The organism is Streptomyces sp. NPDC048270 (assembly GCF_040652335.1).
Taxonomy (GTDB): Bacteria; Actinomycetota; Actinomycetes; order Streptomycetales; family Streptomycetaceae; genus Streptomyces.
On record NZ_JBEZLV010000027.1, the window covers coordinates 1 to 57416 of the forward strand.

Sequence of the window (57416 nt, forward strand, 5' to 3'; positions counted from 1 at the left end):
GGAGCCCGCCGCTCCCGCTCCGCGGGCCCGCCGCCGTGCCACCCGCGCCGTGACCGCCCCCGCCGCCGAGGCCGCGCAGGTCGTGGAGGCCCCGGTCGCCGAGGCTCCGGCCGCCCCGGCCGTGGCCGCCGAGGAGGAGCCCGCCGCTCCCGCTCCGCGGGCCCGCCGCCGTGCCACCCGCGCCGTCGCCGCCCCGGCCGCTCCGGCCGAGGCGCCCGTCGCCGAGGAGGAGCCCGCCGCGGAGGAGGCCCCCAAGGCCGCCGCCCGCGCCGTGACCGTCGCCGACGCCGTGGACTCCCCGAAGCGCGGCGGCCGCCGCCGCGCCACCCGGTCCGCCGCCCCGGCCGCCGCCGCGCCGCAGCCCGCCGCCGAGCCCGAGGCGCCCGCCGCCCCGGCCCGCGCCCGCCGCGCCGCGCGTCCCGCCGTCGCCGTGTTCCAGGCCCCGGTGTTCGCCGAGCCGATGTTCCAGACCCCCGAGACCGCCGCCATGGCCGCCGCGGCCGCTGCCGCCGCCGTCCAGGCCGAGGAAGCGGAGGAGGAGGACGAGCTCGAGGTCGAGGCCGAGGTCGTGGAGACCCCCGCCCCGCAGCCGGCCGGCCGCCGCCGTCGCCGTGGCCGCGGCGCCGCCGAGAGCGGGCCGGTCTCCCTTCCCGAGGTGCTCGCCGAGGAGGAGCCGGAGGCCGAGGCCGCCGAGCTCGATGAGGCCGCGACGTCCGAAGAGGGCGCCGAGTTCGACGAGGGTGACGAGTCGGGCGAGCGCCCGTCCCGCCGCCGCCGTCGGGGTGGCCGCCGTCGCCGCCGCGGCGAGGCCGCCGAGCTCGACGAGGCCGCCGAGGAGGAGACCGAGGCCCCGGCCGCCGAGCAGGAGTCCGACGAGGACGAGAGCGAAGAGGACGAGGGCGAGGAGGCCGAGGCGCTGGGTTCCAGCTCCAGCCGCCGTCGCCGTCGCCGCCGCCGCCGCAGCGGGGAGCCCGCCGACGCCCATGCCGAGTCCGCCGCGGGCGAGGAGGACGGCGTACGCACCGTCGTCAAGGTCCGCGAGCCGCGTCCGGCCCGCGAGCGCGGCGAGTCCACCTCCTCCGACGAGGTCCAGTCCATCAAGGGCTCGACCCGCCTGGAGGCGAAGAAGCAGCGCCGCCGCGAGGGCCGCGAGCAGGGCCGCCGCCGCGTCCCGATCATCACCGAGGCCGAGTTCCTGGCCCGCCGCGAGGCCGTCGAGCGCGTGATGGTCGTCCGCCAGAACGGCGACCGCACGCAGATCGGCGTCCTCGAGGACAACGTGCTCGTCGAGCACTACGTCAACAAGGAAGAGGCCACCTCCTACGTCGGCAACGTCTACCTGGGCAAGGTCCAGAACGTGCTGCCGTCCATGGAGGCCGCCTTCATCGACATCGGCAAGGGCCGCAACGCCGTCCTGTACGCCGGCGAGGTCAACTTCGAGGCGCTCGGCATGGCCAACGGGCCGCGCCGCATCGAGTCCGCCCTCAAGTCCGGCCAGTCGGTCCTGGTGCAGGTCACCAAGGACCCGATCGGCCACAAGGGCGCCCGCCTGACCAGCCAGGTCTCGCTGCCCGGCCGCTACCTGGTCTACGTGCCCGAGGGCTCGATGACCGGCATCAGCCGCAAGCTGCCCGACACCGAGCGCGCGCGCCTCAAGACCATCCTCAAGAAGATCGTCCCCGAGGACGCGGGCGTCATCGTGCGCACCGCCGCCGAGGGCGCGAGCGAGGACGAGCTGCGCCGCGACGTCGAGCGCCTGCAGGCCCAGTGGGAGGACATCCAGAAGAAGTCGAAGCAGATCTCGACCTCTTCGCCGAGCCTCCTGTACGGCGAGCCGGACATGACCGTCCGCGTCGTGCGCGACATCTTCAACGAGGACTTCTCGAAGGTCATCGTCAGCGGTGACGGGGCCTGGGAGACCATCCACGGCTACGTGAACCACGTCGCCCCGGACCTGGCCGACCGGCTGTCCCGCTGGACCTCCGAGGTCGACGTCTTCGCGACGTACCGGATCGACGAGCAGCTCGCCAAGGCGCTCGACCGCAAGGTGTGGCTGCCCTCGGGCGGCTCGCTTGTGATCGACAAGACCGAGGCGATGATCGTCATCGACGTCAACACCGGCAAGTTCACCGGTCAGGGCGGCAACCTCGAGGAGACCGTCACCAGGAACAACCTGGAGGCGGCCGAGGAGATCGTGCGCCAGCTGCGGCTGCGCGACCTGGGCGGCATCGTCGTCATCGACTTCATCGACATGGTCCTGGAGTCCAACCGCGACCTGGTCCTGCGGCGCATGCTGGAGTGCCTGGGCCGCGACCGCACCAAGCACCAGGTGGCCGAGGTCACCTCGCTGGGCCTGGTCCAGATGACCCGCAAGCGGGTGGGCCAGGGTCTGCTGGAGTCCTTCTCCGAGACCTGCGTCCACTGCAACGGCCGCGGCGTCATCGTGCACATGGAGACGCCGACCGCGATCGGCGGCGGCAACGGCAAGCGCTCGAAGCGGCGCGGCGGCAAGGCCGAGTTCGACCAGCACGACCACGAGGTCGAGACGGTCGACGCGGAGTTCGAGACCGTCGAGGAACTGGCCGCCGAGGTCGCGGCGCCGCGTGCGCTGCCCGAGCCGGAGTTCGTCGCGGACGAGGAGCTGTACAGCAGCCCGGCCGAGGCGGAGGCCGCCGCGGGTCTGAGCGGCCGCCGCAACCGCCGCCGCGCCACCCGCAAGGCGACCGCCCCGGCGGGTGCCCCGCGCGGTGCGGCCGCCCAGGCTCCCGCCGCCCCGGCCCCGGAGCCCGTCGTCGAGGCCGAGCCGGTCACCGAGCCGGCCGACACCGTCCTGGAGCCGGCCGCCGAGGTCGTCACCGAGGCCGTGGAGGCCGCGGAGACGGTCCAGGCCGCCCCCGTCGAGGAGGCCGCTCCCAAGGGCCGTACCCGTCGCCGGGCGACCCGCAAGGCCACCGCCCCGGCGGGTGCCCCGGCCCCCGCGGCCGAGGCGGCCCCGGAGCCGGTCGTCGTGGCGGAGCCCGAGCCGGTCGTGGAGCCCGAGCCCGAGCCGGTCGCCGTCGCGGCCGAGCCCGAGCCCGAGGCCGTCGCCGAGGCCCCCGAGGCCGCGCCGGCCCGTCCGCGCCGCCGTGCCACCCGCAAGGCCACCGCACCGGCCGGTTCCCCGGCGGGCGCGGCGGAGGCCGCCGTGGTGGTCGTCGAGGCCCCGGTGACCGAGGTCGCGGCTCCTGCCGAGGAGGCCCCCGCCGAGGAGGCCGCTCCCGCCAAGAAGGCCGCCCGCAAGGCTCCGGCCAAGAAGGCGACCGCGGCGAAGAAGGCCACCACCGCCAAGAAGGCGACGGCGGCAAAGAAGACCGTGGCCAAGAAGGCGGCCACGACCAAGAAGACCGCGACGAAGCGGGCGACGAAGAAGACCGCGGCGGCCGAGCAGCAGACGCTGCCCTCCGTCTCGGCTCCGGCCGAAGCCTGATCCGTCCGTGACCGTGGGCCCCGCCGCGAGGCGGGGCCCACGGCCGTGCGGGACCCGGTTTGACCCCCTGGAACCGGCCCCGTAACCTAGACCGTCGGCGTGTCCTGTACGAATCCGTACGGCGTACGCCGCGCTCCTGAGCACCTTCCTCCCGGTCCGTACGCGCAAGCGTCGTGCGGGAGAGGCCGCTCGTCCATTCCGGATCAGTGCGGGCCCCGGCCCGACTGAGCGGCTGGCTTCAGGAGCATCCGCCCCGAGTGAGAGAGAGATCCGCGTGTACGCCATCGTGCGCAGCGGTGGTCGCCAGCACAAGGTTGCTGTCGGCGACATCGTTGAGGTTGACAAGATTTCCACTGCCAAGGTTGGCGACACGGTCGAGCTCTCGACCCTGCTCGTCGTCGACGGCGAAGCCGTGACCAGCGACCCGTGGGTCCTGGCCGGCATCAAGGTCACGGCCGAGATTGTGGATCACCACAAGGGCGCCAAGATCGACATCCTGCGGTACAAGAACAAGACCGGCTACCGCCGTCGCCAGGGTCACCGCCAGCAGTACACGGCGATCAAGGTCACCGGTATCCCCGCGGCTGCGAAGTAAGAGGGACTGAGACATGGCACACAAGAAGGGCGCATCGTCCACTCGGAACGGGCGCGACTCCAATGCCCAGCGGCTCGGCGTGAAGCGCTTCGGCGGTCAGGTCGTCTCCGCTGGTGAGATCCTCGTCCGCCAGCGCGGCACCCACTTCCACCCGGGCGCGGGCGTCGGCCGTGGCGGCGACGACACGCTGTTCGCGCTGCAGGCCGGTGCCGTGCAGTTCGGCACGCACCGTGGCCGCAAGGTCGTCAACATCGTTCCGGCCGCCTGATCCAGCTTCTGCTGATCGAGCGTTCGTAACTTCCCGAGGGCGGATCTCAGCTCTTCCCGGCGCAAGCCGGGAAGAGAGGTCCGCCCTCGGCGCGTTGTCACATAGACACGTTTAATGGGCAGCAAGGCCTGCCCGGGACATTCCCGTATGTATCTGGAGGAACACCCATGACCACCTTCGTGGACCGCGTCGAGCTGCACGTCGCCGCGGGTAACGGGGGCCACGGCTGCGCCTCCGTTCACCGGGAGAAGTTCAAGCCGCTCGGCGGCCCCGACGGCGGCAACGGCGGCCGTGGCGGAGATGTGATCCTGGTCGTCGAGCAGGCGGTCACCACCCTGCTGGACTACCACCACAGCCCCCACCGCAAGGCCACCAACGGCAAGCCCGGCGAGGGCGGCAACCGCTCCGGCAAGGACGGCCAGGACCTGGTCCTGCCCGTGCCGGACGGCACGGTCGTCCTCGACAAGGAGGGCAACGTCCTCGCCGACCTCGTCGGCCAGGGCACCACCTACGTAGCCGCCGAGGGCGGCCGCGGCGGCCTCGGCAACGCCGCGCTCTCCTCCGCCCGCCGCAAGGCGCCCGGCTTCGCGCTCCTCGGCGTCCCCGGCACCACCGGCGACATCGTCCTGGAGCTGAAGACCGTCGCCGACGTGGCGCTGGTCGGCTTCCCGAGCGCCGGCAAGTCCTCGCTGATCTCGGTGCTCTCCTCGGCCAAGCCGAAGATCGCGGACTACCCCTTCACCACCCTGGTCCCGAACCTGGGCGTCGTCACCGCCGGCTCGACCGTCTACACGATCGCCGACGTCCCCGGCCTGATCCCCGGCGCCAGCCAGGGCCGCGGCCTGGGCCTGGAGTTCCTGCGGCACGTCGAGCGCTGCTCGGTGCTCGTGCACGTCCTGGACACCGCCACCCTGGAGTCCGACCGCGACCCGATCGCCGACCTCGACGTCATCGAGGAGGAGCTCCGGCTCTACGGCGGGGGGCTCGAGAAGCGCCCGCGCCTCGTCGTCCTGAACAAGGTCGACATCCCGGACGGCCAGGAGCTCGCCGACATGGTCCGCCCGGACCTGGAGGCGCGCGGCTACAAGGTCTTCGAGGTGTCCGCGGTCGCCCGTACGGGTCTGAAGGAGCTCTCCTTCTTCCTCGCCGAGGTCATCGCCAAGGCCCGTGCCCGCAAGCCGAAGCAGGAGGCGACCCGCATCGTCATCCGCCCGAAGGCCGTGGACGACGCCGGCTTCACCGTCACCTACGACGAGGTCGAGGACGTCTACAACGTGCGCGGCGAGAAGCCGGAGCGCTGGGTGCGCCAGACCGACTTCAACAACGACGAGGCCGTGGGCTACCTCGCCGACCGCCTCAACCGCCTGGGCGTCGAGGAGGCCCTGAAGAAGGCCGGCGCCCGCGCCGGCGACGGCGTGGCCATCGGCTCCGACGAGAACGCGGTCGTCTTCGACTGGGAGCCGACCATGATGGCCGGCGCCGAGATGCTGGGCCGCCGCGGCGAGGACCACCGTCTGGAGGCTCCGCGCCCGGCCACCACGCGCCGCAAGGAGAAGGAAGCCAAGCGCGGGGACTCGGCGCAGCAGGAGTACGACGAGTTCCGGCCGTTCTAGTCCCCTTTCCCCAGGGGCCACCCGGCGGCTTTGAAGGCGTCTTTACGCCGGTCGCCTAGGATCCACCAGGTGAACAGCACCAACCTCCCCACCGTTTCCGTCGTGGTGATCGCGTACAACGACGCCGGGCTCGTGGGCGAGGCCGTCTCCTCGGCCCTCGCCCAGGGTCCGGTGGTCGCCGAGGTCATCGCGGTGAACGACGCGTCGTCCGACGGCACCGCGCGGGTGCTGGACGAACTGGCCGCCGCTCACCCCCGTCTGAAGGTCGTACACCGTACGGAGAACAGCGGGGGCTGCGGCACCCCGCGCAACGACGGGATCGCCGCCGCGACCTCCCCGTACGTCCTGTTCCTCGACAGCGACGACGTCCTGCCGGCGGGCGCGGCCGAGGCGCTGGTGCGCGCCGCCGTGCGGCACCGCGCCCCGGTCACCGTCGGCGCCGCCGTACGGCGCGAGCTGCCGCTGCACCACGACGTCCCGTGGATGCCGGGCCTCTACACCCCCGGCGACGTCATCGAACGGCCCGCCGACCGCCCGGAGCTGGTCCGCGACACCCTGTGCGTCAACAAGCTGTACGAGCGCGCCTTCCTGGAGGAGCACGGACTGCGCTTCCCCGACGGCCGGTTCGTCTACGAGGACTTCGTCTTCACCTCCCGGGTGCTGGCCGCGGCCCCGCGCATCGCCGTCATCGGCGACCTCGTCTACGTGTGGCACGTGCGCCGCGCCGCCGCCCAGGTGTCGATCTCCCTGGACCGGGGGGACGTCTCCAACTGGCGCTCCCGCATCGAGGCCCACCGCACGGCCTCCCGCACCCTCGCGGCGGCCTCGCCCGCGCTGGGCGCCGCCTGCCAGGTGAAGTTCCTCGAGTACGACCTGCGCATGTACCTGCGCGAGCTGGGCCGGGACCCCGAATACCAGGCCGCCTGGTGGACCCTGACCCGGGAGTACCTCGACACCTTCGCCGCAGCCGACTTCGAGGCCGCCGCGCCCCATGCCCGCTGGATCGTCCGGGTGCTGCGCGCCACGGCGAGCCCGCCGTCCGACGTCGAGCGGCTCACGCGGCTGGCCGCCGAGCCGCCGCGCCTGCTGCCCCCGTACGCGGCCGCCGCCGACGGGACCCCGGTGTGGAGCGAGGAGCTCCCGGTCGAGCTGGAGGGCCTGGCCGGGCTGCCGACGGACCGGCTGCCCGTCACGGTCGACGCCGAGCCGGCCGGCCGCGGGGCCGTCCGGATCCGCCTGCACGACCTGTACGGCCGCCTCGCCGAGGCCGGTCCGCGCACCGTGCAGCTGCGGTTCCTGCCCCGCGCGGGCGGCGAGCCGGTCCTCGCCCAGCCCGTGGAGCTGCGCCCCGACCCGCAGGGCGGCTGGGTCGCCCTGCTGCCGTTCCGCCTCGCCGACGTGGCCGCGACGGGCCGCCGCCAGGGGCTGCGCCGGATGCAGGCGTGGAACGTGGGGGTGGGCGTGCAGTGCGCCGACGGCACCTCGGTGTTCACCTCCTTGCGCCCCCGGGGCCGGCTGCTGCGCCGCCGGGCCCTGCCCAGCAGCCGGTACGGTGTGCTGCTGGCGCAGCCCTACCGCACGGGGGCCGGCGCGCTCGCGCTGCGCCTCGCGCCCGGCGCCGAGGGCGCGCTGTACCTCGTACGCAACCGCCTCCACCGGGCCCGGGCAGGCCACGGGGCGGGCTGAAGACCGACCGCCCGCCTCACGGCGGGCGCTGCACACCGAGCTCTTCCCACCGAACTCGGACAGGACCAGGGAGATACACATGACGTTTCTGATCACCGGTGGCGCCGGATACATCGGCGCGCACGTCGTGCGGGCGATGCTGCTCGCCGGGGAGAAGGTGGTCGTCCTCGACGACCTCTCCACGGGCAACGAGAACCGTGTCCCGGAGGGCGTACCGCTGGTGGTCGGCTCGGTCCTGGACCGGCTGATCCTCGACGAGACCATCGCCGAGCACAAGATCACCGGCGTGGTGCACCTCGCGGGCAAGAAGCAGGTCGGCGAGTCCGTCGAGAAGCCGCTGTACTACTACCACGAGAACGTGCAGGGCCTGACCGTCCTGCTCCAGGCCGTGGCGGCCGCGGGCATCCGCAACGTGCTGTTCTCCTCCTCCGCCTCCGTGTACGGCATGCCCGACGTGGACCTGGTCACCGAGGACACCCCGTGCGCGCCGCTGAGCCCGTACGGCGAGACCAAGCTGGCCGGCGAGTGGCTGATCCGCGCCGCGGGCAAGGCGCACGGCATCTCCACGGCCTGCCTGCGCTACTTCAACGTGGCGGGCGCGGCCACCCCCGAGCTCGCCGACACCGGCGTGTTCAACCTGGTCCCGATGGTCTTCGAGCGGTTCGACGCGGGCCAGGGCGCCAAGATCTTCGGCGACGACTACCCGACCCCGGACGGCACCTGCATCCGCGACTACATCCACGTCGAGGACCTGGCCGAGGCGCACGTGGCGGCGGCCCGCAAGCTCGCCGAGTGGGCGGCGGCCGGGGACTACAAGGACCTCACCGTCAACATCGGCCGCGGGGAGGGCGTCTCCGTGGCCGAGATGGTCCAGCTGCTGAACGAGAACACCGGGCACGACCACGCCCCGGTGATCAGCCCGCGCCGTCCCGGCGACCCGGCGAAGGTCGTGGCCTCGGCCGACAAGATCACCGGTGAGCTGGGCTGGAAGGCCCGGCACGACGTCCGCGAGATGGTCATCTCGGCCTGGGCGGGCTGGGAGGCCAACAAGGCCGCCCGCTCGGACGCCCACAAGGACGTCCACCAGGCCTGATGCCACCGGCCGCAGAGGAAACCGCCCGCCCCGGACGCATCCGGGGCGGGCGGTTTCGGGTCGGGCCCGGCTGTGGCGCTCAGCGCTCCAGGAACGAGAACAGGGCTTCCCACCGGTCGGTGATCTCGGCGCTGGAGTAGCGCTGCACCGACCGGAAGGCGGTGTCGCCGAGCCGGTCGCGCAGCTCGCGGTCCGACATCAGCGCGTTGAGGTGCCCGGCCAGCTCCATCGTGTTGCCCAGCCGGGCCAGCAGCCCGTCCTCGCCGTGCGTGACGATCTCCCGCACGCCCGGCGCGCAGTCGAAGGCGGCCACCGGCACCCCGGCCGCCATCGCCTCCAGCAGGGTGATGGGGAACCCCTCGGCCCGGGAGGCCTGGGCGAAGACCGACGCGCCGCGCAGCGCGCCCAGCACATCGTCCGTACTGCCCATCCACTCCACCGAGTCGTCCAGCCCCAGCGCGGTGCAGTGGGCCCGCAGGGCCGCCTCCTCCAGGCCCGCCCCGTAGATCCGCAGGACCCAGTCGGGGTGGTGCGGGACGGCGTCGGCCCACGCGTCCAGCAGCAGGTCCACGCCCTTCTCGAAGGCGAGGCGGCCGACGCTGGCGACGACGTTCGCGGTGCGCGGGGCGGGGGACCGCGGCATGAAGGGCAGCGGGTTCGGCATGCTGCCGACGTTCTCCATGCCCGACCGGATCCACAGGTCCGCGTCCTCGGCGGTCAGCACGAGCAGCCGGTCGACCTCGGGGTAGTGGCGGCGGACCCGCTCACCGCGGGTGGACTTCTGGCTGGCCTCGAAGGACTCGTGGCTCATGCCGACGACGCTGAGCCCCTTGGTGTCGGCGAGCGCCACCCACTCCATCGCCCAGACCTGGGTGACGATCACCACGCCGCCGGGGCGGGCGGCGCGGAAGAGCTCGCTCAGCGTCTCCGCCTTGGCCCGCATCCGCGCCCGCCGGGCGGCCTGGCGGCGCCGCTCGGGCGCGTTCAGCCGGCCCCTGATCCCGTGCAGCCGGCGTGCCGCCGGCGGGTGGGCGTCGTACAGGGTGGTCATCTCGTACGGGAGGTCCTCGGGCAGCTTCTGCCGGATCTCCTCGGCGACCGGGGCGATGCCGACGATGTGGACCTTGTGCCCGCGCTCGGTGAACAGCCGGGCCATCTGGTGGGACCAGGTGGTCACACCGCCGAGCTCGTCGACGTTGTTGGAGACGAGGAAGATGTCACGGCCCGGGGTGGCGGTCTGCTGGCTCACTTGCCGCTCCTGGTGAAGAACTTCTCGACGATCTGGCGGGCCGCGTCCCCGCGGTCGTACTCGCCGAACTCGGTGAGGAAGCGCTGCCGGGCCTCCGCGTACTTGGCGTCCGCCTCCTCGAAGGCGGAGAGCGCCTGCAGCAGTTCGTCCGCCGTCGCCACCACCGGGCCCGGGGCCTTCTCCTTCAGGTCGAAGTACGTGCCGCGGATGTCGCCCGCGTACTTCTCGTAGTCGTACGCGAAGAACAGCATCGGCCGGTCCAGGACCGCGTAGTCGAACATCACGGACGAGTAGTCGGTGATCAGTCCGTCGGCGAGGGCCAGCAGCGGGGTGATGTCGTGGTGCCGCGACACGTCGATCACCCGGCCCGCGACCGACGGGGGCAGCGAGACGCTGTTGAGGTAGTGGGTGCGCACCAGCAGCGTGAAGCGGTCGCCGAGCCGGTCGGCGAACTCCTCCACGTCGAAGGGGAAGGCGAAGCCCTCCACCGCGCCGTCCGCGCCCGCCCGGAAGGTCGGCGCGTACAGCAGCACCTTCTTGTCGGGGTCGATGCCGAGCTCGGCGGCCAGCGGGCCGCGGACCCGCTCACCGCTGTCCGCCTCGCCGCGGTGCGCCTCGACGAGGGCGTCGTTGCGCGGGTAGCCCGTGCGCAGCAGCACCTCGTCGCGCAGCCTGAAGGCCTTGGCGAGGGTGCGGGTGTCGTGCTCGGAGCGGATCAGGAAGTGGTCGAAGCGGTCGACGGCCGCCTGGAACCGGGCCTGGCCCGCGCGGCCCTGCGCCTTGGTGCGGGGCTCGTGGAAGCCCATCCGCTTGAGCGCGGAGCCGTGCCAGGTCTGGATGTACGTGGTGCCGGGCCGCTTGGCGAGGGCCAGCGGGAAGCCCTGGTTGTCGACCCAGAACTCGGCCTGGGCCAGCGCCCGCAGGTAGGGCCAGCTCCAGCGGCGCACCAGGGTGGCCTCCTTGGGGAAGCCGGTGGGGCGGGCGCCCGCGTAGGACCAGATCGCCTCGAACGGGGCTCCCTGGCGCACCAGTTCCTCGTAGATCGCCTTGGGGCTGTCGCTGTACTGCTTGCCCATGTGGCTCTCGAAGACGACCGTGCCCTTCTTGACCGGCAGCTTCGAGAAGACCTCGTGGTAGACCTTCACCTTCTGCTCGCCGGACCCCATGCTCCGGCGCACCCGCAGGGCCTTGCGCAGGCCCCGCTTGACCACGTTCGCCGCCCTGCCCTGTATGGCGTTGTTGATCAGGCTCTGGGTGCGGACCGCGGCGGCGCTCTCGGCGGCCAGGACGTAGGAGAGGTTGCCCTTCTTGGTGACCTCCGGAGCGAAGCGGTCGGAGACCAGCCGGGTCAGCCGCGGCCGCACGCGCAGGCGGGCCGCCGAATCCAGGTCGACGCCGCCGACCGAGACACGGGTGGTGATCTTGTCGCTCCCGGCGGTCAGCTTCAGCCGGACGTCCCAGACCGCGTCGATGATCCCGAGCGGGCGGACGGTGCTGCCGATGTCGGCCGTGCCGGTCCACTCGATCGTGTCACCGGCGTGCCGGACGGTTGCCACCGGGAAGCTGAAAGAACGCACGCCGATCTGCCGGCGGGCGCGGAACTCGAGCGAGGCCTTCAGCTCCGCGTCGGCCGGGATCCGGCCGAGCGGGTTCACGACGGCGCCGGAGAGCGTGACGCTGCCGCGGCCGTCGTCCTCGTAGGAGGTGAGACGGTTCCCCAGCGTGAGGGAGGGGAGCGGGGTGGTGTGGAAGCCCTGCTCGGTGACGTCCAGTATCCGCCGGGCCTCCGCGTCGTCGAGGTGCTCGCCGCACCAGTAGACGCGCCCGTCCCGCTCGGCGAGCGGGGAGGAGAGCCGGCCCTTGTTGGTCATGGCGTCGGCGGCCGGGATCAGGTTGTCCCAGTCCTCCTTGCCCAGCAGGTAGGCGCAGATGGCCTGGAGGTAGGTGACGTTCTCGTACGCGGCCGGGTCGATCCCGGCGAGGTAGCCGTTGGCGAGCCGGGCGAACTCCTGGCGGTACGCGTCGCCCAGCAGGGGCAGGTCGCGCAGGTGCAGGACCAGGTCGTGCTTGAGGAACTTGGCGTCCTTCGCGGACTTGATGTCCGTGTGGCCCTTGGCCGCCAGCAGCTCGTCGACGCGCCGGTGGATCTCCATCCGGTGGACGAAGTTCGCGATCTCGTGGCGCCGGTTGCTGATCGACTTGGCCGCGGCCTTCTCGACCACGTTCCAGAAGTAGACCCGGTTCGGGATCAGCGTGATGCGGCGGGCGGCGACGTACGCCTGGGCGGAGAACAGCAGGTCCTCGTAGTGGATCCCGACCGGGAACTCCAGGCCCTGCTCCAGCAGGAACGCGCGCCGGTAGCACTTGTTCGTGGAGAGCGTGTCGTAGACCAGCAGGTCGGGGAACTCGGTGATCGACTCCAGCGTGCGGGTGCGGGAGTAGATCCACGGGTACCACTCGGTGGTCTTCTCCCACCGGTTGTCCAGGTGCACCCGGACGCACATGCCCGAGACCAGGTCGGAGCCGGTGCGCTCGGCGGCGTCCAGCATGTTCCGGCAGGCGTTGCGCTCGAGGACGTCGTCGCTGTCCAGGAACATGACGTACGTGCCGGTGGCCTGCTGGATGCCGTGGTTGCGGGGCGCGCCGCAGCCGCCGCTGTTCTCCGGCAGCCGGAAGGCGCGCACTCTCCCCGGATGCGCGGATTCCAGTTCCTGGGCGACCGCGTACGACCGGTCCTTGCTGCAGTCGTCGACGATCACGACCTCGACCCCGTGCAGGGTCTGGTCCAAAACCGACTGGACTGCTGTCGACAGACGCTCTGCGTCGTTGTAGACGATGACGACCACGGAGACGTCGGGCACGTGCACCTCGATCCCTTCGTTTCGTTCAGCTCATTCCGCTTATCTCGTCCACGCTACCGTGCGCCGCACTCGTCTCCGGCAGGCCGACTCCCGGCGTGCATACTTCTTAGGAAGAGGTGAGGGGCGGGTCCGGTCGCCGACAATCACCCGTTCGGACCCAGCAGGAAGTGTTCATGTCGAAGCTGTCCGTAGTTGTCCCCTGCTACAACGAAGAGGCCGTCATCGACAGCTTCGACGTGGAGATCCGCAAGGTCCTCGACGCCCTGCCCGTCGATTACGAGGTCTGCTACGTCGACGACGGAAGCCGCGACGGCACCCTCGGCAAGCTCCGGAAGATCGCGGCCGAGCACGGCGACCGGACGCGCTACGTCTCCTTCAGCCGGAACTTCGGCAAGGAGGCCGGCATGCTCGCCGGCCTGCGCGAGACCACCGGCGACGCCGTGGTGATCATGGACGCCGACCTCCAGCACCCGCCGGAGCTGATCGCGACCATGCTCGACTACTACCGGCAGGGCCACGACCAGATCATCGCCCGCCGCACGCGCGAGGGGGACAAGAAGGTCCGCTCGGCCCTCAGCCGCCTGTACTACCGCGGCGTGAACCGCTGGGTCGACGTCGAGCTCACCGACGGGGTCGGCGACTTCCGGATGCTCTCGCGCCCGGCCGTGGACGCGCTGCTGTCGCTGCCCGAGTACAACCGCTTCTCCAAGGGCCTGTTCTCCTGGATCGGCTTCGACACCGTCCACTTCGACTACCGCAACGCGCAGCGCGAGGCCGGCGAGACGAAGTGGAAGTTCGGCTCCCTGCTGAACTACGGCATGGACGGCCTGATCTCCTTCAACAACCGGCCGCTGCGGATCGGGATCTGGCTCGGCGTGTCGCTGGTCGCCATGACCGGCCTGTACGCGCTGTGGATCACCGCCATGGCGATCACCAACGGCGTGGAGTCCCCGGGCTACGTCACCCTCGTGGCGATCATCACCGGCCTGGGCGGCGTGCAGATGATCATGCTCGGGCTGATCGGCGAGTACATCGGCCGCATCTACTACGAGACCAAGCGCCGGCCGCACTTCCTGGTGAAGGAAGCGCACGGGGCGGAGCGGGCGGACGGCGCGGTGCGCGCGGGCGGCGCGGCCCGCGCGATGGAGGCCTCGATCGCCGAGCGCGGCTCGGAGCGCAGCCCCCGATGAACACCAGCCGCAAGGACCAGCTCGGCCAGATCTTCCGCTTCGCCCTGGTGGGCGGGGTCAACACCGGCACCTTCTTCGGCATCTACCTGCTGCTGCACCCGTGGATGCCGTACTTCGCCGCCTACTCCCTGGCCTTCGTGCTGGCGATGATCGGCTCGTTCTTCATGAACACCTACTTCACCTACCGGACCCGGCCCACATGGAAGAAGTTCTTCCTCTTCCCGCTGACGAACGTCACGAACTACGTGATCCAGTCGGTAGGCCTCTACGCCCTGGTGGCCTGGGCCGGGATGGACACCCGGATCGCCCCGCTGGTCGCGGCGGTCGTGGCCATCCCCTTCACCTTCCTCATCTCGCGCAGGATCCTCGTCCCCGGCGCCGCCCGGACAACGGAGTCCGAGCCCGCCGGGGCCGGGCGGTCCAGGGTCTGAAACCCCCGCGCAGCCGTCCCGCCCCACCCCGTAGATTTGAGCAGGCAGGCATTTCGGCAAGGGGCAAGGGGACAGACGTGTCAGCGGCTAGGCAAGGTGTCGTGGACGCCCGCAGGATCGTGGTCAAGGTCGGCTCCTCCTCCCTGACCACCGCGGCCGGGGGACTCGACGCCGACCGGGTGGACGCGCTCGTCGACGTCCTGGCCAAGGCGCGCAGCGGCGGGGAGAAGGAGATCGTCCTCGTCTCCAGCGGAGCCATCGCCGCCGGACTCTCCCCGCTCGGACTGCGCCGCCGCCCCAAGGACCTCGCCCGGCAGCAGGCCGCCGCCAGCGTCGGGCAGGGCCTGCTCGTCGCCCGGTACACCGCCTCCTTCGCCCGCTACGGCGTCCGCGTCGGCCAGGTGCTCCTCACCACCGACGACACCAGCCGGCGGGCGCACTACCGCAACGCCTACCGGACCCTGGACCAGCTGCTGGCCATGGGCGCGCTGCCCGTCGTCAACGAGAACGACACCGTCGCCACGGACGAGATCCGCTTCGGCGACAACGACCGGCTCGCGGCCCTGGTCGCCCACCTGGTCCGGGCCGACCTGCTGGTGCTGCTGTCCGACGTGGACGGCCTCTACGACGGCGACCCGTCCCAGCCCGGCACCACCCGCATCGACGAGGTCCGCGGCCCCGAGGACATCGCACACGTCTCCATCGGCAGCGCGGGCAAGGCGGGCGTGGGCACCGGCGGCATGGTCACCAAGGTCGAGGCGGCCCGGATCGCGGCCGCCGCCGGGATCCCGGTGGTACTGACCTCCGCCAGCCAGGCCGCCGACGCCCTGGCCGGGCGCGCCACGGGCACGCACTTCCACGCCACGGGCCGCCGCTCGGCGGACCGGCTGCTCTGGCTCCAGCACGCGTCCACGCCCCAGGGGCACCTGGTCCTCGACGACGGGGCGGTGCGCGCGGTCACCGAGCGCGGCAGCTCGCTGCTGCCCGCCGGGATCGCGGCGGTCGAAGGCGACTTCGTCGCCGGGGACCCCGTGGAGCTGCGCTCCGCCGACGGCCGCGCCGTGGCCCGGGGCCTGGTCAACTTCGATGCCAAGGAGCTCCCGCAGCTCCTCGGCCGCTCCACCCGAGAGCTCGCGCGGGAACTCGGACCCGCGTACGAGCGGGAGGTCGTCCACCGGGACGATCTGGTCCTGCTCCAGGGCTGAGGTTCGGCAAAACCGCCGCGCGGCGGGCCGTGGGCTGGTCAACTGTGAAAGGCGGGCGACACGCGTGGCAGAGACAGGAGGCGGCTGGTGAGACGAGCGCTGACCAGTGTCGGTCCGGGGGACGGTGACGGCGGCGGCGGCGGGGACGAGCGGGACCACGACTCGCGCCTGTGGCACGTGACCCTGAGCGTCTCCGGCAAGCCGGCCCCGCTGTCGGACGTCCGGCGCGGACTGGAACAACTGGCCCACGACCATCCCTTCCTGCTGACGAGCCGGTACGCCGACGACCACGCCGAGATCCGGTACTGGGAGGAGGCCCGCGACCTGCACGACGCGGCCGCCGTCGCCCTCCGGCTCTGGGGCGAACACCGCTCGTCGGCGCAGCTCCCGCCCTGGGAGATCGTCGGCCTGGAGGTCATCGACCGCGCCACCTACCACCAGCGCGTGGCCGAGGGCTACGGCCCGCCCCCGGCCCACCCGGTCGGCGTCCACCCGTACTGACGATCCGCCCCGCCCGTGGCCCTCCCGGCGCAAGCCGGGGGAGTTCGAGGCGCGGGTCCGGCCGTCTCGGGGGCTGGAAACCCCATCGGCCGGGGGACGGCCGGGGACTACCCTGGGCGGCATGACCTCGCTCGATGCCGCCACGGCCACCTCGCCCGTCCTCGCCACCGCGCAGCGGTCCCGCACCGCGGCCGCCGCCATCGCCCCGCTCCCGCGGTCCGCCAAGGACGCGGCCCTGCTGGCGATCGCGGACGCGCTGGAGGCCCGTACGACCGAGATCATCGCGGCCAACGCCGTCGACACCGGCAAGGCCCGCGCCGCCGGCACCAGCGAGACCGTCATCGACCGCCTCACGCTGACCCCCGAGCGGGTCGCGGCCATCGCCTCCGACGTACGGGACGTCGCCGCCCTCCCCGACCCCGTCGGAGAGGTCGTCCGCGGCAGCACCCTGCCCAACGGCATCGACCTCCGGCAGATCCGGGTCCCCCTCGGCGTCGTCGGCATCATCTACGAAGCCCGTCCCAACGTCACCGTCGACGCCGCCGCCCTCTGCCTCAAGTCCGGCAACGCCGTCCTGCTGCGCGGCAGCTCCTCCGCGTACGCCTCGAACACCGCGCTCGTCGGCATCCTGCGCGACGCGGTGGCCGCCGCCGGGCTGCCCGCCGACGCGGTCCAGCTCGTCCCCGGCGAGTCCCGCGACTCGGTCCGCGAGCTGATGCGCGCCCGCGGCCTCGTCGACGTGCTCATCCCGCGCGGCGGTGCCTCCCTCATCAAGACCGTGGTCGAGGAGTCCACCGTCCCGGTCATCGAGACCGGTACCGGCAACTGCCACGTCTACGTCGACGCGCAGGCCGACCTCGACATGGCCGTGGAGATCCTCGTCAACTCCAAGGCCAGCCGGCCCTCCGTCTGCAACTCCGCCGAGACCCTGCTGGTCCACCGCGACATCGCCGACGCCTTCCTCCCGCGCGCCCTCGACGCACTCGCCGACGCGGGCGTCACCGTCCACGGCGACGCCCGGGTCCTCGCCGCCGCCGCGGACACCAAGGCCACCGCCCTGCCCGCCACCGACGAGGACTGGGCGGCCGAGTACCTGTCCTACGACATCGCCGCCGGGGTCGTGGACTCCCTCGACGACGCCGTCGCCCACATCCGCCGCTGGACCTCCGGCCACACCGAGGCCATCGTCACCACCTCGCAGGCCGCCGCGCGCCGCTTCACCCAGCTGGTCGACTCGACCACGGTTGCCGTGAATGCCTCCACCCGGTTCACGGACGGTGGCCAGTTCGGCTTCGGCGCCGAGATCGGCATCTCCACGCAGAAGCTGCACGCCAGGGGCCCGATGGGCCTTCCCGAACTGACCTCCACCAAGTACATCGTCACCGGCGACGGTCACGTCAGGTAATCGCCGCCCCAACACGGCGTGGCCGGATTTCGGCGCACACCCTGCCCAAAGCAGGCCCCCAGGTCTACGCTGGTCCCGTGCCGGACGACGTGGGGGGCAAGTTCCCGGACGACGGGGAGCCCGACGACGACCGCGGAGGCGCGGACAAGGACTTCGCCTCCGTGGTGTTCGACGAGGCCTTCGTCCGGAACGCCGAGATCCATGAGCCGAGCGCCGCGGAGCGCCAGCGGGCCGCCGACCGGGCGCGCGCCGAGGCGGAAGCCGCCCGGGCCGTCGCCGGAGGCTGGACGGGCGACGACGACTACGACGGCTACGGATACGGCCATTCCGACGGCTACGGCCTCGACGACGGCTGGGAGCACGACCGGGGCCACGGCGCCGCCGAGGGCTCCTACGGCCCGTACGGGGCCTACGGCGGCAGTCTGCGCCCCTATCGCGGCCGCTCGCCCTGGCTGCGCCCCGTCGCCTGGGTGCTCGCCTTCGTGATGGGCCTCGGCATGGTCGCGCTCGCCTTCAGCGCCGTCTACCGCAGCGCCGCGGGCGAGGCGGAGCCGGCCCCCGCGCCCGCCAGTACGCCGCTGAGGGAAGTCACCGGCGTCGGCGCGTTTACGTACCCCTCCGACCGCCAACCCTGAAAGTACGACCCCACTCGCATGAATGTCGGAGCTGGGGGCTTCTCTGAAGCGGGGACAGCGGGGAGAAGCGATGGCCGTGCCAGGAGACCCACCCAACGGCACCCCCGAGGGCATCGGCGGTGGTGACGACGAGTTCCGGTCGGACGAGCTCCGCTCGGTGGTGTTCGACGAGGACTTCGTCCGCGCTGCCCGGCTCCAGGAGTACTCCGCGCAGGAGCGCATGGGCGAGCACGCCCGGGCCGTCCGCAGCCGCTCCATGTGGTCCTCCGGCGGCTCCGCCCCCCGGACCAGCACCCCCGGCCGCGGTGCCCGCCAGGGCATGGTGCTCGTGCTGCTCATCGCCACGGCCTTCGCCTGCGCCGTCTACATGGGGCTGCGCAACCCGTACGTCCCGCCGCCCGGCGGTCCCGCGGAGCCGTTCAGCAGCACAGTCGTCCCGCTGGCACCCGCGGTGGCCGTGCCCGGCGGACGGCCCGCCGACCTGTACGCGAACGGCCCCGCCGCCGAGTACCGCGTCGGGGCGGCCGGGATCACCCTGCCGGCCGTGCGCCGCACGCACCATTTCACCGACGCCCAGGTCGTCACCGCGCTGTCCATCGCCAAGGACTACCTGGTGCAGTCCTCGCTGGACCCCGACGTCCTGGCCTCGGCCGCCTCCCGGCCGGTGCGAGTGCTGCTCGACCCGGACCAGCTGGACCAGTTCGACCGCAGCATGACCGCGCCCTCCGGCGACGGCCGGCACGCCGCCACCGGCTGGCTGGTCCGCTTCGACCCGGCCACGGCCGTCGTGGCCGACTCCCGGGTCCGGGTGAGCGGCACCCTCGCCTTCGCCGAGGTGAACCCGGACGCGCTCGAGGTGCTCACCGACCACACCTTCGTGTACGCCGTGCGCCCGGCCGGCGGAGCCCCCGCGGCGGTCGACGGGGCCTCGCTGTTCACCGTCCGCCGCGAGCTGCGGCTGCGCTTCGACCGGGAGGACCTGGGCGCCCGGCGGGCGGAGCTGGTCACGGCCTATGTGGTGGCCGGGCCGCAGGCCTGCTCCAGCGACCCGGCCGACGCCTTCCGCCCGCTGCCGGCCGGAGCCGGTCCGACCACGGTCGGCCCGGCCGCGAGCGACCCGTACGCCACCGGGCAGCCGCGCCGCACGGCAGGGCTGTGCGGCGTGCTGGCCCCGCCGACGACGCCGCCCGCCGAGACGCAACAGCCCGCCCAGACGCCGCCCGCCGAGACGCAGCCCGCGACCCCGCCGAGGGAGCCGGTCAGCCCTGCTCCGTAGCCCCGCCCCTGCCCTCGCCGCTGCCGGACCCGGACCCCGGGCCGGCGCCCGTGAACTTGTCGCGGAGCTTGCCGCCCATGTCGGCCGCGCCGCCCGCGATGTCGCCGACCAGCTTGAACAGCGGGTCCTTGCTGGTGCGCACCGAGTCGGCGTAGTGCGCGGCGGACTGCCGGAAGGAGTCGGACACCGAGGTGTCCTTGTCCTCCTCGCGGCGCGGGTAGTGGCCGTCCATGATCCGCTGGTAGTCGCGGTTCTCCGACCACTTCTTCAGCTCGGCCGCCCGCACCGTGGTGAAGGGGTGCGTGCGCGGCAGCATGTTCATGATCTTCAGGACGGAGTCGCGCAGATCGCCGCTCGACTCGTACTCCTGCGCCTGGGCCAGGAAGGCGTCCACGTTCATCTCGTGGATGTGGTTGCCGCCCGCGAGCTTCATCAGGCCGCGCATCGAGGCCTGGAGGTCCTGCCCCACCAGCAGCCCGGCCCGGTCCGCCGACAGCTCCGACTTGCGGAACCACTCCCGCAGCGCGGTCACGATCGCCATGATCGCCACATTGCCCAGCGGGATCCACGCCACCTTCAGCGCCAGGTTCGTCAGGAACAGCAGGATCGTGCGGTACACCGCGTGCCCGGACAGGGCGTGGCCCACCTCGTGGCCCACCACCGCCCGCATCTCCTCCTCGTCGAGCAGCTCGACCAGGCTCGTCGTCACCACGATGATCGGCTCGTCCAGCCCGATGCACATGGCATTGGGCTTCGGGTCCTGCTGCACGTACATCTGCGGGACCTTCTCCAGGTCCAGGATGTAACAGGCGTCGCGGAGCATCTCGTACAGGTGCGGGAACTGGGTCTCGCCGACCCGCACCGAGTCCGACAGGAACAGCAGCCGCAGGCTCCGCTCCGGAAGCAGCCCGCTCAGGGCCTTGAACACCGTGTCGAAACCGCTCAGCTTGCGCAGCGCGACCAGCGCCGAACGGTCCGCCGGGTGTTCGTACGCCCGCGAGGAGATGCCGGGGAACCTCCTGCGGTCCCGCGCCGGCACCTTCTCGAAGCCTGTCTGCGTCATAGCGCCCTCCCCTGGATCGACCTGCGTGGCCCTGCGTCTATCCTCTCCAACGCCTGAGTCGGCGTGAGCGTGCCCCAGGCCCCCGCATACGATGTGAGCGAAGTCTCCGCCCGCTCCCGACTCGATAGGTACCTGCCTGATGAGCCTCTCCTCCACCGCCCACAACCTGGTCGTCCTCGCCTCGGAGGGGGCCGGGCAGCACGGCGGCAACCACGACAGCCTGAACCCCTACCTCACCGGCGGCGGCGCGCTCGTCATCCTGCTCCTGATGCTCTGGGTCACCACGCGCCTGAACCGGGACCGCTAGAGCGCCCCGACCTGGACCGCCGAGCCGTCCGGGCCAGTAGGCTCTGCGCTCATGGGAGAGCAGGAGACGCCTACCGGCCCGGTCAAGCGCCGGCTCGGGGTCATGGGCGGCACATTCGACCCGATCCACCACGGGCACCTGGTGGCCGCCAGCGAGGTGGCCGCGCTGTTCCACCTCGACGAGGTGGTGTTCGTGCCGACCGGCCAGCCCTGGCAGAAGTCGCAGCGTGCCGTCTCGCCCGCCGAGGACCGCTACCTGATGACCGTCATCGCCACGGCCTCGAACCCGCAGTTCTCGGTGAGCCGCATCGACATCGACCGCGGCGGAGCGACGTACACGATCGACACCCTGCGGGACCTGAAGGCGCTGAACGACGACGCCGACCTGTTCTTCATCACCGGTGCCGACGCGCTCGCCCAGATCCTGACCTGGCGGAACGCCGAAGAGCTGTTCTCCCTCGCCCATTTCATCGGGGTCACCCGGCCCGGCCACGTCCTCACCGACGACGGACTGCCCGAGGGCGGCGTCTCCCTGGTCGAGGTGCCCGCGCTGGCCATCTCCTCGACGGACTGCCGCGCCCGGGTCGCCGAGGGGGACCCCGTCTGGTACCTGGTGCCCGACGGCGTGGTGCGCTACATCGACAAGCGTGAGCTGTACCGGGGAGCCTGAGCTTCCGGGAAGAGAGGGGCCTCGGTGAACGACCGACAGGATCCGTACGACCCGTACGCCACCCACGAGCAGCAGCTCATCGGCTACGACGCGTACGGGCGGCCGGTGTACGGCCAGGCGCCCGCCCAGCCCGCCCAGGACTACGCACAGCAGCAGTACGGCTACGACTACCAGGCGCAGGGGTACGGGCAGCAGCCCCAGCAGCAGTACTACGCCGACCCCGCGCAGGACTACGCGCAGCAGCAGGCCCCCGACTACGGCTACGACCCGCAGCAGGCCCAGCAAGCGCACCAGGCCCAGCAGACCCAGCAGGCCCAGCAGTGGATCCCGCAGCAGGCGGCCCCCGAGCCCCGGCACCAGCCGGAGCCCGAGGCGGAGCGGCAGCGGTCCGCGCAGGTCCCCGAGCCGCGCCGGCCCGACGCGGGGTCCGAGGCGGGGCGGGACTACCGCACCGAGATGTTCGCCTTCATCGACCAGCCGGACGAGGAGTCCGAGGACGTCATCGACTGGCTCAAGTTCACCGAGAGCCGGACCGAGCGCCGCGAGGAGGCCCGCCGCCGCGGCCGCAACCGGGTGGTGGCGCTGATCGTCGTCCTCGCGGTGTTCGTCGTCGCCGGCCTCGGCTACCTCTGGTACGCGGGCAAGCTGCCCTTCCTCGACGGTCCGGGGAAGCAGGACAGCGGCGCGACCGCCGCCGCCGGGCCGCAGAAGCGCGACATGATCGTCGTCCACGTGTACCACACCAAGAAGGGCGGGACCTCCTCGGCGCTGCTCGTCGACAACGTCACCGCCAAGCAGGGCGCCACCGTCCTGCTGCCCGACACCCTCGGCGTGCCCGGCCCGGACGGGACCGCGACCGGTCTCGCCAAGGCCGTGGAGGGCGGCCTCGGCACCCGCGAGGCCCTCGACTCCGTGCTCGGCACGCACATCGGCGGCACCTGGCGGCTGGACACCCCCTTCCTGGAGAACCTGGTCGAGCTGGTCGGCGGCATCGAGGTGGACACCGACACGGCGGTCCCGGCCGACGACGCGGCCAAGACGCCGGCCGTCGCCCAGGGCCAGAAGCAGAGCCTGAGCGGCCCGATGGCCGTCGCGTACGCCACGTACCAGGCCCAGGGCGAACCGGAGGCCAAGCAGCTGGAGCGCATGGGCAAGGTGCTGTACGCGGTCCTGCGCAAGGTCCCGAGCGATCCGAAGGCGGCCGCGGTGACGGTCGAGAGCATGGGCCAGATCCTCGACCCGGCCCTGAACGCGCAGACGCTCGGCGCCCTGCTGTCGCGGCTCGGCGCGCACGCCAAGGTGGGCGCCTACCGCACCGACGTCCTCGGCGTGAAGGCCGACGGGGCCCTGACCGACGAGGCCACGAAGAAGGTGGTCAAGGAGGTCCTCGGCGGCTCCGTCACGGAGGGGCAGCCCGGGGCCGCCGCGCGCGTCGGGCTGAAGGACGCCACGGGCGACGAGAAGGCGCAGGTCGCGGCGAAGGCGGCGCTGCTGAACGGCGGCTACGACTTCGTGGACGGGGGCAAGGCGGACAAGAGCGCGGCCGCCTCGCAGATCACCTACCAGGACGACGCCCAGAAGGACCGGGCGGTCGAGGTCGCCAAGACGCTGGGGCTGCCCGAGACCGCCGTCAAGAAGGCCGAGAACGCCGTGAACGCGGACATCGTGGTGGTCCTGGGCAGGGACTACAAGGCGTCCTGACCCCCCTGCGCGGCTCTGACATGCGGGTTCGCCCGCGCGGAACGTTCCGCGCGGGCGGGGTCGGCGGTACATGAGACCCTTGTAAGGATCTGCCCGCCAACCCGAAAGCATGGCCAGTGACCGCCACGGACCGCTCCATCGAGCTCATCACCGCCGCCGCCCAGGCCGCGGCCGACCGGCTCGCGCACGACATCATCGCGTACGACGTCAGCGACGTGCTGTCGATCACCGACGCCTTCCTGCTCGCCTCGGCGCCCAACGACCGCCAGGTCAAGTCGATCGTGGACGAGATCGAGGAGCGCCTGCTCAAGGAGCTCGGCGCCAAGCCGGTGCGCCGCGAGGGCGACCGCGACGCCCGCTGGATCCTGCTCGACTACGTCGACATCGTCGTCCACGTCCAGCACAGCGAGGAGCGGGTCTTCTACGCGCTGGAGCGCCTGTGGAAGGACTGCCCCGAGATCGAGCTCCCCGAGGACGCCAAGCTCACCATCGGCAAGGCCGAGGAGCACGCCAAGCTGCGCGAGGCGGCCGGCGACGACGAGCAGGACGGTGATCTGTTCTGAGCGCGACCACCACGGGCAGGTCCGGCAGGAAGATCGTCCTCTGGCGGCACGGTCAGACCTCGTGGAACCTGGAACGCCGTTTCCAGGGCTCCACGGACATCGAGCTGACCGAGGCCGGAGTGGCGCAGGCGCGCCGCTCCGCCCGGCTGCTCGCCTCGCTGAAGCCGGACGCCATCGTGGCCTCCGACCTGCGGCGCGCGGCGGCCACCGCCGCGGAGCTGGCCGCCGTCACCGGGCTTCCCGTGACGCACGACGCGGCGCTGCGCGAGACGTACGCCGGTGAGTGGCAGGGCCTGACGCACGACGAGATCCTCGGGAAGTACGGCGAGCAGTACGCGGCGTGGAAGCGCGGCGAGCCGGTGCGCCGGGGCGGCGGTGAGCTGGAGACCGAGGTCGCCGACCGCGCCGCGCCGGTGGTGCTCGGGCACGCCGGGCAGCTGCCGGAGGGCGGCACGCTCGTCGTGGTCAGCCACGGCGGCACCATCCGCACGACCATCGGCCGCCTGCTGGGCCTGGAGTCTTCCTACTGGGAGGGCCTGGGCGGGCTCTCCAACTGCTGCTGGTCCGTCCTCGGCGAGGGCGCGCGCGGCTGGCGCCTGCTGGAGCACAACGCCGGCACGCTGCCGGAACCGGTGCTCGGCGACGACGACTGAGCGGCTCCGTGCCGCTCCCCGCGGGGGCTTCCACCCGGATTTCACTTTCCGGCTGGTCACAGGCTAGAGTTCTTCTTGTTCGCAGCGCGGAACACCGGAGACGGGGGGAGCGCGGCGGAGAGCGGGGCTATAGCTCAGTTGGTAGAGCGCCTGCATGGCATGCAGGAGGTCAGGAGTTCAATTCTCCTTAGCTCCACAATCAGGATCCCGTCCCCAACAGGGGGCGGGATCCTTGCTTTTGTACCCTTTGCGATTGCTGACCTGGCCCGTACCGGCATGGCAGAATCGGACGGCCGGAGGGGGAGACGACGGCCCGATGCGGGAGGGAGTCGCTGACGGATGGGTGCACACCGGCGGCGGTGCGACTGGTGCAACAACGGCACGCCGATCGTGCGGGACATGGAACCGGTCAACCCCGACTACCAGTACTGGTGCGAGGAATGCGCACGGGCGCTGATCATAAAGGGCGACCCGATCGAGACGTACCGGGAGCTGGAAGGGGAGCCGATCTACGGCCGGCTGCTCGACGAGCACTGCACGCTCAAGCGGTTCTACCAGTTCGCGCGAGCGTGACGGAATAGGTCAAACCGGGCATGGCCTGAGGTCGACGGAAACCGATTTTTGGACCAGGGCCATGACCGTGTAATGTTTGGGACGTCGCCAAGGGGAACCGGAAACGGAAGCCGGGCGGCAAGGTAGGACAAGGGGCTATAGCTCAGTTGGTAGAGCGCCTGCATGGCATGCAGGAGGTCAGGAGTTCAATTCTCCTTAGCTCCACAGTGAAGAAGCGGGCCACCCGGATCGGGTGGCCCGCTTCTCGTCGTGCCCGTGCCCGTGGCGGCGCCGCGGGCGGCTCAGAGCCAGCCCAGCCGTGCCGCCTTCACCCCGAGCTCGAACCGGCTGGACGCCCCGGCCAGGGCCGAGAGGTCGGCCACCATCCGCCGCTGGGTCCGCACCGAGACCCCCAGGGCCCGGGCCACCACGGCGTCCGTGACCCCCTCCGCGAGCATGCGCAGCAGCTCCCGCTCCTGCGGGGACGGGGAGTCCGGCGCCGGACCGGTGGCCTCCGCGGCCGCCTGCAGGGTCTCGGAGCTCTTCCAGTACGCGGTGAACAGCGCGTGCAGGGCCCGCACCACGGGCGCACTGCGCACCAGCAGCGCCGTCGGCTGGCCCGCCTGGACGTCGCCCGGGAGAACGGCCTCCACGCCGTCCACGATGAGCAGCCGCATGGGCAGCGTGGGCGCCAGCCGGATCTCCCCGCCGTGCTCGTTGGCCCAGCGCAGGTAGGTGAGCGCCTGCCGGTCCTTGCCGATGGCGTGCAGGTAGATGCTGCGGAACCGGACCCCGCGCAGGATCGCCTGCTCGTTGAGCGGCCGGCCCGCCTCGATGGCCTCCGGGGTGAGCGAGCCCTCCGGCTGGAGCGAGAGCACCTCGCGGTCGCAACGGCTGGCAAGGGTCTCCAGCCGGGTGCGGATCTCGTCCTTGCCGTGCAGGACCTCCGTCCCGCTCGCCGCATCCGCCCGGCCGGCCGTCACGTACTCGGTGGCGAGCAGGGTCAGGGCCGCGCGGGTCTGGGCCACCCGCTCCTGCCGCAGGGCCAGTTCCTGCTGTTCGCGCTGGAGCATCATCTCCAGGCCCAGGTCGGGGCTGACCGCACGGACGTCGCCCGGATCGTCCCAGGACGGCCGCAGCAGGGCCAGCTCCACCAGCCGGTCGAGCGACTCCCGTACGCGCTGCTCGGAGATCGACAGCCGCTCGGCCAGCCGGTCCGGGCGCTGCTCGCGGTGCAGGAGCACGGCCCGGTAGACCGCGAGGACATCCGCGTCGAGAGCCGACTGGGTCTGCGTCATACCCGTCACCCTTCCGAGGGGGCGGCCCGCGTCCGGGGGTGCTGTGCGGGCGGTCGCCGTAGCGTTCCACGGCGCCGGGCGGGCTGTCTTGGACGAACCCGACGCCCGTGCGCGGGCGGCGCGAGCCCGCCCGGTCAGCAGGCCAGCACGGCGCTGGTGACCTCGCCGCTGACCCGGTCCACCTCGGCGGAGCCGGGCCCGTCCGACGCGCGCAGGGCCAGGAAGCGCGAGGGGGAGTGGGCGGTCATCGCCTTGAAGTCCCGGTTCAGATGGGCCTGGTCGTAGAAGCCGGCCAGGGCGGCGGCCTCGGCCGGGCGCATCCCCGCCGACAGGGAGCCGAGGGCGCGGCGGATCCGGAGCACCCGGGCCGCCGTCCGCGGCGGGAGCCCGATCTGTTCCCGGAAGCGGCGCTCCAACTGCCGTTCGCTCCAGGAGGTCTCGGAGGCCAGCGTGTGCACGGGCAGGGTCCCGCCGCTGCCTTCCAGCCGGTTCCACGCCCACACGGTGCGGGGGCAGGGCGCCGGGCCGGCCTGGATCCACAGCCGCAGCGCCGCGTCGAGGATCCGGAACCGGTCCGGCCAGCCGGGCGTACCGGCCAGGACCTCGCACAGGTCCTGGTAGCGGTGCCCGGCCAGAGCGGAGGTCTCGTTGACCGTGTTGCCCAGCTCGTGCATGTCGACGCCGAAGAGCCGGAACGCGGCCCAGGGGCGCAGGGTCACCTCGATGCCGTGCAGTTCGCCGTCGTGCTCGCCCAGGGTGGGGCGGGAGACCATGCCCGAGACCAGCGGGGCGGACGAGTGCACCAGGGTCTGGCCGGTCGTCGCGGACCGGACCCGCAGCGGCCGGCGTCCGAGGTTCAGCACGACGGTCACCGCCGCGCAGGGGATCTCCAGCCGGCGGCGCGGCCGGCCGAGGGAGAGCCGGAACCCGCGGTAGGCCAGGACGCCCGGCCGCAGCGCCGGGTGCGGCAGCCGTTCGCTGAACTCCCAGGTGCCCGCCGGACACGCACGTATCCGCATCTGCTCTCCCCCTTCGCGGGCGTCCGCGTACGGCCGCCCCCGCTCCCCGTGGCCCAGAGCCGAGACCCAGGGCCAAGCCTCATCTCCGCCCGCACGGCCCACCAGCCGGTTTTCCGACAACCAGCCGTGCGGGACGGGCTTGGCAGGTTTGTGTCATGCATCCGGCTGCAGCGCGGCAGCCCTTGGGCGGGCCGCCGCCGGGTGCTGTTCTGGGAGCAGGCCGGGCACCCGCCCGGGACGGCGCCGGACCACGCGCCACAGACCTTTCAGGGGGACCCATGCCCAGCATCACGTTCCACGCCGGACGATGTGCCGCCACCGCCGCGCTCGCCGTGGCGGTCCTCGTGCCGCTGCACGCGGCGGCGGCCCAAGGCCCGGCGGGCGGCGGCGCGTACACCGCCGACCTCGCCGAGGGAGCGGACCCGGGGACCGGCACCGGCACCGGCAACGACGACTTCATCTGGAACATCGCGCCGAAGCCGGCCCCCGCCCCGGGCGCCGCCGCGCATGCCTGACCCCTTCCGCGCGCCGACCGGCCGCGTCGCCCTGGTGGTCACCCGCTGCCACGCCTTCGGCGGGCCGCTGTGCCGGGCGCTGTCCGCGGACGGCGCCCGGCTCGCCGTCGCGGGCGCCTCGGTCCTCGAAGTCAGCGAGATCTGCGCCGAGTTGGGACGCGACGAAGCCCCGGGCGCCGCCACCGCCCTGCCCTACCTGATGGCTCCCGGCGCCGACAGCGGCCCCCGGCGCCTCGTCGCCGCCGTCATGGACGACCTCCAGCGCATCGACGCCCTCGCCGTGGACGCGACGGCCGGCGTGCCCGCCGCCGCCCTGGTCGCCGAGACGGCCCGCGCCATGGCCCGCGGCGGCCGGGCCGGGCGCATCGTCGTCACCGGACCCGCGCGGCTCGCCGCGCGGGTCCGCCGGTGGGCCGACGCCCCGCACGCCCACGGCATCACCGTGAACCTCCTCGCGCCGGGCCCGCGGGCCACGGCCGAGGACCTGGCGGCGGGCGCCGCCCTGCTGCTGTCCCCGCTCGCCGGGGGCATCACCGGTCAGGCCATCGGGGTCGACGGCAGCCGCGCCCCGCGCCGCTGAGCCCCTCTTCCCCGGCTCGCCTCCCCCCCCACCCCTCTCCCATCCACGGCCTCCCGAGGAGGAAGCCCGGTGGACGTTTCCGCCTGTCCCCACACGCCCGGCGAGTCGGTCGACGCCGGGCCCGCCCCCTCGCTCCGCCCCGGAGTCCTGCGCTACCGGGGCTTCCGGCGCGCCCAGGGCCCGCCCTGCCGGCACCTGGAAGTGCCCGCGGGCGCCGTGAGCCTGCTCCTGCTGACCGAGGGCGAGCTGCTGCTGGGCCCGCCCGACACCCCCGGGCCGCTCGCCGCGCACACCGCGGTGGCCTGCGGGATGCGCACCAGCGGGCTGGCCGTCGAACACCGCGGCCCGGTCGCCGGAGTCGAGGTGACCCTCACGCCCTGGTGCGCCTACACCCTCTTCGGCGGCCATCCCCTGGCCCGGCTGGGCCGCGGCCCGCTCGACCTCGCCGAACTGATCGGGCCGCGGGCGGCCGCCCTGCGCGAACGGCTGGCCGAGGCCTCCGGTCCGCCCGCGCGGTTCGCCGTACTCGACCGGACCCTCGCCGAGCTGCTGACCGCCGGGCCGCCACCCGCTCCGCCGGTCGTACGGGCCTGGCGCGGCCTGCACGCGAGCGCGGGCGGCGCCCCCATCCCGCAGCTGGCCCACGAGGTCGGCTGGTGCCAGAGCCAGCTGGAGCGCCGCTTCCGCGAACAGGTCGGCCTGACCCCCAAGGGCTGCGCGCGCGTCATCCGGCTGCGCAACGCGCTGCGGCTGCTGCGCGGCGGCCTGCCCGGCGCGGAACTCGCCGCGGCGGCCGGCTTCCACGACCAGTCCCATCTGAGCCGTGAATTCAAGTCCATGACCGGCACCACGCTCGGCCGCTATCTCGCGGCGGCGGGAAGCTGAATTTCTACAAGACCGGCAGCGGCCGGATCCGCGAAGGTAATGACCACGGAGAGAGGAAAGCGAATCTCCGGAAAGAAGAAGCACTCCGATTCCCAACACACACGGGAGACATCGTGTTCAAGAAGATCGAGGCCCTCGGCGACACCCTGCTCGCCCTGGTCGCGCCGAAGACCGAGGCCGCCGCGGCCGTCTGCTACGTGCGCTACTACAAGGCCTGCTGGCAGTGCGCCAACCGCCCGTGCGAGGCCTGCTGCGACCGGAACGGCCAGAACTGCCAGTACATCGACTGCCGCTGAATTCCTGCGGTGGCGCGGCAGCAGTGAATAAGGCCGGCTGAAATTCCGCCCCCCGGGCTACTCCACAGGTGGTGAACCATGCTGTATCTGGCCATCGGAATGCGTTGCCTGATCGGGGCGGTATTTCTGGTCTCCGTCCTCGGAAAGACCGCCGGCCGCGGCGCCTACGCCGCCTTCGTCGTCTCGGTGCGGGAGCTGCTCCCGCTCTCCCGCACCGTGACCCGGCCGGCCGCCGCGCTCGTCGTCCTGGGCGAGGCGGCGATCGTTCCGCTCCTCGCCCTGCCCCAGCCCCTCGCGCACCAGAGCGGCTTCGCCCTCGCGGCCGTCCTCCTGACCGCCTTCACCGCGGCCATCGCCGGTTCCCTGCGCCGCGGATCCCCCGCCCCCTGCCGGTGCTTCGGCGCCTCGGCCACCCCGCTCGGCGCCCGGCACCTCGTACGCAACCTGCTCCTCGCCGCCGGTGCGACCGCCGGCGCGGTGGCCGCCGCCGGCACCGGGCCCCTGCGCCCGGGCTCGGTGCTGGCCGCCGTCTTCGCGGGACTGCTGCTCAGCGCCCTGGTGACGCTGCTCGACGACCTGCTCTACCTCCTGAGGCCGGCGGCCGTCTGACCGCCGCCCCGCCCCACGCACCCTCGACCCGCTACGGAGCCGCCATGTCCCTCCTGATCACCGCAGTGGCCCTGGTCGGGCTGCTCGCCGCCCTCGACCTGCTGCTCACCGTCGGCGTGATCAAGCGCCTGCGGGACCACGCCAACCTGATCTCCGCCAAGGTGAACGAGGAGGCCCCGGCCGGTCTCGACATCGGCGCGGAAGTCGGCGACTTCTCCGTGACCAGCGCCGACGACGAGGAACTCACCCTGGCCGACATCGAAGGCGACACCCTTGTCGCCTTCTTCTCCCCGAACTGCACCCCGTGCAAGGAGAAGCTGCCCCTGTTCACCGAGTACGCCCGCCACTTCCCCGGCGGACCCCGCCGGGTGCTCGCCGTCATCGCGGGCGGCGCCGAGGGCGGCGGCCGCTTCGCCGAAGCGCTGCGCCCCGTCGCCCGGGTCGTCCGCGAGGACTACAACGGCGAGGTGGGCGCGGCGTTCCAGGCCAAGGCGTACCCCACCCTGCTGCTCGTCGGCCGGGAGGCCGACGGCCGGGTCGTGGTCCGCGCCAACCAGGTCGACCTGGCCGCCGGCCTCCCCCTCGCGGCATGAGCGGGCGGGAGCGCCGGGAGCGCCGGCAAGCGGGGCGCGGCGGCCGCTCCCGGCACACCCGCACGGCCGAGGGACGCGATCCCGCCGTGCGCCCGTCGCGGCGCCGGCGCCTCTTCGCCGCCACCGCCCTGGCCGTCGCCGCGGCCCCCTGGGTCCTCACGGCGTACGTCGCCCTGACCCTGGCCACCGGGACCCTGCCGGTGGCCGCCGCCTGGTTCACCAAGACGGTCGTCGACCGCATCTCGGGCGGCCCCGCGGCCGGCGGCCTCCTGGCCCCGGCCGCGCTGCTCGCCGCGACCGGGGTGCTCGCCGCCGTCTTCCCCCAGGTCTCCCAGTACCTGCGGGCCCAGCTCGACCGCCGGGCCGGACTGCTCGCCATGGAGCGGCTGTTCACCGCGGTCGAGCGGTTCACGGGGCTGCGGCACTTCGAGAACCCCGAGTTCCTGGACCGGCTGCGGCTCTCCCAGCAGGCCAGCCGGGTCGCCCCCAACCAGACCGTCGACGCCGCGCTCGGCCTGATCCGCTCGCTGGTCACCGGAGCCGGACTGCTGGGCACCCTGCTCCTGCTGAGCCCGCTGATGACCGTGCTGGTCCTGCTGTCCGGACTGCCGATGCTCCTCGCCGAACTCGACCTGTCGCGGCGCCGTGCCCACACCCTGTGGGCCGTCAGCCCCGCCGAGCGCCGCGAGGCCTTCTACGCCGAGCTGCTCACCTCCGTCCAGGCGGCCAAGGAGGTACGCCTCTTCGCGCTCGGCCCCTTCCTGCGCGGCCGGATGGCCGCCGAGCGGCGGGTCTCCGACCGGGGGCGCGCCGCAGTCGACCGGCGCGAGGTCCTCGTCCAGGCCGGGCTGGCCCTGCTCGCCGCGCTGATGTCGGGCGGCGGCCTGGTGTGGGCGGTGGCGCAGGCCCGGACCGGAGGCCTCACCGCGGGCGACGTAATGATCTTCGTGGCGGCGGTCGCGGGCATCCAGGGCGCCCTGATCTCCTTCGCGGCCGACCTGGCCCGCGCCCACCAGGCCCTGCGCTCCTTCGAGCACTTCCTCACCGTCCTCGGCACCCCCTCCGACCTGCCGGTCCCGCGACAGCCGCGCCCGCTGCCCGAGCTGCGGCGCGGGATCGAACTGCGGGACGTCTGGTTCCGCTACGCGCCCGACCAGCCGTGGGTGCTGCGCGGTGTGAGCCTGCACATCCCGCACGGCATGACGCTGGGCCTGGTCGGCCTCAACGGGGCCGGCAAGTCCACCCTGGTCAAGCTGCTGTGCCGGTTCTACGACCCGACGCGCGGGGCGATCCTGTGGGACGGGGTGGACCTGCGCGACACCGCCCCGGAGGCGCTGCGCGAGCGGATCAGCGTGGTCTTCCAGGACTACATGGAGTACGAGCTGACCGCCGCCGAGAACATCGCCCTCGGCGAGCTCACGGCCCTCGACGACCCGGACCGCATCCGGGCCGCCGCCGACCGGGCGGGCATCCACCGCCGGCTCGCGGAGCTGCCGCGCGGCTACGACACCCTGCTGACCCGCACCTACTTCATGGAGTCCGACAAGGACGACCCGGACCTCGGGGTCCTCCTCTCCGGCGGCCAGTGGCAGCGGCTCGCCCTGGCGCGGGCCCTGCTGCGGCACCGGCGGGACCTGATGATCCTGGACGAGCCCTCCTCGGGCCTGGACGCGGCCGCCGAGCACGAGGTGCACAGCTCGCTCGCCGCGCACCGGGAGGGGCGTACCAGCCTGCTGATCTCGCACCGGCTGGGCGCGCTGCGGGTCGCCGACCGGATCGTGGTGCTGGCGGAGGGCCGGATCACCGAACAGGGCACGCACGGCGAACTCCTCGGCGCCGCGGGGGAGTACGCGCGGCTCTTCACCCTCCAGGCGGAGGGCTACCGGCCCGCCCCGGACGCCGCCCGGGACGCGGGCCCCGACGCCGCCTCCGCCGTCGCCTCCGCTGCCTCCGACGCCGCCTCCGCCGCCGCAGTCACCGCCGAAGCCGCCGCCGGCTCCGCGCCGCGGACGGAGCCGGTCCGATGAGCGGGCGGGTGCTGCCCGGGGACCCGCTGCCCGGGCGGCCCGAGCGGCCCTACGGGCCCGAGCTCGCCGCGGCCGCGCCCGACGGCCCCGTCGCCCGGGCGGGGCCCCCGCAGCACGGCGCGGCGGCGGGCCGGCGCCGGGGGCGGGCTTCGGGGGCTCCGGGCGGAGCACGGGTCGGGGTGCCCGCCGGGGCGCCGGCGCTGGCGCTGGCCGGAGCGGGGGCCGCCGCGCTGGTCGTCGGCGGCACGGGTGCCCGTACCGCCGCGGTCGCGGTCCTCGCCGCCGCGGCCCTGTGGTGGGCGCTCAGCCGCCGGTTCGTCGTGGTCACCGTGCGCGGCCCGAGCATGGAGCCGGCCTACCGCGACGGGGACCGGGTGCTCGTCCGGCGCGGCGGCCCGCCCCGGAACGGAGAGGTCGTCGTCGCCGAACACCCCGGCGCGGCCCGCCGCGGTGAGGCGGGCCTGCTCATCAAGAGGGTCGCCGCGGTCCCCGGCGACCGGATCCCGCGCGTCGGGGTACCCGCCCTGGCGCGCGCCCCCGGCAGCCGGGTCCCGGAGGGGCGGCTGGTCCTGCTCGGCGACAACCGGGCGGTCAGCCTCGACTCCCGCGAGCTCGGCTACTTCCCGGCCGACCGGGTCCTGGGGCGCGTCCTGCGCCACCTGCCCGCCCACCGCAAGCGCCCGCACAGGTCCACGACGTGAAGGAGCGAGCCATGGCACTGAGACTGTTCGACACCGGTACCCGGACCGTGCGGCCCTTCGTCCCGGTGCGCCCGGGCGAGGCCTCCCTCTACGTGTGCGGGGCGACCGTGCAGGGGCCGCCGCACATCGGGCACGTCCGTTCGGGCGTCGACTTCGACATCCTGGCGCGCTGGCTGGCGTACACCGGCCACCGGGTCACCCTCTGCCGCAACGTCACCGACATCGACGACAAGATCCTCGCCAAGGCGGCCGGGGAGGGCGTCCCGTACTGGGCGCTGGCCCAGCGCAACGAGCGGGCCTTCACCGCCGCCTACGAGGCCCTCGGCTGCCTGCCGCCCACCGTGGAGCCGCGCGCCACCGGGCACGTCCCCGAGATGACGGCCCTGATGCGTGAGCTCGTGGGGCGCGGGCACGCCTACGCGGCGGGCGGTGACGTGCTGTTCTCGGTCGGTTCGCTGGCGGACTACGGGGTGCTGTCGGGGCGGGTCGGCGAGGACGCCGCCCGGGCCGGGGCCGGCGGCCGGGTGGCGGGCGGCGGCGACGCCAAGCGGGACCCGCGCGACTTCGCCCTGTGGAAGGCGGCCAAACCCGGCGAGCCCTCCTGGGAGACGCCCTGGGGCCCGGGCCGGCCCGGCTGGCACCTGGAGTGCTCCGCGATGGCCCGCCGGTACCTGGGCGACACCTTCGACATCCACGGCGGCGGCATCGACCTGCTCTTCCCGCACCACGAGAACGAACGCGCCCAGTCCGCGGCCGCGGGCTGCGGGTTCGCCCGCTACTGGATGCACAACTCCTGGGTGACCGCGGGCGGCGAGAAGATGTCCAAGTCGCTGGGCAACTCGCTGCTGGTGTCCAACGTCCTCGGCCGGTGCCGCCCGGCCGTGCTCCGCTACTACCTCGGCACGCCGCACTACCGCTCGGCCATCGAGTACGGCCAGGCCGCGCTGGACGAGGCGGCGAGCGCCTACGGGCGGATCGAGCAGTTCGTGCTGCGGGCCCACGAGTACGCCGGGCCGCTCGCGGCGGACGGGGAGGCGGCCCGCCCGTCCGTCCTGCCGGGCGCGTTCACCGCCGCCCTCGACGACGACCTCGGCGTGCCGCAGGCCACCGCGGTGGTGCACCAGCGGGTGCGGGAGGGCAACGCGGCCCTGGCCGCCGACGACAAGGAGCAGGTCGTCCGCCTGCTGGGCGAGGTGCGGGCCATGCTCGGGGTCCTAGGCCTCGACCCGCTCGACCCGCACTGGGCGCGGGGCCGGGACACGGACGCGGCCGGCCCGGCGGAGCGGTCCGGCCCGGCCGGCACGGTCGGCGCGCTGGTCGAGCTGGCCCTGGAGGAGCGGCGCCTGGCCCGGGCGGCGCGCGACTACGCCGCCGCGGACCGCATCCGGGACCGGCTCGCCGCGGCCGGGGTGGAACTGGAGGACACGCCCGCGGGACCGCGCTGGATCCTGGGCGGCCGCCGCTGAGGGCCCGCCGCCGAGCGGCCGCCGCGCCGGGGAGGAGCGGTACCGGCACTCCGGTACCGGGCCGTCCGCCACCACCCGGTCCGGGGCGCGGACGGACCGGGCGGCCGCCGCGGCCGCTGCGGTACTCTGACGCCATGCGTGCCGTACGCCTTCTGCTTACCGAGCCGCGCTGATCAGTACCGACCCTCCGAGACGGTCGGCATCGGCGCGGCGCCCCCTCCTGTGCGAGGGGTTTTTTCGTTTGGGCAGGCAGAGACGGCAGAGACGATCGATGGAGCTTCAGAATCATGAGCGAGACGAACACCCCGGCCCCCGAGGCGGCCGAGGGACACCGTTACACGGCTGCCATGGCCGCCGACATCGAGGCACGCTGGCAGGACGCCTGGGACGCGCAGGGCACGTACGAGGCCCCGAACCCGACCGGTGACCTGGCGGGTGACCCCGCCGTGGTCGCGCGGCCCAAGAAGTTCATCATGGACATGTTCCCGTACCCGTCCGGTGCGGGGCTGCACGTCGGCCACCCGCTCGGGTACATCGCCACCGACGTCTACGCCCGCCACCAGCGGATGACCGGGCACAACGTCCTGCACACCCTGGGCTTCGACGCCTTCGGCCTGCCGGCCGAGCAGTACGCCGTGCAGACCGGCACCCACCCGCGCGTGTCGACCGAGGCGAACATCGAGAACATGAAGGTCCAGCTGCGCCGGCTGGGCCTGGGCCACGACAAGCGCCGGTCCTTCGCGACGATCGACCCGGACTACTACAAGTGGACCCAGTGGATCTTCCTGCAGATCTACAACTCCTGGTACGACGCGGACGCGAGGAAGGCCCGGCCCATCGCCGAGCTGGTCGCCGGCTTCGAGAGCGGCTCCCGCGAGGTTCCCGGCGGCCGTGCGTGGGCCGGGCTGACCGCGGGCGAGCGGGCCGACGTACTGAACGAGTACCGGCTGGCGTACTCCTCGGACGCGCCCGTCAACTGGTGCCCCGGGCTGGGCACCGTCCTGGCCAACGAGGAGGTCACCGCGGACGGCCGCTCCGAGCGCGGCAACTTCCCGGTCTTCAAGTCCAAGCTGAGCCAGTGGAACATGCGCATCACCGCGTACGCCGACCGGCTGCTGGACGACCTGGACGCGCTGGACTGGCCCGAGGCCATCAAGCTGCAGCAGCGGAACTGGATCGGCCGCAGCGAGGGCGCGCGCGTCGACTTCCCGCTGGGCGACGAGGCGGTCACCGTCTTCACCACCCGCCCGGACACCCTGTTCGGCGCCACCTACATGGTGCTGGCGCCCGAGCACCCGCTGGTGGAGAAGTTCATCCCGGCCGCCTGGCCCGAGGGCACCCACGACGTGTGGACCGGCGGCCACGCCACCCCGGCCGAGGCCGTCGCCGCGTACCGCAAGCAGGCCGCCTCGAAGTCCGACGTCGAGCGGCAGGCCGAGGCCAAGGACAAGACCGGCGTCTTCACCGGCGAGTACGCGGTCAACCCGGTCAGCGGCGACAAGGTCCCCGTCTTCATCGCCGACTACGTGCTGATGGGCTACGGCACCGGCGCGATCATGGCCGTTCCGGCGCACGACAGCCGCGACTTCGAGTTCGCGCGCGCCTTCGAGCTGCCGATGCGCTGCGTCGTGAAGCCGACCGACGGCCGCGGCACCGACCCGGCCGAGTGGGACGAGGCCTTCGTCGCCTACGACGCCGAGCTGGTCAACTCCGCGGGCGACGGCATCTCGCTGGACGGCCTGGGCGTGGTCGAGGCCAAGGCCGCGATCACCGACTGGCTGACCGCGCGCGGCATCGGCGAGGGCACCGTCAACTTCCGCCTGCGCGACTGGCTGTTCAGCCGGCAGCGCTACTGGGGCGAGCCCTTCCCGATCGTCTACGACGAGGACGGCGTCGCGCACCCGCTGCCCGCCTCGATGCTGCCCCTGGAGCTGCCGGAGGTCGAGGACTACTCGCCGCGCACCTTCGAGCCGGACGACGCCGCCTCCAAGCCGGAGACGCCGCTGTCGCGCAACGAGGCCTGGGTCAACGTCGAGCTGGACCTGGGCGACGGGCGCGGGGTCCGCTCCTTCCGCCGTGAGACCAACACCATGCCCAACTGGGCCGGTTCCTGCTGGTACGAGATGCGCTACCTGGACCCCACCAACGCCTCGGCGCTGGTAGACCCCGAGATCGAGCAGTACTGGATGGGCCCGCGCGCGAGTGCCCCGCACGGCGGAGTCGACCTGTACGTCGGCGGCGCCGAGCACGCGGTGCTGCACCTGCTGTACGCGCGCTTCTGGTCGAAGGTGCTGTTCGACCTGGGCCACGTCTCGTCGGCGGAGCCGTTCCACAAGCTGTTCAACCAGGGCATGATCCAGGCGTACGCCTACACCGACGCCCGCGGCGTCTACGTGCCCGCGGCCGAGGTCGAGGAGCGCGACGGCGGCTACTTCTACCAGGGCCAGCCGGTCAAGCGCGAGCACGGCAAGATGGGCAAGTCCCTGAAGAACGCCGTCACGCCGGACGAGATCTGCGAGGAGTACGGCGCGGACACCCTGCGCCTGTACGAGATGGCGATGGGCCCGCTGGACGTCTCGCGCCCGTGGGACACCCGGGCCGTGGTCGGCCAGTACCGGCTGCTGCAGCGCCTGTGGCGCAACATCGTCGACGAGGAGACCGGCCAGGTCACCGTCGTGGACGGGGAGCCGGGCGAGGACACGCTGCGCGCCCTGCACAAGGCGATCGACGGGGCCGGCGCGGACCTGGCCGGGCTGCGCTTCAACACCGCCATCGCGAAGATCACCGAGCTGAACAACACCCTGACGAAGGCGGGCCGGCCGCTGGAGCGGTCCGTGGCCGAGGCCCTGGTGCGGCTGGTCGCCCCGCTGGCCCCGCACATCGCGGAGGAGCTGTGGCACCGCCTGGGCCACACCGACTCGGTGGTCCACCAGGACTTCCCGGTCGCGGACCCGGCGTACGTCGTCGACGAGAGCGTGACGTGCGTGGTACAGGTCAAGGGCAAGGTCAAGGCGCGCCTGGAGGTGCCGCCGACGATCTCGGACGCGGAGCTGGAGCAGCTGGCGGTCGGCGACGAAGCCGTGGTCGCGGCCCTGGGCGGCGCGGAGATCCGCAAGGTGATCGTGCGCGCGCCCAAGCTGGTGAACATCGTCATCTGACGCCACCCGTCCGCCGCGGGAGACCGCGCAGGACCATGGGGGACATCCCGTACGGGCAGGTTGGGGGTTCGATTGGAACCCCTGGCCTGCCCGCGGCGTTTACGGTGGAGGGGAAGAGCTGACGCCTGGGGAAAGGGGCCACCATGGAGGCCGCGTTGATCATCTTCGCGCTGATGTTGCTGGCTGTCGTCGGCCTCGGTGCGTACGTCACGGTCAAGGCGGTGGGGGCGGCCAAGCGGAGCGTGGAGCGCACCGTCGGCCAGGCGCGGCGCACGGTGGAGGACACCACCCTGCGGGCCAAGAGCTTCGGCCAGGTCGGCGTGGTGGGCGCGCTGGCGCAGCTGCGGCTGGACCTGCGCACCTCGATGCGGGCCACGGAGCAGGCGCTGTCCGAGGGAGCCCGGGCGGACGCCTCGCTGAAGGAGTCCCTGGGGCTGTTCCAGCGGCTGAGCGCGCACGGCCGGGAACTGGACGCGGAGCTGAAGCGGCTGGAGCAGGAGCCGGACCGGCAGCGCACCGCCGGGCTCCTGCCGGAGCTGCGGGAGCGCACGGCCAGGATCGTCGAGTCCGCGGACTCGCTGCGCTGGGCGGCCCGGGACCGGGCCCGGCGCTTCGCGGAGGACGACCTGTCCACCCTGTCGGAGCAGATCGAGATGGAGTCCGGGGCGCTGCGGGACTGGTCGCGCGAGCCGGTGGACGACCTGGCGGCGGCGGCCGCGGCGTGGGACGCGGCGCAGGCACAGGGGGCCGGACCGACCGCGGCCCAGGCGCACGGGACTGCGTCGGGCCCCGCGGCTCTGAGCCAGGCCGCGCCGGCGCCCGAGTACCCCTGGCAGAAGGCGCGTCGGCCGGAGAGCACGACCTGAGCCTGGGGGCGCGGGCGCGGGCGCGGTGCGCGGGTGCGCGGGGCGGATGCGGCGGTGCGCGGTCCGTGGGTGTGCCATGGGCTCTGCGCGCTGCCGGGGCCCGGGCCGTCGTCGGGCCTGGTCGGGGGGCGGGCGACGGGTTGGCCGAGGGGCGGACTGACGGTCGGCCGAGGGGCGGGCTGACGGTCGGCCGAGGGGCGGGCTGAGGGGCTGGCTGAGGGTCGGCCGCTCGTCCCTGGGCCATGGGCCGGAGCGCCCGCCGAGGGGTCCGCCGAAGGGCCCGCTGATCGCCCCGGGTTTGCCGTGGAAGTCCGAGTTCGCCGAGGGGCCTGCCGGGGACTGCGGCGACGGCCCGCGTCCCCGCCGAGGCGGCCCCCCGATGGCCCTCGCGAGGGCCCTGCCGAGGGCTGTCGAGGGGGCCAGGCTGCCGTCCCGCCCCCACTGGCGGTAACCTCCGGCTCATGTCCCGCCATGTCGTCATCGTCACCGATTCCACGGCCTACCTGCCCCCACCGGCCATGGCGCGGCACGGAATCACCTCCGTCCCGCTCACCGTGGTACTCGGCGGCGAAGCCCTGGAGGAGGGCACCGAGATCTCGGCGCGCAGCCTCGCCCTGGCGCTGCAGAAGCGCCGCTCGGTCACCACCTCGCGGCCCGGCCCGGAGGAGTTCGTCCGGGCCTACCGGGCGGCCGCGGACGCCGGTGCGACCGGCATCGTGAGCCTGCACCTGTCCGCCGAGTTCTCCGGCACCTACGACGCGGCCGTGGTCGCCGCGCGGACCGCGCCCGTGCCGGTCCGCGTCGTGGACACCGGGATGGTCGCGATGGCTCTCGGCTTCTGCGCGCTCGCCGCCGCCGAGGTGGCGGAGGCGGGCGGCTCCGTGGACGAGGCCGTGGCCGCCGCGGAGAAGCGGGCGGCGGACATGTCGGCGTACTTCTACGTCGACACCCTCGACTACCTCCGTCGCGGCGGGCGGATCGGGGCCGCCCAGGCGCTCCTCGGCTCGGCGCTGGCCGTGAAACCGCTGCTGACCCTGGACGGCGGGCGGATCGAGATGCTCGAGAAGGTGCGTACGGCCTCCAAGGCCATCGCCCGCCTGGAGGAGCTGGCCGTGGAACGCGCGGGGTCGGGCAGCGTCGACGTCGCGGTGCACCACCTGGCGGCGCCGGAGCGCGCCGAAAAGCTCGCGCAGCGTCTGCGTGAACGCATCCCGGGCTTGGTCGAACTGCACGTCAGCGAGGTCGGCGCGGTCATCGGCGCCCACACCGGCCCGGGGCTGCTCGCGGCGGTGGTCTCGCCGCGCTGACCGCGACGCGGCGGAAATCCGGGGCCGAGTGCCGCACGGTTCACCGGAACGGGTGGTGCGGATATCCACAACGGGGCGGTCGTCCACCGGAATTGAGGGCTCCGAACGGGGGCCGGGAATCGTCCCTACCGTCGTGGCATGACTCTTCGAACGCGTACTCCGCATCCGTCGGGCGCCACCAGCGGCCCGGGCCGAACCCGTCTCTCCGACGGCCGTCTGCGACACCGCCGCGGCCCCGGCCTCCGCGGTGGCCACCGGCCCCCGCAAGCGGACCCGGAGGCCGTGCGCCGCCGGGCCGAAGCCCTGCTGGGCAGCACCAGCCCGCCACCCCCACCCGAGCCGCAGCCCGGGCCTCCACCCGAGGCGGAGCCTGGGCCGGTGGCCGGGGCGGAGCCTGGGTCCTCGCCTGAGGTGGAGCCTGGGCCCCCGCCCGAGCGGGATCCCGGGCCGGTGGTCGGGGCGGGGCCTGGGTCCTCGCCTGAGGTGGAGCCTGGGCTCCTGCCCGAGCGGGGCCCCGGGCCGGTGGCCGGGGCGGGGCCCGCGGCCCTGTCCGGGGCGGAGCCCGCGGTCGGGGACGGGGCGGGTTCCGGGGCGCCGGACGTGGCGGAGCCCCGGTCCCCGGCGGGGGAGAGGGCCGGGCTGGAGCCCGGTGTCGCGCGGAGGCTGGCGTTGCGGGAGCGGATGCCGGTGTGGTTGCAGGCCCGTTGCGCGGTGGAGCCGCGCACGGTGGCTGCGGTGGGAGTGGTGCTGGTCGTCGCGGTCGGACTGGCCGCGCAGCAGTTCTGGTCCGCCCGGCCCCGGCCGGTCACCGCGCCCGCTGTGATCGCCCCGGCCGCGGTGCCCACACCCCAGGCCCCGGCGGGAGCCCCCACGCGGATCGTCGTCGACATCGGCGGCAAGGTCCGGGACCCGGGCGTACGCAGGCTGCCCGCCGGTTCGCGGGTCGAGGACGCGCTGGCCGCCGCGGGGGGCGTGCGGCCCGGTACGGACACCACCGGGCTGAACCGGGCCCGGGTGCTGGTGGACGGCGAGCAGGTACTGGTCGGAGCCCCCGCCCCGCCCCCGCCGGACGGGGGCGGGGCGGGGGGCTCCGATCGGCCGAGTACGGGCCCGCTCAGCCTCGGGTCGGCCACCGTCGAGCAGCTGGACGGGCTGCCGGGGGTCGGGCCGGTGCTGGCGCAGCACATCGTGGACTTCCGCACCGCCCGCGGCGGCTTCCGCTCCGTGGAGGAGCTCCGGCAGGTCAACGGCATCGGCGAGCGGCGCTTCGCCGACCTGCGGACGCTGGTGCGGCCGTGAGCCGCCCTGCGGGCGAGGCGCCCGCGGACCTGCGCCCGGTCGCGCGGCATCGGCGAGCGGCGCTTCGCCGACCTGCGGACGCTGGTGCGGCCGTGAGCCGCCCCGGGGGCGCGGCGCCCGCGGACCTGCGCCTCGTCGCGCCGGCCCTGGCCGCCTGGGCGGCGGCTGCCTTCGCCCTGGACGCGCCCGCGGGAGCGACCGTCGTCGGGGTGGGGCTGGGCGTGGCCGGAGCGGGGCTGCTGCTCCTGGTCGGGTCCCGGAGCCCGGGGCCCCGGTGGCGGGCCGCCCCGGCCGTGGCCGCGGCCCTGCTGTGTGCCTGTGCGGGGGCCGGCGTGGCAGGGCTCCAGCGGGCCGAGGCGCGGGCCGGGCCGGTGCCGGGGCTGGCCCGCGAGCACGCCCGGGTGCTCGCGGAGCTCACCGTCGCCTCCGATCCGCGCCTCGCCGGGAGCGGCGGCCGGGGCGGCGGGCCGCCGGTGGTGGTGCTGGACGCGGTGCTGACGGGCGTGACCGGGCCCGACGGGTCGCGGACCCGGGTCGAGACCCCGGTGAGGGTGCTGGCCGGGCATCCGCGATGGGCCCGGCTGCTGCCCTCCACCCGGGTGGCGGTCGTCGCCCGGCTGGCCCGGGCGCGGGGCGGCGAGCAGGCCGTGGCCCTGCTGCGGCCGGCCGGCGACACCCCGCCCGCGGTGACGGGCGGGCCGGACGCCGCGCAGCGGTTCGCCGGGCGGCTGCGGGCCGGGCTGCGCGAGGCCACGGAGGGGCTCGCGCCGGATGCCAGGGCCCTGCTGCCGGGGCTGGTCGTCGGGGACACCTCCAGGGTTCCGCCCGATCTGCACGAGGCGTTCAAGGCCACCGACCTGCTGCACCTGCTGGCCGTGTCGGGGTCCAACCTGACCGTGGTGCTGTTCCTGCTCATCGGGCCCCCGGCCCGGGCGCAGCAGGCGGAGCGGCGCGGGCTGGCGCCCCGGCTGGGACTGTCGCTGCGGGCCACCGCGCTGTGCGGGGCGGCCCTGACGCTGGCCTTCGTGGTGGTGTGCCGGCCGGAGCCGAGCGTGCTGCGGGCCGCGGCCTGCGGGGCGGTCACGCTGCTGGCCCTTGCCACCGGGCGGCGCAGGTCCCTGATCCCGGCCCTGGGCGCCGCCGTACTGCTGCTGGTCCTCTACGACCCCTGGCTGGCCCGCAGTTACGGGTTCCTGCTGTCCGTCCTGGCCACCGGTGCGCTGCTCACCCTGGCGCCCCGGTGGAGCGCGGCCCTGCGGCGGCGCGGGATGCGGCCGAGGTTCGCCGACGCGCTGGGGGCCGCCGCGGCCGCCCAGGCGGTGTGCGCGCCCGTGGTCGCGGTGCTCTCCGCCCGGGTCAGCCTCGTGGCGGTGCCGTGCAACCTGCTGGCCGAGCTCGCGGCGGGCCCGGCGACGGTGTTCGGCTTCGCGGCGCTCGCCGCGGCCCCGGTGTGGATGGGCGCCGCGCGGGGGCTCGCCTGGTGCGCGGGGATCCCCGCCGGGTGGATCGCCGCCGTGGCCCGGGCCGGGGCGCGGCTGCCGGGGGCGGAGCTGGCCTGGCCGGGCGGGCCGGCCGGCGGGCTGCTGCTGGCCGCCGCCACACTGGCCCTGGTGCTCCTCGGCGCCCGGTTCGGCAGGCGGCGGCGGGTCTGCTCCGCCCTGGCGGTGCTGCTGCTCCTGGCCGTGCTCAGGCCGCCGCAGCTGACCCGTACGCTCACCGGCTGGCCCCCGCCCGACTGGAGCTACGTGCAGTGCGCCGTGGGGCAGGGGGACGCCGCGGTACTGGCCCTCGGCCCGGGGGAGGCGCTGGTGGTGGACGCCGGGCCGGACCCCGCCCCGGTGGACGCCTGCCTGCGCGCCCTGGGCGTGCACCGGGTGCCGATCCTGCTGCTGACGCACTTCCACGCCGACCACGTGGGAGGTCTGGCCGGGGTGCTGAGGGGCCGGTCGGTGGGTGTGATTCAGACCACGGCGCTGGAAGAGCCGCCCGGGCAGGCGCGGTTGGTGCACCGGGCGGCGGCCGCCGCGGGCGTGCCCGTCGTACGGGCGGTGGCCGGGGAGCGGCGCCGGGCCGGACCGCTGGAGTGGGAGGTGCTCTGGCCGCCTGCGGCCGGGCCGCCGCCCGAGGGGCCCAACGACGCGAGCGTCGCGCTGCTGGTCCGGGGCCCGGGACTGACCCTGCTCCTGCTCGGCGACCTCGAACCACCCGCGCAGCAGGCCCTCTTGAGGGAGCATCCGCACCTGGGGCCGGTGGATGTCGTCAAGGTGGCGCACCACGGCTCCGCGCACCAGGACCCGGGCCTGTACGCGCGGATCCGGGCGCGGGTCGCGGTGGTCCCGGTCGGCGCGGCCAATCGCTACGGGCACCCCGCACCGGGTACGCTCGCCCGGCTGCGGGCCTCGGGGGCGGCCGTACTGCGGACCGACACCGACGGGTCGATCGCCGTGTCGGGCGCAGGCCCCGGGATACGGGTCTTTCCGGCCGGCCGGCGGCGGGAGCGACACGGGCATACCGGGCACGGCCCTTCTGTTTGCCCACAACCCGACAGCATGATCGAATGCGTCTTCGCCAGAACGGTCCAAGTCCACACAGCACGGGGGTGCATCAGCCATGTTCGGTCGCCGACGGGGGATGGAGACGGCCGGAAGTTCCAGCCCGCCCATATCCGCGACACTGACCCTGCCACCGACGGCGGGTCTGCTCAGCTGCCGGGTCCTCGACACGGTCCACCAGCCGGTCAGGCAGGCCGCGTTCGAGGTGACCGACCCGATCGGGCGCCGCATCGTCAGCGGCGAGACCGACCCGTACGGGGGGTTCACGGCGGTGGTGCCGGAGGGCGAGTACCGGCTTTCGGTCACCGCCGAGGGGTACGCGCCGTTCCACGGGGCGACGCTGGTGGGGGACCCGGCGCAGCCCGGCACCGGGGAGATCATCCTGGACGCGGTGGAGCCGCCGCTGCTGCCGCAGCCCGGCCACTGGGAGCTCGACCCCTCGCACTCGTCCATCGCGTTCACGGCCCGGCACATCGGGTTCGCGCGGATCGGCGGCCGCTTCAACACGTTCGCCGGCGGGGTGCGGATAGCCGACCGCATGGAGGACTCCTCCATGCACGTGATCATCGATGCGGCGAGCATCGACACCGGGCTGCGGCTGCGCGACGACCACCTGAGGTCCGGCGACTTCCTGGACGCGGCCCGGTATCCGACGGTGGAGTTCTACAGCGACCGGTTCATCCACCGCAGCGGCAGCCGCTGGACCGTCGCGGGCGCCCTCACCCTGCACGGGGTCAGCCGTTCGGTCACCCTGGACACGCACTACCTGGGCCTGGGCACGGGCCTGGAGGGCGAGCCGCGCGCCGCCTGCCGGGCCACCGCCGCACTGCAGCGCGAGGACTTCAGCCTGACCTGGCAGTCGGTGCTCGCGCACGGCATCGCGGCGATCGGTTCGAGCGTGGAAGTGGAGCTGGACGTGCAGATCGTCCACAAGGCCTGAGCCGGGCCGGATCCCTACGGGGCCTCCAGCCAGCCCTCGTACTCGGCGGCGAGGGCGTCCAGCACGGCGGTGTCGAGCAGTTCCCGCGGGTCCTCGACGACCACCAGCCACTGGGCGTCCTCGGCGTCGTCCTCACCCGCCAGGGCGTCGCGCACCAACTGCGGTTCCTCCGGGAGGCCGAAGCGTCCACGGCCTCCCGCGCCACCTCCTCGGCGGCGTCGCGGTCGGGCAGGACGAGTACATGTCGCACGTTCACACGATCATTCTCACGTATCGGGTGAGGGAGGCCGCCGGGCCGGGGGCTGTCAGTGCGGCGTGGGATGCTGGAGCCGATGGCCACCAGGAAGAACCCCACCGACGATCCGCTTGCCCCGCTCACCCTCGCGGTGGGGCAGGAGGACCTGCTGCTCGACCGTGCCGTCCGGGAGGTGGTGGTGGCCGCCCGCGCCGCCGACGCCGACACGGACGTCCGCGACCTCTCCTCAGAGCAGCTCCAGCCCGGCACGCTGGCCGAGCTGACGAGCCCGTCCCTCTTCTCCGAGCGCAAGGTCCTGATCGTGCGCGGCGCCCAGGACCTGTCCGCCGACACCGTCAAGGAGGTGAAGGCGTACCTCGACGCGCCCTACGAGGAGATCGTCCTCGTCCTCCTCCACGCGGGCGGGGCCAAGGGCAAGGGCCTGCTGGACGCGGCCCGCAAGGCGGGTGCCCGGGAGATCGCCTGCCCGAAGATGACGAAGCCGGCGGACCGGCTGTCCTTCGTACGGGGCGAGTTCCGCACGCTGGGCCGTTCGGCGACCCCGGAGGCGTGCCAGACCCTGGTCGACGCGATCGGCAGCGATCTGCGGGAGCTGGCGAGCGCGGCGGCGCAGCTGTGCGCGGACGTCGAGGGCACCATCGACGAGGCCGTGGTCGGCCGCTACTACACGGGCCGGGCCGAGGCCTCCAGCTTCACGGTCGCCGACCGGGCGGTCGAGGGGCGGGCGGCGGAGGCGCTCGAAGCCCTGCGCTGGTCCCTGTCCACCGGGGTGGCGCCGGTCCTGATCACCAGCGCCCTGGCCCAGGCCGTGCGGGCGATCGGCAAGCTGGCCTCCGCCCCGCGCGGGGCCCGCCCCGGCGACCTCGCCCGGGACCTCGGGATGCCGCCCTGGAAGATCGACCGGGTCCGCCAGCAGATGCGCGGCTGGTCGGCGGACGGGGTCGCGGACGCCCTGCGCGCCGTGGCCGCAGCCGACGCGGGGGTCAAGGGCGGCGGCGACGATCCCGAGTACGCGCTGGAGAAGGCGGTCGTGGCGGTGGCTCGGGCCGCCCGCCCCCAGCGCCGCTGACACACGAAGGCCCCGGCCGCCGCCCTGGGGAAGGGTGGAGGCCGGGGCCTTCGCGTACTGCTGGTGTTGCGCCGCACCCGCGTGGCGAACGCAGGCCGCGTGCGGCGCGGTGTGCCGGTGAAGGAGCGGAAGAGAGGGCCCGCTGGGTCCTTACCGGCGATTCACATCGAGAGCTCAGCCCTGCAGGGAGGCAACCTTGGAGGCCAGCGCCGACTTCTTGTTGGCGGCGGCGTTCTTGTGGATGACACCCTTCGAGACAGCCTTGTCGAGCGCACGCGCGGCGTCACGGGAAGCCACGGTGGCCTTCTCGACGTCACCGGCGACGACGGCCTCGCGGGCCTTGCGGATCGCGGTCTTGAGCGAGGACTTGACGGCCTTGTTGCGCAGGCGCGCCTTCTCGTTCGTCTTGTTCCGCTTGATCTGGGACTTGATGTTCGCCACGAAAGAGCCTTTTCAGGTTCAGAGTTTTGTTCTTCGGATTGTGCCTCGACAGCTGAGAGGGCATACGAGACACAGCTGCCCAGGCTACCAGGCACGCTCGGGGCAGCCCAAACCGAGCGCACTGCCCGGTCCATGGGACCATGGGAGTCAGCGTAGAGATCCCAATGATCCGCCCAGGATCGACCGCGCCCCCGACTGAGACCCGAGAATCAGGACACTGCGTGCCCGCCATCCCCAGCCACGTGCCCGAGCCGAGCCGTACCGACCCGGCGCTGATCCGCAACTTCTGCATCATCGCGCACATCGACCACGGCAAGTCGACCCTTGCCGACCGGATGCTCCAGCTCACCGGTGTGGTCGACCAGCGGCAGATGCGCGCCCAGTACCTCGACCGCATGGACATCGAGCGTGAGCGCGGCATCACGATCAAGTCCCAGGCGGTCCGACTGCCCTGGGCGCCCACCACGGGCGAGGGCCAGGGCAGCACCCACATCCTCAACATGATCGACACCCCCGGGCACGTCGACTTCACGTACGAGGTCTCGCGCTCCCTCGCCGCGTGCGAGGGCACGGTCCTGCTGGTGGACGCCGCCCAGGGCATCGAGGCGCAGACCCTCGCCAACCTGTACCTGGCGATGGAGAACGACCTCGCGATCGTTCCCGTGCTGAACAAGATCGACCTGCCGGCCGCCCAGCCGGAGAAGTTCGCCGAGGAGCTCGCGAACCTGGTCGGCTGCCAGCCCGAGGACGTCCTGCGGGTGTCCGCGAAGACCGGTCTCGGCGTGGAGGCGCTGCTCGACAAGGTCGTCGCCACGGTCCCGGCCCCGGTCGGCGTCAAGGACGCCCCCGCCCGCGCCATGATCTTCGACTCGGTGTACGACTCGTACCGCGGCGTGGTCACCTACGTCCGTGTGGTCGACGGCCAGCTCAACAAGCGCGAGCGCATCCGGATGATGTCCACCGGCGCCACGCACGAGCTGCTGGAGATCGGCGTCTCCTCGCCCGAGATGACCCCGGCCGACGGCATCGGCGTCGGCGAGGTGGGCTACATCATCACCGGCGTGAAGGACGTCCGCCAGTCCAAGGTCGGTGACACCATCACCAGCCTGCACAACGGCGCGACCGAGGCCCTCGGCGGCTACAAGGACCCGCGGCCGATGGTCTTCTCCGGCCTGTACCCCCTCGACGGCTCGGACTACCCGGACCTGCGCGAGGCCCTGGACAAGCTCCAGCTCAACGACGCCGCGCTGGTCTACGAGCCGGAGACCTCCGCGGCGCTGGGCTTCGGCTTCCGCGTCGGCTTCCTCGGCCTGCTGCACCTGGACGTGGTCCGCGAGCGCCTGGAGCGCGAGTTCGGCCTCGACCTCATCGCGACCGCGCCCAACGTGGTCTACCGGGTGGTCCTGGAGGACGGCAAGGAAGTCACCGTCACCAACCCGAGCGAGTTCCCCGAGGGCAAGATCTCGGACGTGTTCGAGCCGGTCGTGCGGGCCACCATCCTCGCGCCCAGCGAGTTCATCGGCGCGATCATGGAGCTCTGCCAGACCCGCCGCGGCACCCTCCTCGGCATGGACTACCTCTCCGAGGACCGGGTCGAGATCCGCTACACCCTCCCGCTCGCGGAGATCGTCTTCGACTTCTTCGACCAGCTGAAGTCCAAGACGCGCGGCTACGCCTCCCTCGACTACGAGCCCACCGGCGAGCAGTCCGGCAGCCTGGTCAAGGTCGACATCCTGCTGCACGGCGACAAGGTCGACGCCTTCTCCGCCGTCACGCACAAGGACGCGGCCTACGCCTACGGCGTGCGCCTGGTCGCCAAGCTGCGCGAGCTCATCCCGCGGCAGGCCTTCGAGGTGCCGATCCAGGCCGCGATCGGCTCCCGCGTCATCGCCCGCGAGACGATTCGCGCCATCCGCAAGGACGTCCTCGCCAAGTGCTACGGCGGTGACATCTCCCGTAAGCGGAAGCTGCTGGAGAAGCAGAAGGAAGGCAAGAAGCGGATGAAGATGGTCGGCTCCGTGGAGGTCCCGCAGGAGGCCTTCATCGCCGTCCTCTCCAGCGACGAATCCGGCGGCAAGAAGAAGTAGCGACGCCCGCGACCGCCGCGGAAGCAGGCCCTCACGCTCCGGCGCGGGGGCCTCTTTCGTTATGAACCGGCCGCTTGCGAGCTCTTACGCAGGCGGCGGACGGCCTCTAGTCTGATCACTGCTCGATGGTTACTCGCCAGTCACCTGCTGGTTACGTCTCAAACCCCGCCTGTCCCGATGCGCCCCCCCAAGCGCCCCACGCCCACGCACTGCCGCGTGGTCCGGTCCGGAGGATGTCGTGAGCGACACACAGACCTTGATCGAGAACCGTCCGCCCACGGTGGCGGCCCTCTTCCTTGAGCGCGTGGCCGCCACGCCCCATGCGGAGGCGTACCGGTACCCGGTGCCCGCGGCCGGCGGCCAGGGCCCCGACGACTGGAAGTCGCTGAGCTGGGGCCAGGCGGCCGAGCGGGTCTTCGCCATCGCCGCCGGGCTGATCGACCTGGGCCTGGAGCCGGAGCAGCGGGTCGCGCTCGCCTCCAACACCCGGGTCGAGTGGATCCTCAGCGACCTCGGCGTGATGTGCGCCGGCGGCGCGGTCACCACGATCTACCCCACCACGAACGCCGAGGAGTCCGCGTACATCCTGGCGGACTCCGAGAGCCGGGTCCTGATCGCCGAGGACGGCGCGCAGCTGGCCAAGGCGCGCGAGCGCCGCGCCGAGGTGCCCCACCTCACCCACGTGGTGGTCGTCGAGACCGCCGACGCGGTGGCCGCCGAGGGCGACCCCGACGGCTGGGTGCTCTCGCTCGCCGATCTGGAGGCGCGCGGCAAGGAGTACCTCGCCAAGCACCCCGAGGCGGTCAAGGAGCGGATCGGGGCCATCACCGCCGACCAGCTCGCCACCCTCATCTACACCTCCGGCACCACCGGCCGCCCCAAGGGCGTCCGCCTGCCGCACGACAACTGGTCGTACATGGCCAAGGCCACCGTCGCCACCGGCCTGATCACCAAGGACGACGTCCAGTACCTGTGGCTGCCGCTGGCCCACGTCTTCGGCAAGGTGCTGACCTCCGGCCAGATCGAGGTCGGCCACGTGACCGCCGTCGACGGCCGGATCGACAAGATCATCGAGAACCTGCCGATCGTGCAGCCGACGTACATGGCGGCCGTCCCGCGCATCTTCGAGAAGGTGTACAACGGCGTCGCCGCCAAGGCCCGGGCCGGCGGCGGGGCCAAGTACAAGATCTTCCAGTGGTCGGTCGGCGTGGCCCGCGAGTACGCCAAGGTCACCCAGGACAACTTCCGCCGCACCGGTCAGGCGACCGCCCCCTTCGGCCTCGCCACCAAGCACAAGATCGCCGACGCGCTCGTCTTCTCCAAGCTCCGCGACGCCTTCGGCGGCAACCTGCGCGCCGCCGTCTCCGGCGCCTCCGCCCTGGCGCCCGACATCGGCTACTTCTTCTCCGGGGCGGGCATCCACATCCTCGAGGGCTACGGCCTGACCGAGTCCAGCGCCGCCTCCTTCGTCAACCCGGGCGAGGCCTACCGCACCGGCACCGTCGGCAAGCCGCTGCCCGGCACCGAGGTCCGCATCGCCGACGACGGCGAGGTCCTGCTGCGCGGACCCGGCATCATGCAGGGCTACCACGGGCAGCCCGAGAAGACCGCCGAGGTGCTGGAGTCCGACGGCTGGCTGCACACCGGCGACATCGGCGAGCTGTCGGCCGACGGCTACCTGCGCATCACCGACCGCAAGAAGGACCTGATCAAGACCTCGGGCGGCAAGTACGTCGCCCCGGCCGAGGTCGAGGGCCAGTTCAAGGCGATCTGCCCGTACGTGTCGACGATCGTCGTGCACGGCGCCGACCGGAACTTCTGCTCCGCCCTGATCGCGCTCGACGAGCCGTCGATCCTGGGCTGGGCCGTCGAGAACGGGCTCGAGGGCAAGACGTACGCGCAGGTCCTGGCCGCGCCGGAGACCAACCGCCTGATCGAGACGTACGTGCAGACCCTCAACGAGGGCCTCCAGCGGTGGCAGACGGTCAAGAAGTTCCGGATCCTGCCGCGCGACCTCGACATCGAGCACGGGGACCTCACGCCCAGCCTCAAGCTGAAGCGGCCGGTCGTCGAGCGTGAGTTCAAGCACCTGATCGACGAGATGTACGAGGGCGCGCGGGAGCTGTAGCCGGGGGCGCCGCGCACGGCGTAAACGACCATGGGGCAGTGCGGGATGATGGGGTCATGCCTTCCGCACTGCCCGACGGTGAACCCATGCCCGAAGACGGCTCGCTGCCGTCGCACGCCCTGGCGGGCGCGGGGGACCGGCCGCTCGGCTTCTACCTGCACGTTCCGTACTGCGCCACGCGGTGCGGCTACTGCGACTTCAACACCTACACGGCCACCGAGCTGCGGGGTACCGGCGGCGTGCTCGCCTCCCGGGAGAACTACGCCGACACCCTGATCGACGAGGTCCGCCTCGCCCGGAAGGTGCTCGGGGACGACCCGCGGGCCGTACGGACGGTGTTCGTGGGCGGCGGCACGCCGACGCTGCTGCCCGCCGGCGACCTCGTACGGATGCTCGCGGCGATCCGGGACGAGTTCGGCCTGGCCGAGGACGCGGAGATCACCACCGAGGCCAATCCGGAGTCGGTGGACCCGCGGTACCTGGCCGAGCTGCGGGCCGGCGGCTTCAACCGGATCTCCTTCGGCATGCAGAGCGCCAAGCAGCACGTCCTGAAGGTGCTGGACCGCACCCACACCCCCGGCCGCCCGGAGGCCTGCGTCGCCGAGGCGCGCGCGGCCGGCTTCGAGCACGTCAACCTGGACCTGATCTACGGCACGCCGGGGGAGTCGGACGAGGACTGGCGGGCTTCGCTCGCCGCGGCGCTGGGCGCCGGGCCGGACCACATCTCGGCGTACGCGCTGATCGTGGAGGAGGGCACGCAGCTGGCGCGGCGGATCCGCCGCGGCGAGGTCCCGATGACGGACGACGACGTGCACGCCGACCGCTACCTGATCGCGGACGAGGTGATGGCGCAGGCCGGCTACTCCTGGTACGAGGTGTCGAACTGGGCGGCCTCGCAGGCCGGGCGCTGCCTGCACAACGAGCTGTACTGGCGCGGCGCCGACTGGTGGGGCGCGGGCCCCGGCGCGCACTCGCACGTGGGCGGGGTGCGGTGGTGGAACGTCAAGCACCCGGGGGCGTACGCCGCCGCGCTGGCGGAGGGCCGCTCTCCCGGGGCCGGGCGCGAGCTCCTGTCGCAGGAGGACCGCCGGGTCGAGCGGATCCTGCTGGAGCTGCGGCTGGTGGACGGCGTGCCGCTGTCGCTGCTCGCTGCGGCCGGGCTGGAGGCGTCCCGCCGCGCCCTGGCGGACGGCCTGCTGGAGGCGGAGCCGTACGGGGCCGGGCGGGCCGTGCTGACCCTGCGGGGGCGGCTGCTGGCCGACGCGGTGGTCCGGGACCTGGTGGACTAGGACCGGTCCCGTGCCCCGGCCACGCGCCCGGCTAGGGCGCCGTGACGTGGTCGATGAGGTGCTCCACCGAGCCCAGGAGGGTGGGCTCCAGGTCCTTGTAGGACGTCACCCGGGACAGGATGTGCTGCCAGGCGGCGCCGGTGTTGTCCGGCCAGCCCAGGGCCCGGCAGATGCCCGTCTTCCAGTCCTGGCCGCGCGGGACCACCGGCCACGCCGCGATGCCGAGGGCGGACGGTTTCACCGCCTGCCAGACGTCCACGTACGGGTGGCCCACGATCAGCACGTCCGGGGAGGTCACCGAGGCCGCGATCCGGGACTCCTTCGAGCCCGGCACGAGGTGGTCCACCAGGATCCCCAGGCGGGCGTCGGGCCCCGGGGCGAAGTCGGCGACGATGGCGGGGAGGTCGTCGATGCCCTCCAGGTACTCCACCACCACGCCCTCGATCCGCAGGTCGTCGCCCCAGACCTTCTCGACCAGCTCCGCGTCGTGGCGCCCCTCCACGTAGATCCGTCCGGCCCGCGCCACCCGCGCCCTGGCCCCCGGCACGGCGATCGAGCCCGAGGCGGTGCGCAGCGGCGCGGAAGGGGCGCGGGAGGGGCGGACCAGGGTGACCACGGCCCCGTCCAGCAGGAAGCCCCGGGGCTCCAGCGGGAACACCCGGCGCTTGCCGAAGCGGTCCTCCAGGGTCACCGTGCCGGCCTCGCAGGCCACCACCGCGCCGCAGAAGTCGCTGCCGGCCACCTCGACCACCAGATCGGGCTCCGCCGCCACCTCGGGCACGGCCTTGGGGCGCTTCCACTGCGGGGTCAGGTCGGGGGAGTACTCGCGCATCCGGCCGAGCGTAGGAGAGGCTCCGCGATCACGCCTACGACACGCCGAAACGCGCGGCCAGTGTGGCGCGTTGCGCACGCACGAAGGCCGCGGAGACCGCCGCTCCGTGACCCGGCACGTACTGCGCGTCGTCCCCGCCCAGGGCGAGCAGCCGGTCCAGGGCCGCGGGCCACTGCCGGGGCACCGCGTCCGGGCCCGCCACGGGCTCGCCCGACTCCTCGACCAGGTCCCCGCAGAAGACCGTCTCGCGCTCGCCCGGCACGAAGACCGCCAGGTCGTGGCCGGTGTGCCCGGGCCCCACATTGGCCAGCAGCACCTGCACCCCGCCCAGCTCCAGCGTCCACTCGCCCGACACCAGGTGCTTCGGCAGCACCATCAGGTCCGCCGCCTCCGCGGCCTCCTCCTCGGCCAGCCCGTGCCGCACCGCGTCCTCGCGCAGCTCCTCGCGTTCCGTGGCGAGCAGCGCGTCCAGCCCGACCGCGCCGAACACCTCGGCGCCGGCGAAGGCGGCCCCGCCCAGGACGTGGTCGAAATGTCCGTGTGTGAATGCGATATGGGTCACGTGCCGGCCCGTCAGCCGCTCCGCCTCCGCCCGCAGCTGGGCACCCTCGCGCACACACGAGCCGGGGTCGACGAGGAGGACGGAATCGTCCCCCACCACCAGTCCCACCGTGCAGTCCCACACCGGCAGTCGCCGCCGCCCGGTCCGCCCGGTCAGCCTTTCCCAGCCCGCCTCTTCCCAACGCACGTCCATGCCGCGACGCTACCCTGGCGGGCCTCCCTTGCCAGGGTCTTACTACCCGGCCGTACACTGAGCGGGGGATCTCTGGCACTCGAACGACCAGAGTGCCAACGACCGAGTTCCGACCAAGACGGCAACGGACCACAGCTGGAGGTGTGCGCGATGCTCAGCGAACGCAGACTCGAAGTGCTGCGCGCCATCGTCCAGGACTACGTCGGGACGGAGGAGCCGGTCGGCTCCAAGGCGCTCACCGAGCGGCACCGGCTCGGCGTCTCGCCCGCCACCGTGCGCAACGACATGGCCGTGCTGGAGGAGGAGGGCTACATCGCCCAGCCCCACACCAGCGCCGGCCGGATCCCCACCGACAAGGGCTACCGGCTCTTCGTCGACAAGCTGGCGGGGGTCAAACCGCTGTCGTCGCCCGAGCGCCGGGCCATCCAGAACTTCCTCGACGGCGCCGTGGACCTCGACGACGTGGTCGGCCGCACGGTGCGGCTGCTCGCGCAGCTGACCCGGCAGGTGGCCGTCGTCCAGTACCCGAGCCTGACCCGGTCGACCGTCCGGCACGTGGAGCTGCTCTCGCTCGCTCCCGCGCGCCTGATGCTCGTACTGATCACGGACACCGGGCGGGTCGAGCAGCGGCTGATCGACTGCCCGAGCCCCTTCGGGGAGACCTCGCTGGCCGACCTGCGGGCGCGGCTCAACAGCAGGGTCGTCGGGCGCCGGTTCACCGACGTCCCCCCGCTCGTCCAGGACCTCCCCGAGTCCTTCGAGGCGGAGGACCGGGGCACGGTGTCCACCGTGCTCTCGACGCTCCTCGAAACCCTGGTCGAGGAAGCCGAAGAGCGGCTGATGATCGGCGGTACCGCCAATCTCACCCGCTTCGGACATGATTTTCCCCTGACGATCAGGCCGGTGCTCGAAGCGCTGGAGGAGCAGGTCGTGCTCCTCAAGCTGCTGGGCGAGGCCAACGAGTCGGGAATGGCCGTACGGATCGGGCACGAGAACGCCTACGAGGGGCTGAACTCCACGTCGGTCGTCTCGGTCGGTTACGGTTCGGGCGGCGAAACGGTCGCCAAACTCGGCGTGGTCGGACCGACCCGCATGGACTACCCCGGAACGATGGGAGCGGTACGCGCAGTGGCACGTTACGTCGGACAGATCCTGGCGGAGTCGTAAGTGGCCACGGACTACTACGCCGTTCTCGGCGTGCGCCGCGACGCATCGCAGGACGAGATCAAGAAGGCCTTCCGGCGCCTCGCGCGTGAACTCCACCCGGATGTGAATCCGGACCCGAAGACGCAGGAGCGCTTCAAGGAGATCAACGCGGCCTACGAGGTGCTCTCGGACCCGCAGAAGAAGCAGGTCTACGACCTGGGCGGCGACCCGCTGTCCTCGTCGGGCGGCGGTGGCGGAGCGGGCGGCTTCGGAGCGGGTGGCTTCGGCAACTTCTCCGACATCATGGACGCCTTCTTCGGCCAGGCCTCGCAGCGCGGCCCGCGCTCGCGGACCCGCCGCGGCCAGGACGCGATGATCCGCCTGGACCTGGAGCTGGACGAGGCGGCCTTCGGGACCACCAAGGACATCCAGGTCGACACGGCCGTCGTCTGCACCACCTGCTCCGGCGAGGGCGCCGCCCCCGGCACCTCCGCGCAGACGTGTGACATGTGCCGCGGCCGCGGTGAGGTCTCGCAGGTCACCCGGTCCTTCCTGGGCCAGGTCATGACCTCGCGGCCCTGCCCGCAGTGCCAGGGCTTCGGCACCGTCGTCCCGACCCCGTGCCCCGAGTGCGCGGGCGACGGCCGGGTCCGGTCCCGCCGCAGCCTCACGGTCAAGATCCCGGCCGGTGTCGAGAACGGCACCCGCATCCAGCTCGCGGGCGAGGGCGAGGTCGGCCCCGGCGGCGGCCCCGCCGGCGACCTCTACGTGGAGATCCACGAGCTGCCGCACCCGACCTTCCAGCGGCGCGGGGACGACCTGCACTGCACGGTGACCATCCCGATGACGGCGGCCTCCCTGGGCACCAAGTGCCCGCTGGAGACGCTGGACGGCATGGAGGAGATCGACATCCGGCCCGGCACCCAGTCCGGCCAGTCGATCCCGCTGCACGGGCGCGGCGTCACCCACCTGCGCGGCGGCGGGCGCGGCGACCTGATCGTCCACGTCGAGGTGACCACCCCGAGCAAGCTGGACGCCCAGCAGGAGGAACTGCTGCGCCAGCTGGCGAAGCTGCGCGGCGAGGAGCGGCCGACCGGCCAGTTCGCGCCGGGCCAGCAGGGGCTGTTCAGCCGCCTGAAGGACGCCTTCAACGGCCGCTGAACGCCTGCGACCATCAACGACGAGCCCGGCCGGGGGATGCCCCCGGCCGGGCTCGGCATATGCGTTCCGGCCGCGCCGGGAAGCGGACTATGCCAGGCGAATGCCGTGATTCGGCCCCCTGAGCGGGACATGGCACGATGCAGTGCATGTCCTCGGCACCGAACGGTCTCTGCGCATACCCGATCGTGCAGGCCCCCATGGCGGGCGGCGCCTCCTGTCCCCCGCTCGCCGCCGCCGTGTGCGAGGCGGGCGGGCTGGGCTTCCTGGCCGGCGGGTACAAGACGGCCGACGGCATGTACCAGGAGATCAAGCAGCTGCGCGCCCTGACCCGGCGCCCCTTCGGGGTGAACCTCTTCATGCCGCAGACCGGCCACGTGGACCCGGCCGCCGTCGAGGCCTATCGCGGGCAGCTGGCCGGCGAGGCGAGCTGGTACGAGATCTCGCTGGCCGACGAGGACATCATCGGCACCTGCGACGACGGCTACGACGCCAAGCTCGCCATCCTCCTCGAGGACCCGGTCCCGGTCGTCTCCTTCCTCTTCGGCTGCCCCGCCCCGGCGGTGCTGGCCTCCCTGCGGGGGGCCGGTACGTACACCGTCGTCACCGCGACCTCCGTCGAGGAGGCCCGCCGCGCGCAGGAGGCCGGGGCCGACGCCGTGTGCGTCCAGGGGGTGGAGGCCGGCGGCCACCAGGGCACCCACCGGGACGACCCGCAGGCGGACGGCACGGCCTCGGTGGGCCTGCTCGCGCTCGTGGCCCAGGTGCGGGAGGCGGTCGCGCTCCCCATCATCGCGGCGGGCGGGCTGATGCGGGGCTCGCAGATCGCCGCGCTGCTCGCCGCGGGCGCGGAGGCGGCCCAGCTCGGCACGGCCTTCCTGGCCTGCCCGGAGTCGGGGGCGGACCCGCTGCACAAGAAGGCCCTGACGGACCCGCTGTTCGTCCGCACCGAGCTCACCCGGGCCTTCTCCGGGCGGCCGGCGCGGGGCCTGGTCAACCGGTTCATGCGCGAGCACGGGCCGTACGCCCCCGCCGCCTACCCGCAGATCCACCATCTGACCTCGGGGCTGCGCAAAGCGGCCGCCGCGGCCGGGGACCCGCAGGGCATGGCCCTGTGGGCGGGGCAGGGGCACCGGCTGGCGCGGGCGCTGCCCGCCGGGGAG

At 73.3% G+C, this 57416-nt stretch carries 48 protein-coding genes, 2 tRNA genes and 2 pseudogenes (1 of these 52 running past the window's edge); 43 read left to right on the forward strand and 9 right to left on the reverse strand.

Annotated elements, in window-relative coordinates; translation table 11 throughout:
* The 6 genes from AB0D66_RS23240 to galE form a co-directional block, all read left to right on the forward strand.
* Positions 1–3466: Rne/Rng family ribonuclease (locus AB0D66_RS23240; RefSeq protein ID WP_362306650.1), on the forward strand; the 3466-nt coding region annotated here is incomplete at its 5' end.
* Positions 3467–3740: 274 nt separating this feature from the next.
* The gene (rplU, locus tag AB0D66_RS23245) at positions 3741–4061 is read left to right on the forward strand and encodes a 50S ribosomal protein L21 (RefSeq protein WP_030384677.1); all 321 of its coding nucleotides are present in this window, start codon (positions 3741–3743) and stop codon (positions 4059–4061) included.
* A gap of 13 nt (positions 4062–4074) precedes the next feature.
* Positions 4075–4329: a 50S ribosomal protein L27 gene (rpmA, locus tag AB0D66_RS23250; RefSeq protein ID WP_008738950.1), complete on the forward strand. Its 255-nt coding sequence runs from the start codon at positions 4075–4077 to the stop codon at positions 4327–4329.
* 167 nt (positions 4330–4496) lie between these two features.
* Complete coding sequence (gene obgE / locus AB0D66_RS23255) at positions 4497–5942, forward strand: GTPase ObgE (RefSeq protein WP_362306654.1); 1446 nt, start codon at positions 4497–4499, stop codon at positions 5940–5942.
* Positions 5943–6011: 69 nt separating this feature from the next.
* A complete protein-coding gene (locus AB0D66_RS23260) occupies positions 6012–7628 on the forward strand; it encodes a glycosyltransferase family 2 protein (RefSeq protein WP_362306658.1) in 1617 nt (538 codons plus the stop codon).
* A 79-nt stretch (positions 7629–7707) separates the two neighbouring features.
* Positions 7708–8721, forward strand: coding sequence for a UDP-glucose 4-epimerase GalE (gene galE / locus AB0D66_RS23265; RefSeq protein WP_362306661.1), 1014 nt, complete (start codon positions 7708–7710; stop codon positions 8719–8721).
* Between the two features lie 79 nt (positions 8722–8800).
* On the opposite strand, the gene AB0D66_RS23270 is transcribed toward galE, so the two are convergent.
* Both AB0D66_RS23270 and AB0D66_RS23275 read right to left on the reverse strand, forming a co-directional pair.
* The gene (locus AB0D66_RS23270; RefSeq protein ID WP_362306663.1) at positions 8801–9970 is read right to left on the reverse strand and encodes a glycosyltransferase; all 1170 of its coding nucleotides are present in this window, start codon (positions 9968–9970) and stop codon (positions 8801–8803) included.
* The gene (locus tag AB0D66_RS23275; RefSeq protein ID WP_362306666.1) at positions 9967–12837 is read right to left on the reverse strand and encodes a bifunctional glycosyltransferase family 2 protein/CDP-glycerol:glycerophosphate glycerophosphotransferase; all 2871 of its coding nucleotides are present in this window, start codon (positions 12835–12837) and stop codon (positions 9967–9969) included. Before AB0D66_RS23275 ends, AB0D66_RS23270 begins: the two co-directional genes overlap by 4 nt.
* A gap of 167 nt (positions 12838–13004) precedes the next feature.
* On the opposite strand from AB0D66_RS23275, the gene AB0D66_RS23280 reads away from it, so the two are divergent.
* From AB0D66_RS23280 to AB0D66_RS23310, 7 genes are all read left to right on the forward strand, one after another.
* Positions 13005–14021, forward strand: a complete 1017-nt coding sequence (locus tag AB0D66_RS23280) for a glycosyltransferase family 2 protein (RefSeq protein WP_362306670.1) — start codon at positions 13005–13007, stop codon at positions 14019–14021.
* Positions 14018–14452 (forward strand): GtrA family protein, encoded by a 435-nt coding sequence (locus AB0D66_RS23285; RefSeq protein ID WP_362306673.1) that lies wholly within the window; start codon positions 14018–14020, stop codon positions 14450–14452. Before AB0D66_RS23280 ends, AB0D66_RS23285 begins: the two co-directional genes overlap by 4 nt.
* Positions 14453–14529: 77 nt before the next feature.
* The gene (proB, locus tag AB0D66_RS23290; RefSeq protein WP_361751278.1) at positions 14530–15657 is read left to right on the forward strand and encodes a glutamate 5-kinase; all 1128 of its coding nucleotides are present in this window, start codon (positions 14530–14532) and stop codon (positions 15655–15657) included.
* A gap of 84 nt (positions 15658–15741) precedes the next feature.
* On the forward strand, positions 15742–16158 hold the full coding sequence (locus AB0D66_RS23295; protein WP_362306866.1) for a hypothetical protein: 417 nt from the start codon (positions 15742–15744) through the stop codon (positions 16156–16158).
* A gap of 121 nt (positions 16159–16279) precedes the next feature.
* A complete protein-coding gene (locus AB0D66_RS23300; protein WP_362306677.1) occupies positions 16280–17563 on the forward strand; it encodes a glutamate-5-semialdehyde dehydrogenase in 1284 nt (427 codons plus the stop codon).
* Positions 17564–17640: 77 nt separating this feature from the next.
* Positions 17641–18198, forward strand: a complete 558-nt coding sequence (locus AB0D66_RS23305; RefSeq protein ID WP_362306680.1) for a hypothetical protein — start codon at positions 17641–17643, stop codon at positions 18196–18198.
* 70 nt (positions 18199–18268) lie between these two features.
* The gene (locus tag AB0D66_RS23310) at positions 18269–19474 is read left to right on the forward strand and encodes a hypothetical protein (RefSeq protein ID WP_362306682.1); all 1206 of its coding nucleotides are present in this window, start codon (positions 18269–18271) and stop codon (positions 19472–19474) included.
* On the opposite strand, the gene AB0D66_RS23315 is transcribed toward AB0D66_RS23310, so the two are convergent.
* Positions 19458–20537, reverse strand: coding sequence for a M48 family metallopeptidase (locus AB0D66_RS23315; protein ID WP_362306685.1), 1080 nt, complete (start codon positions 20535–20537; stop codon positions 19458–19460). The genes AB0D66_RS23310 and AB0D66_RS23315 overlap by 17 nt on opposite strands.
* Positions 20538–20676: 139 nt before the next feature.
* Here AB0D66_RS23315 and AB0D66_RS23320 point away from each other — a divergent pair, with 139 nt between their 5' ends.
* The 8 genes from AB0D66_RS23320 (at position 20677) to AB0D66_RS23355 (ending at position 25207) form a co-directional block, all read left to right on the forward strand.
* On the forward strand, positions 20677–20844 hold the full coding sequence (locus AB0D66_RS23320; protein WP_167739571.1) for a hypothetical protein: 168 nt from the start codon (positions 20677–20679) through the stop codon (positions 20842–20844).
* Positions 20845–20895: 51 nt separating this feature from the next.
* Positions 20896–21513 (forward strand): nicotinate-nucleotide adenylyltransferase, encoded by a 618-nt coding sequence (nadD, locus tag AB0D66_RS23325; RefSeq protein WP_362306688.1) that lies wholly within the window; start codon positions 20896–20898, stop codon positions 21511–21513.
* A 24-nt stretch (positions 21514–21537) separates the two neighbouring features.
* A complete protein-coding gene (locus AB0D66_RS23330; RefSeq protein ID WP_362306691.1) occupies positions 21538–23214 on the forward strand; it encodes an LCP family protein in 1677 nt (558 codons plus the stop codon).
* A gap of 116 nt (positions 23215–23330) precedes the next feature.
* Complete coding sequence (gene rsfS, locus AB0D66_RS23335) at positions 23331–23777, forward strand: ribosome silencing factor (RefSeq protein ID WP_069920249.1); 447 nt, start codon at positions 23331–23333, stop codon at positions 23775–23777.
* The gene (locus AB0D66_RS23340; protein WP_362306868.1) at positions 23774–24430 is read left to right on the forward strand and encodes a histidine phosphatase family protein; all 657 of its coding nucleotides are present in this window, start codon (positions 23774–23776) and stop codon (positions 24428–24430) included. The genes rsfS and AB0D66_RS23340 overlap by 4 nt, the downstream gene beginning before the upstream one ends.
* Before the next feature lie 123 nt (positions 24431–24553).
* Positions 24554–24626: transfer RNA gene (locus AB0D66_RS23345), tRNA-Ala, on the forward strand.
* A gap of 143 nt (positions 24627–24769) precedes the next feature.
* Positions 24770–25003 carry a hypothetical protein gene (locus AB0D66_RS23350; protein WP_007264019.1) on the forward strand — a complete coding sequence of 78 codons (234 nt, stop codon included), beginning with the start codon at positions 24770–24772 and terminating at the stop codon, positions 25001–25003.
* A gap of 131 nt (positions 25004–25134) precedes the next feature.
* A tRNA-Ala gene (locus AB0D66_RS23355) sits at positions 25135–25207 on the forward strand.
* A gap of 77 nt (positions 25208–25284) precedes the next feature.
* Here AB0D66_RS23355 and AB0D66_RS23360 read toward each other — a convergent pair.
* Both AB0D66_RS23360 and AB0D66_RS23365 read right to left on the reverse strand, forming a co-directional pair.
* Positions 25285–26280, reverse strand: a complete 996-nt coding sequence (locus tag AB0D66_RS23360) for a LuxR family transcriptional regulator (protein WP_362306695.1) — start codon at positions 26278–26280, stop codon at positions 25285–25287.
* Between the two features lie 134 nt (positions 26281–26414).
* The gene (locus tag AB0D66_RS23365) at positions 26415–27299 is read right to left on the reverse strand and encodes a helix-turn-helix domain-containing protein (protein WP_362306698.1); all 885 of its coding nucleotides are present in this window, start codon (positions 27297–27299) and stop codon (positions 26415–26417) included.
* Positions 27300–27577: 278 nt separating this feature from the next.
* Here AB0D66_RS23365 and AB0D66_RS23370 point away from each other — a divergent pair, with 278 nt between their 5' ends.
* The 15 genes and pseudogenes from AB0D66_RS23370 to AB0D66_RS23440 all read left to right on the forward strand — a co-directional run bounded on the left by AB0D66_RS23370 (position 27578) and on the right by AB0D66_RS23440 (position 45093).
* Positions 27578–27814 carry a hypothetical protein gene (locus tag AB0D66_RS23370; protein WP_362306701.1) on the forward strand — a complete coding sequence of 79 codons (237 nt, stop codon included), beginning with the start codon at positions 27578–27580 and terminating at the stop codon, positions 27812–27814.
* Positions 27807–28394: a hypothetical protein gene (locus AB0D66_RS23375; RefSeq protein ID WP_362306704.1), complete on the forward strand. Its 588-nt coding sequence runs from the start codon at positions 27807–27809 to the stop codon at positions 28392–28394. Before AB0D66_RS23370 ends, AB0D66_RS23375 begins: the two co-directional genes overlap by 8 nt.
* Positions 28395–28463: 69 nt before the next feature.
* Positions 28464–29279, forward strand: coding sequence for a helix-turn-helix domain-containing protein (locus tag AB0D66_RS23380; RefSeq protein ID WP_362306707.1), 816 nt, complete (start codon positions 28464–28466; stop codon positions 29277–29279).
* Between the two features lie 113 nt (positions 29280–29392).
* Positions 29393–29575 (forward strand): hypothetical protein, encoded by a 183-nt coding sequence (locus AB0D66_RS23385; protein WP_362306710.1) that lies wholly within the window; start codon positions 29393–29395, stop codon positions 29573–29575.
* Between the two features lie 78 nt (positions 29576–29653).
* The gene (locus tag AB0D66_RS23390) at positions 29654–30184 is read left to right on the forward strand and encodes a MauE/DoxX family redox-associated membrane protein (protein WP_362306713.1); all 531 of its coding nucleotides are present in this window, start codon (positions 29654–29656) and stop codon (positions 30182–30184) included.
* Positions 30185–30228: 44 nt separating this feature from the next.
* Positions 30229–30777: a TlpA disulfide reductase family protein gene (locus tag AB0D66_RS23395; protein ID WP_362306715.1), complete on the forward strand. Its 549-nt coding sequence runs from the start codon at positions 30229–30231 to the stop codon at positions 30775–30777.
* Complete coding sequence (locus AB0D66_RS23400) at positions 30774–32804, forward strand: ABC transporter ATP-binding protein (protein ID WP_362306718.1); 2031 nt, start codon at positions 30774–30776, stop codon at positions 32802–32804. The genes AB0D66_RS23395 and AB0D66_RS23400 overlap by 4 nt, the downstream gene beginning before the upstream one ends.
* On the forward strand, positions 32801–33505 hold the full coding sequence (locus AB0D66_RS23405) for a S26 family signal peptidase (protein ID WP_362306721.1): 705 nt from the start codon (positions 32801–32803) through the stop codon (positions 33503–33505). The genes AB0D66_RS23400 and AB0D66_RS23405 overlap by 4 nt, the downstream gene beginning before the upstream one ends.
* Before the next feature lie 11 nt (positions 33506–33516).
* Positions 33517–34971 (forward strand): cysteine--tRNA ligase, encoded by a 1455-nt coding sequence (gene cysS, locus AB0D66_RS23410; protein ID WP_362306724.1) that lies wholly within the window; start codon positions 33517–33519, stop codon positions 34969–34971.
* 287 nt (positions 34972–35258) lie between these two features.
* Positions 35259–38129, forward strand: a complete 2871-nt coding sequence (gene leuS, locus AB0D66_RS23415; protein ID WP_362306728.1) for a leucine--tRNA ligase — start codon at positions 35259–35261, stop codon at positions 38127–38129.
* A gap of 143 nt (positions 38130–38272) precedes the next feature.
* The gene (locus tag AB0D66_RS23420; protein WP_362306731.1) at positions 38273–38995 is read left to right on the forward strand and encodes a hypothetical protein; all 723 of its coding nucleotides are present in this window, start codon (positions 38273–38275) and stop codon (positions 38993–38995) included.
* 461 nt (positions 38996–39456) lie between these two features.
* Positions 39457–40302, forward strand: a complete 846-nt coding sequence (locus AB0D66_RS23425) for a DegV family protein (RefSeq protein WP_362306733.1) — start codon at positions 39457–39459, stop codon at positions 40300–40302.
* A gap of 138 nt (positions 40303–40440) precedes the next feature.
* Positions 40441–41601, forward strand: a complete 1161-nt coding sequence (locus AB0D66_RS23430) for a helix-hairpin-helix domain-containing protein (protein ID WP_362306734.1) — start codon at positions 40441–40443, stop codon at positions 41599–41601.
* A gap of 92 nt (positions 41602–41693) precedes the next feature.
* Positions 41694–44072 (forward strand): annotated as a pseudogene (locus tag AB0D66_RS23435) (ComEC/Rec2 family competence protein); the annotation flags it as partial.
* Between the two features lie 160 nt (positions 44073–44232).
* Complete coding sequence (locus tag AB0D66_RS23440; RefSeq protein ID WP_362306871.1) at positions 44233–45093, forward strand: YceI family protein; 861 nt, start codon at positions 44233–44235, stop codon at positions 45091–45093.
* A gap of 14 nt (positions 45094–45107) precedes the next feature.
* Here AB0D66_RS23440 and AB0D66_RS23445 read toward each other — a convergent pair.
* Positions 45108–45349 (reverse strand): annotated as a pseudogene (locus AB0D66_RS23445) (hypothetical protein).
* A gap of 76 nt (positions 45350–45425) precedes the next feature.
* Here AB0D66_RS23445 and holA point away from each other — a divergent pair.
* The gene (gene holA, locus AB0D66_RS23450) at positions 45426–46418 is read left to right on the forward strand and encodes a DNA polymerase III subunit delta (RefSeq protein WP_362306736.1); all 993 of its coding nucleotides are present in this window, start codon (positions 45426–45428) and stop codon (positions 46416–46418) included.
* Between the two features lie 174 nt (positions 46419–46592).
* Here holA and rpsT read toward each other — a convergent pair whose 3' ends face one another.
* Complete coding sequence (gene rpsT / locus AB0D66_RS23455; RefSeq protein WP_069920239.1) at positions 46593–46859, reverse strand: 30S ribosomal protein S20; 267 nt, start codon at positions 46857–46859, stop codon at positions 46593–46595.
* A gap of 221 nt (positions 46860–47080) precedes the next feature.
* Between rpsT and lepA the strand changes: the two genes are divergently transcribed.
* The 3 genes from lepA (at position 47081) to hemW (ending at position 52363) form a co-directional block, all read left to right on the forward strand.
* Positions 47081–48946, forward strand: a complete 1866-nt coding sequence (gene lepA / locus AB0D66_RS23460) for a translation elongation factor 4 (RefSeq protein WP_362306739.1) — start codon at positions 47081–47083, stop codon at positions 48944–48946.
* A 238-nt stretch (positions 48947–49184) separates the two neighbouring features.
* Positions 49185–51074, forward strand: coding sequence for a long-chain fatty acid--CoA ligase (locus tag AB0D66_RS23465; RefSeq protein ID WP_362306743.1), 1890 nt, complete (start codon positions 49185–49187; stop codon positions 51072–51074).
* A 56-nt stretch (positions 51075–51130) separates the two neighbouring features.
* Positions 51131–52363 (forward strand): radical SAM family heme chaperone HemW, encoded by a 1233-nt coding sequence (hemW, locus tag AB0D66_RS23470; RefSeq protein WP_362306746.1) that lies wholly within the window; start codon positions 51131–51133, stop codon positions 52361–52363.
* 31 nt (positions 52364–52394) lie between these two features.
* Here the strand turns inward: hemW and AB0D66_RS23475 are convergent, their stop codons facing one another.
* Positions 52395–53195, reverse strand: coding sequence for a DUF3097 domain-containing protein (locus tag AB0D66_RS23475; protein WP_362306749.1), 801 nt, complete (start codon positions 53193–53195; stop codon positions 52395–52397).
* A 34-nt stretch (positions 53196–53229) separates the two neighbouring features.
* On the reverse strand, positions 53230–53949 hold the full coding sequence (locus tag AB0D66_RS23480; RefSeq protein WP_362306752.1) for an MBL fold metallo-hydrolase: 720 nt from the start codon (positions 53947–53949) through the stop codon (positions 53230–53232).
* 150 nt (positions 53950–54099) lie between these two features.
* Between AB0D66_RS23480 and hrcA the strand changes: the two genes are divergently transcribed.
* The 3 genes from hrcA to AB0D66_RS23495 all read left to right on the forward strand — a co-directional run.
* Positions 54100–55116 carry a heat-inducible transcriptional repressor HrcA gene (gene hrcA / locus AB0D66_RS23485; protein ID WP_362306755.1) on the forward strand — a complete coding sequence of 339 codons (1017 nt, stop codon included), beginning with the start codon at positions 54100–54102 and terminating at the stop codon, positions 55114–55116.
* A complete protein-coding gene (gene dnaJ / locus AB0D66_RS23490) occupies positions 55117–56256 on the forward strand; it encodes a molecular chaperone DnaJ (protein WP_361751321.1) in 1140 nt (379 codons plus the stop codon).
* 146 nt (positions 56257–56402) lie between these two features.
* Positions 56403–57416, forward strand: the 5' portion of a protein-coding gene (locus AB0D66_RS23495; protein WP_362306760.1) for a nitronate monooxygenase. It continues 78 nt past the right edge of the window; the window shows 1014 of its 1092 coding nt (coding positions 1–1014); it begins with the start codon at positions 56403–56405; the stop codon falls past the right edge of the window.

What these genes read in the sequence shown, in the direction of transcription:
- rpmA (WP_008738950.1), top strand. Translation starts at nt 4,075, where the DNA reads ATGGCACACAAGAAGGGCGCATCGTCCACTCGGAACGGGCGCGACTCC.
- obgE (WP_362306654.1), top strand. Translation starts at nt 4,497, where the DNA reads ATGACCACCTTCGTGGACCGCGTCGAGCTGCACGTCGCCGCGGGTAAC.
- galE (WP_362306661.1), top strand. Translation starts at nt 7,708, where the DNA reads ATGACGTTTCTGATCACCGGTGGCGCCGGATACATCGGCGCGCACGTC.
- AB0D66_RS23280 (WP_362306670.1), top strand. Translation starts at nt 13,005, where the DNA reads ATGTCGAAGCTGTCCGTAGTTGTCCCCTGCTACAACGAAGAGGCCGTC.
- AB0D66_RS23285 (WP_362306673.1), top strand. Translation starts at nt 14,018, where the DNA reads ATGAACACCAGCCGCAAGGACCAGCTCGGCCAGATCTTCCGCTTCGCC.
- AB0D66_RS23300 (WP_362306677.1), top strand. Translation starts at nt 16,280, where the DNA reads ATGACCTCGCTCGATGCCGCCACGGCCACCTCGCCCGTCCTCGCCACC.
- AB0D66_RS23310 (WP_362306682.1), top strand. Translation starts at nt 18,269, where the DNA reads ATGGCCGTGCCAGGAGACCCACCCAACGGCACCCCCGAGGGCATCGGC.
- AB0D66_RS23315 (WP_362306685.1), bottom strand. Translation starts at nt 20,537, where the DNA reads ATGACGCAGACAGGCTTCGAGAAGGTGCCGGCGCGGGACCGCAGGAGG.
- AB0D66_RS23320 (WP_167739571.1), top strand. Translation starts at nt 20,677, where the DNA reads ATGAGCCTCTCCTCCACCGCCCACAACCTGGTCGTCCTCGCCTCGGAG.
- nadD (WP_362306688.1), top strand. Translation starts at nt 20,896, where the DNA reads ATGGGAGAGCAGGAGACGCCTACCGGCCCGGTCAAGCGCCGGCTCGGG.
- AB0D66_RS23350 (WP_007264019.1), top strand. Translation starts at nt 24,770, where the DNA reads ATGGGTGCACACCGGCGGCGGTGCGACTGGTGCAACAACGGCACGCCG.
- AB0D66_RS23360 (WP_362306695.1), bottom strand. Translation starts at nt 26,280, where the DNA reads ATGACGCAGACCCAGTCGGCTCTCGACGCGGATGTCCTCGCGGTCTAC.
- AB0D66_RS23365 (WP_362306698.1), bottom strand. Translation starts at nt 27,299, where the DNA reads ATGCGGATACGTGCGTGTCCGGCGGGCACCTGGGAGTTCAGCGAACGG.
- AB0D66_RS23370 (WP_362306701.1), top strand. Translation starts at nt 27,578, where the DNA reads ATGCCCAGCATCACGTTCCACGCCGGACGATGTGCCGCCACCGCCGCG.
- AB0D66_RS23375 (WP_362306704.1), top strand. Translation starts at nt 27,807, where the DNA reads ATGCCTGACCCCTTCCGCGCGCCGACCGGCCGCGTCGCCCTGGTGGTC.
- AB0D66_RS23390 (WP_362306713.1), top strand. Translation starts at nt 29,654, where the DNA reads ATGCTGTATCTGGCCATCGGAATGCGTTGCCTGATCGGGGCGGTATTT.
- AB0D66_RS23395 (WP_362306715.1), top strand. Translation starts at nt 30,229, where the DNA reads ATGTCCCTCCTGATCACCGCAGTGGCCCTGGTCGGGCTGCTCGCCGCC.
- AB0D66_RS23400 (WP_362306718.1), top strand. Translation starts at nt 30,774, where the DNA reads ATGAGCGGGCGGGAGCGCCGGGAGCGCCGGCAAGCGGGGCGCGGCGGC.
- AB0D66_RS23405 (WP_362306721.1), top strand. Translation starts at nt 32,801, where the DNA reads ATGAGCGGGCGGGTGCTGCCCGGGGACCCGCTGCCCGGGCGGCCCGAG.
- cysS (WP_362306724.1), top strand. Translation starts at nt 33,517, where the DNA reads ATGGCACTGAGACTGTTCGACACCGGTACCCGGACCGTGCGGCCCTTC.
- leuS (WP_362306728.1), top strand. Translation starts at nt 35,259, where the DNA reads ATGAGCGAGACGAACACCCCGGCCCCCGAGGCGGCCGAGGGACACCGT.
- AB0D66_RS23420 (WP_362306731.1), top strand. Translation starts at nt 38,273, where the DNA reads ATGGAGGCCGCGTTGATCATCTTCGCGCTGATGTTGCTGGCTGTCGTC.
- AB0D66_RS23425 (WP_362306733.1), top strand. Translation starts at nt 39,457, where the DNA reads ATGTCCCGCCATGTCGTCATCGTCACCGATTCCACGGCCTACCTGCCC.
- AB0D66_RS23430 (WP_362306734.1), top strand. Translation starts at nt 40,441, where the DNA reads ATGACTCTTCGAACGCGTACTCCGCATCCGTCGGGCGCCACCAGCGGC.
- AB0D66_RS23440 (WP_362306871.1), top strand. Translation starts at nt 44,233, where the DNA reads ATGGAGACGGCCGGAAGTTCCAGCCCGCCCATATCCGCGACACTGACC.
- holA (WP_362306736.1), top strand. Translation starts at nt 45,426, where the DNA reads ATGGCCACCAGGAAGAACCCCACCGACGATCCGCTTGCCCCGCTCACC.
- hemW (WP_362306746.1), top strand. Translation starts at nt 51,131, where the DNA reads ATGCCTTCCGCACTGCCCGACGGTGAACCCATGCCCGAAGACGGCTCG.
- AB0D66_RS23475 (WP_362306749.1), bottom strand. Translation starts at nt 53,195, where the DNA reads ATGCGCGAGTACTCCCCCGACCTGACCCCGCAGTGGAAGCGCCCCAAG.
- AB0D66_RS23480 (WP_362306752.1), bottom strand. Translation starts at nt 53,949, where the DNA reads ATGGACGTGCGTTGGGAAGAGGCGGGCTGGGAAAGGCTGACCGGGCGG.
- hrcA (WP_362306755.1), top strand. Translation starts at nt 54,100, where the DNA reads ATGCTCAGCGAACGCAGACTCGAAGTGCTGCGCGCCATCGTCCAGGAC.